Origin of the sequence: Nonomuraea sp. NPDC050680 (assembly GCF_040654555.1) — a bacterium.
Lineage (GTDB): Bacteria > Actinomycetota > Actinomycetes > Streptosporangiales > Streptosporangiaceae > Nonomuraea.
Genome location: NZ_JBFAIF010000014.1, coordinates 1 through 56459, shown reverse-complemented (window position 1 = coordinate 56459; position 56459 = coordinate 1). Strand labels below are relative to the sequence as shown.

Sequence of the window (56459 nt, the reverse complement as noted above, 5' to 3'; positions counted from 1 at the left end):
CGCCCGCGTTGCGCATGTTGCCGCACTCGATGAAGATCTTCGGCACGGTCGACAGGTTGAGGCCGCCGAGGTCGTTGCGGTAGTCGAGGGCCTTGCTGCCGATGTAGGTGGAGTAGGGCAGGCCGGTGCCCTTCTTGAACGCGTCACGCACGGCCACGCCCAGCCTGCTCGAATCGGCCACGACCGGGTCGACCGGGCCGTTGATCTTCTTCGGCATGATGATGTGGAAGCCGTGGTCGGCGGCCGGGGCGCCGTCCCCATGTACGGAGATCGCGGCGTCGGCCTTGGCCTTGTTGCCGATGGCGGCCCGCTGGGTGATGCACGGCCCGACACTGTTGTTGTCGGTCCTGGTCAGCTTCACCTTGGCGCCGCGGGCCGTCAAGATCTTGACCATGCGGTTGGAGACGTCCCAGCTGAAGGCGGCTTCGGTGTAGTGGCTCGCCGTCTCGGTGCCCGTCGTGTCGCACGGCTTCCACTTGGTCAGCACGTTGACCTTGCGATTGATGGCCGTGGGATTGCGGTAGTTGCCGCCGTTGTGCCCAGGGTCGATGACGATGGTCTTGCCCTCCAGCGGGCCGGCCACCGCTTGGGGCTTGGCATGGGCCTGAGACTTCGCCTGAGTCGGTGCCGACGCCAGGGCCGACGCCGAAGCTGGGGTGGTCACGGCTGCTCGGGCGGCCTGACCTGCCGCGGCGCCACCGCTGTCGGTGCCGCCGCACGCGGTGGCGATCAGGCCGCAGGCGGCGAGGAGTGACGCTGGTAGAGCACGCATACGCTCCAACTTACGTCAAGCGAGGCCCCCACCAGACGCTTATGCGAAGAGCGGCTCCTGTGTGCGGCGCGGCTCCTCACCAGACGTGTTCGCCCACCTCCTGCCGCTCCAGCAGCGCGGCGAGCTCCCGGGCGTCCTCGGCGTCGAGACCGAGGACGACGCGGGGACGGCCCCACGGGTGGTCGAGGGAATGGGCGACGTAGCTGGCCACGGACTCCGCACCGACGTCGCTACCCCTGTCCCGGCCCGCGCGCCACTGCGCCCAGGCACGTTCGAGCTCGGTCGCCGCGCGCTGGGCGCAGGACACCAGTTCCGGATCACGCATGGCTGTCCCCCCGGATCAGATCGTGTCGCATGACCCTGACGAGTAAACCGCCGTGCGGCGCCGCCACCGCACGGGTTGACCCAGCTTTGGCTTTCTCTAAACGGGACCCGTGCTCCGCCGGACGATGAGTTCGGGGGTCACCTGGCGCAGGCGGGCTACTTTCGCGGGGTCTCCGATCCGGTCGCTGAGCAGTGCCGCCGCGGACCGGCCCATGCTACGGCGCGGCTGGTCGACGGAGGTGAGGGAGATGTGGTGCGAGGCGGCCAGATGGGTGTTGTCGTAACCGACCACCGACAGGTCGTCCGGCACCTTCAGGCCCAGTTCCGCCGCGGCCGAGAGGACGCCGAGCGCGACCACGTCGTTGGCGGCGAAGATCGCCGTGGGCCTGGGTTCGCGGCTGAGCAGGGCGAGGGCGGCCTGCCGGCCGTCCTCCTCGGTCGACTCCGCGGCCTCGACCATGATGTAGGGCGCCAGCGAGTGCCTGCGCATCGCCACGAGATAGCCCTCGCAGCGTGAGGAGCGCGGACCCTCGATGTGCGCGATCCGTTTGTGGCCGTGATCGACCAGGTGGTCGATGGCCAGACGGGCGCCGAGCTGGTCGTCGTCGACCACGATGTCGACGCCGTCGAGCTCGATGTCACGTTCCCCTACGACGACCGTCGGCGTGTAGGAGGTCGCCTCGATCAGCGTCTCGCTGGTCGGCGCGATGCCGAGTAACACCAGCCCGTCGACCCTGAGCTCCAGGAAGGCCTCCACGGCCTCGTCCTCGAAGGCCGGATCCCATTGGCTGTTGCCGATCAGCATGCGCAGTCCGTCGCCGTGCAGGCTCTCCTGCAGTCCGTCGAGGAACTCGGCGTAGAACGGGTTGTGCAGGTCGGCGACGAGCGCGCCGACGAGGTGGGTACGGCCTTCGACGAGGCTCCGCGCGACCGCGTTGGGCCGGTAGCCGAGCTCGCGGGCCGCCTGCAGCACGGCTTGCCGCCGGTGCTCGCTCACGTGCGGGGATCCGCGCAGTACGAGCGAGACCAGCGATTTCGAGACGCCGGCTCGCTCGGCGACGTTGCGGATGGTCGGTCGTGGCCGAGGTACCGCGTCTACCTCCCGGAGCTCAGTAATAGTTGAAGTGTTGACGGGTGGTCCTGACATGTGTCTCCCCCGCGATGCGAAGTTGGGCACCTGTCTGACCAAACGATCGAGTTCGCCGCAGGGTACGGCCTCATGTTAGGGAAGGCTGATATTGACCCCTTGGCTACATGTCCGCTATTAGGCACGGCGTCGGATACTGTGCTGTTGTGACACCCGGGAAGTCAGCCGAAGCGGCCCGACCGGCTCGGCGCAGGCTCAGCGTGGATCGCCGTCGCGAGGAGCTCATGGCCGCGGCCCTCGAACTCTTCAGCACACGCGACGCGGAAGACGTCTCGATCGACGACGTGGCCTCGGCCGCCGGCGCTTCGCGGGCACTGGTCTACCACTACTTCGGTGGCAAGCAGGAGCTGTACGTGGCGGCGCTGAAGAGCGCGGCCGACCAGCTGGAGTCGCGACTGCGCCCGCAGGGCGGCGGCAGGCCCCTCGACGAGCTGGCCTCGGGGCTCGGGCGCTACTTCGACTTCGTCGAGGAGCACGCGGCCGGTTTCGCGGCGCTGCTGCGCGGCGGCCCCGCCAACCGGGCGGGGGAGGTCGGGGAGATCGTCGACGGTGTGCGGCAACGGCTCTTCCGGCTCATCCAGCGGCAGATGCGGGTCGAGCGGCCGAGCCCGGTGCTGCGTACGACGCTGAGATCGTGGATCGCGTCGGTGGAGACCGCCGGCCTCGACTGGCTGGAACACCGCGACATCGAGCGTCCGACGCTGGAGAAGATGCTCGTGGACCAGATGGTCTCACTACTCAGAGTAGCCGCCGGCTATGACCCGGAGGTCAACCGGCTGCTGGATCTGCTGACCGAGGAACAACTGGCCTAGGTCTGCTCAGATCCCTTCGGGAAGGATGGCGCCGGGCGGGCGGCGCCAGCTCCCCATTACGACATGACGTCGTCACCAGGGTGGACCGGGCTGTCCAGCACGGCCCACCGTTCAACCCCCCTGAGGTTCGTGACGACCTCGGCACTACTCCGAGCGCTGCTGCGGAATCCCCGCCAGCAGTGCGCGGACCTCGGTCTCCCGGTAACGCCGGTGACCGCCGAGGGTACGAATCGACGTCAACTTGCCTGCCTTCGCCCACCGGGTAACGGTCTTGGGGTCGACCCTGAACATGGTCGCGACCTCGGCGGGCGTGAGCAGCGGCTCGGCCTCGGGTGTACGAGCTGACATTTGTGCGGCCTCTCCTCCGTGTGGACCGGCTCAGCGATCCTGTGACTCCCTTTGCGCGTGTCACGGATGTCCCCCTATAGCCCAGAGCGTGCGGCTTTTCTGAGCCATATGCGGCATCACCCGAAGTGACCATACCGCCACGCAGAGCGATTTGCGAGCCCTTCTTTGACTCAACTGCCCGCCCACATGGCGATGTCACGCTCGGTGATTCTAGCGACACGTTTCGTGGTATCGCAGTGAAAACGGCAAACTACTCAGTTCGCAGAAGAGAGCAGCCGCGAGTCATGACCTACTTATGCAGGTCAGACGGTTGCATTGGGGTTCAGTTGGCAGATTCCAGAAGTTGCATTGACTTCCAGCGCAGGATCACCCTCTGATACATGGCGTAGGCAAGCTCTTCTTGACCCGTGTCCAAGCCCGTGAGGGCCGCTGAGAGCTCCGCGACGGACTGATCCGCTTGCAGAGCGTCATCGTTCATGAGGCGCACCAGACCGCCGTAGTCGAGCTCGACCAGCGAGTGCGGATGGAACTCCTCCAGCCACCTGGCCACGTCCTCCACGTCCAGGTTGGCCGCCACATCGCCCAGGTGCCTGCGCAGCACCTGCAGCGCTCGCGCGGAGCGCCTCCTGGCCTGGGCCATGGAGGTGACGTAGATGAGGTTGCGTCCCGTCGTGGTGGTCACGTCCTGTCCCGGCGTCGAGGAGCCGAGCACCAGCCAGCGCTCGTTGCCGTCGAAGGGCACGAACCACGCGGGTGGCACGTGCCACGCCGTCGTGCGGATGTGGGTGCGGAGCGCGGCGGAGTCGCCCGTGCGCTTGTAGCGGTCGAAGTCGTCGGCGGTCTGCTCGGCGATCGCCTTGGGCACGAAGCGGTCCATGAGCTTCGCAGGTGTACTGCCACGCAGCCTTGAGAAGGCCAGCCACGAGCGCAGCCGGGTCTGCCACGGACACACATAGAGACGGTCCTCAACGCGCCGCAGATAGGCGTTGGGGCTCTCCTGTGCGGGTGCCGGGTGGGGCGGCATGCCGAGCAGGCGCCTGACGGCCTCGGAGTGCTCGGCGTTGAGCGCGGTGGCCCGGCGGGGACGATCACGCGATTCGGCGTACTCGGCCCAGACCTTGCGCTCGGACTCGGCGAACGCGGTCAGCGGCTCGTAGACCCGGAGGTAAGCGGCATAGGGCAGCACGGAGGCATCGTGTCATGAAGACAACCTGCTCGCATCGTCGCGCTACTACGCTGATAGACGAGATCCGTCGCAACGGGGCGGCGGACACGGGACAGGGAGTCACTACCGTGACCGATGTCTTCGGCTCGTCCCACAAGGACGTCCATGAGCAGGTCGTGTTCTGCGCCGACGAGCAGAGCGGCCTGCGAGCCATCATCGCCATCCACAACACCGCGCTCGGGCCGGCCCTGGGAGGCACCAGGTTCTATCCGTACGCGGGCGAGCAGGCGGCTCTGGCCGACGTGCTCAACCTGGCCAAGGGCATGGCCTACAAGAACGCGCTGGCCGGTCTCGACCATGGCGGCGGCAAGGCCGTCATCATCGGCGACCCGCGCCGCGACAAGAGCGAGGCGCTGCTGCGCGCCTACGGCCGCTTCGTCGAGTCGCTCGGCGGGCGCTACATCACCGCCTGTGACGTGGGCACCTACAGCGAGGACATGGATGTCATCGCCCGGGAGTCACGCTCCGTGATCGGCCGCACGCTGGCGCACGGCGGCGCGGGCGACTCCTCGATCCTCACCGCCTTCGGTGTCTTCCAGGGCATGCGCGCCTCGGCCGAGCGCGTCTACGGCTCGCCGTCGCTGCGCGGCAAGCGGGTCGGCGTCGAGGGCGTCGGCAAGGTCGGCCACCGGCTGGTCGACCTGCTGCGCGATGACGGTGCCGACGTGGTCCTGTGCGACGTCGATCCCAAGGCGGTCGAGCGCGTACGACAGCGCCATCCCGAGGTCGACGTCGTGGGCGACGCGGTGGCGCTCACCGGGGCGGACATCGACGTGTTCGCGCCCTGCGCGCTGGGCGGAGCCCTCGACGACCACTCGGCGGCCAGGCTCCGCGCCAAGATCGTCTGTGGCGCGGCCAACAACCAGCTCGCCCATCCGGGCGTGGAGAAGCAGCTCGCGGAGCGCGGCATCCTCTACGCGCCCGACTACGTGGTCAACTCGGGCGGCGTAATCCAGGTCGCCGACGAGCTCGAAGGCTTCAACATGGAGCGTGCCAGAGCCAAGGCGACCCAGATCTACGACACGACTCTGAAGATCTTCGGGATCGCGGCCGACGAGGGCGTCCCTCCGGCGGTCGCAGCAGATAGGCTGGCCGAGCGCAGAATGTCGGAAGTCGGGCGTATTAGGGGCATTTGGCTGGGCCACTGACGCCCCGCGCCCATACGACGTACCGAGCTGGGCACAAAACAGGTACGGTAATAGGCGAACGATAGGCTGACGCCCAAAGTCAGGCGGCGTCAGTGTGTGGTGCGTTAGCGACGAGGGGTCGGGGACGACCCCACACGAGGGGGTCGAGCCAATGGGGCGCGGCCGAGCAAAGGCCAAGCAGGTCAAGGTTGCTCGCCAGCTGAAGTACAACAGCGGTGGCACGGATCTTGATCGTCTTCGCGATGAACTCGGGGTCGGAGACTCCAGCGACAATGACGACGCCGCCGACGACCTCAGCGATGAGCTGGCGGATCGCTATGCAGATTACGCCGACGACTACGGCAAGAACGACGACGAACGATAGCCGTTGTTCCGGTTGAGCACGCCGCCCCACGGCACCCACCCGTGGGGCGCTTCCATGCCGCCACCCCTGCAACATTTCTAGGGTTACGGCAAGCACGGCTAGCCGCCACCCCTTTTGATCCCTCGGGGTTACGGCAAGCACGGCTGGCCGCCACCCGCCGTACAGGGCTGAGGGCCTCCAGGAATACGGCCGCTGATCCCGCACAGGGCCGGGCGCCGTTACAAGACGGTGTAACCGTCTGGGTGCCAACAGGTGGCAGGTGTCGTTGCAGACCCCCGCCACCCGGTGCGTCTCGCGACCCCTGCCAGCCCGTGCCTCTACACGGTCTTCCACCCCGTGTGTCCACGGTTGGTGTTGTCTCGCGTCAGCGGTAGGTGGCTTGGCCGGTGCCCTCTGTGATTTCGCCCAACACCCAGGCCGGCAGGTTGCGTTCGGCCAGTAGGCGCAAGGATTCGTCCGCTGCCTCCTGAGCGACGATGGCGGCCATGCCGACGCCCAGGTTGAAGGTCTTGTCCATGTCCTTCTGTTCGATGCCGCCGTAGCCGGCCAGGACCGAGAAGATCGCTGGCGGGGTCCACGAGGCGCGGTCGAGGACGGCATCGAGGTGGTCGGGGAGTGAGCGGGACAGGTTGCTCTCGATGCCGCCGCCGGTGATGTGGGCGTAGGCGTGCACGTCGGCCGTCCTGGCCAGCTCCAGGCAGTCGAGCGAGTAGATCCTGGTGGGCTCCAGCAGCTCGGCGCCCAGCGGCCTGGCCAGCTCGGGCAGGTCGGCGTCGAGCGACAGCGACGCCTCGCGCAGCACGTGGCGCACCAGCGAATAGCCGTTGGAGTGCACGCCCGACGACGCCAGCCCGAGGACCACGTCGCCGGCCCGTACGCGATCGGCGCCGAGCATCGCCGACGCCTCCACGACGCCGGTGCCCGCGCCCGCCAGGTCGTATTCGTCGGGGCCCATGGCGCCCGGGTGTTCGGCGGTCTCGCCGCCGAGCAGAGCTGCCCCGGCCAGCCGGCAGCCCTCGGCGACCCCGCCCACGATCTCGGCGATGCGCTCGGGCACCACCTTGCCGCAGGCGATGTAGTCGGTCATGAACAGCGGCTCGGCGCCGCATACCACCAGGTCGTCGAGGACCATGGCGACGAGGTCGACGCCGATCGTGTCGTGCTTGCCGTACTGCTGGGCGACCATGACCTTGGTGCCCACGCCGTCGGTCGAGGTGGCCAGCAGCGGGCGCTGGTAGCGCAGCAGGGCCGAGGCGTCGAACAGGCCGGCGAACCCGCTGGCGTCGTCGACCACCTCGGGCCTGCGTGAGCGGGCCACCTTGGCCTTCATCAGTGAGACGGCGCGCTCGCCGGCCTCGATGTCGACCCCGGCGGCCTCGTACGTCGTCACGCCTTGCTCTCCAACACGAACTTGCCCACGTTGTCCTGGTCGATGGGGATGGGATAGGAGCCGTCGAAGCAGGCCCGGCACAGGCGCTCGGCGGGGATCGTGGTGGCCTTGGTCAGGCCCTCCAGCGAGATGTAGCCCAGCGAGTCGGCGCCGAGCGAGGCCCGGATCTCCTCGACGCTGAGCGAGCCGGCGATGAGCTCGGCCCTGGTGGCGAAGTCGATGCCGTAGAAGCACGGCCAGGAGACGGGCGGCGAGGAGATGCGTACGTGCACCTCACTAGCGCCGGCCTCGCGCAGCATCCTGACGATCGCGCGCTGAGTGTTGCCGCGCACGATCGAGTCGTCGACGACGACCAGACGCTTGCCCTCGACGACCTCGCGCAGCGGGTTGAGCTTGAGCCTGATGCCGAGCTGCCGGATGGTCTGCGAGGGCTCGATGAAGGTGCGGCCGACGTAGGAGTTCTTCACCAGGCCCTGGCCGTAGGGGATGCCGCTCTCCTGCGCGTAGCCGACGGCGGCGGGCGTGCCGGACTCGGGCGTCGGGATGACCAGGTCGGCCTCGACGGGGTGCTCGCGGGCCAGCGCGCGGCCGACCTCGACCCGGGTGACCTGGATGCCGCGCCCGGCGATGGTGGTGTCGGGGCGGGCCAGATAGACGTATTCGAACAGGCAGCCCTTCGGCTCCGCCAGCGCGAACCGGCGCGACCTGACGCCGCCCTCGTCGATGGTGAGCATCTCGCCCGGCTCGATCTCGCGGGTGAACGTGGCGCCCACGATGTCGAGCGCGGCCGTCTCGGAGGCCACGACCCAGCCCCGCTCCAGGCGGCCCAGGACCAGCGGGCGGATGCCCTGCGGGTCGCGGGCCGCGTAGAGCGTCTTCTCGTCCATGAACACCAGTGAGTAGGCGCCCTTGACCTGCGGCAGCAGCTCGGCCGCCGCGTCCTCGATGGACCGGTCGGGGTCCTGGGCGAGCAGCGTGGCGAGCACCTCGGTGTCGGTGGTCGCCCTGGTCGCCCCGGGGGCCAGCCGCTGGGCCAGCTCCGGGGTGTTGATCAGGTTGCCGTTGTGGGCGAGCGCGAGGCCGCCCTCGTCGGTGGAGCTCAGCGTGGGCTGCGCGTTCTCCCACACACTGGAGCCGGTCGTGGAGTAGCGGCAGTGGCCGATGGCCAGGTGCCCCCTGAGGGTGCCGAGCACCGACTCGTCGAAGACCTGGGAGACCAGGCCCATGTCCTTGTAGACGAGGATGCGGCTGCCCTCGCTGACCGCGATGCCCGCGGACTCCTGTCCGCGGTGTTGCAACGCGTACAGCCCGTAGTAGGTGAGTTTGGAGACTTCCTCGCCTGGCGCCCAGACGCCGAAGACGCCGCAGGCGTCTTTGGGAGCATGGTCTTGGGGGTCCAGGTCATGGCCGAGCCGGCCGTCGCCTTTCAGCACGTGCTTCAGTCTAGGTCGGCCGCTCCCCTGCTCGCACCCGGGGGCCAGATCAGAGGGCGTGCGCCGACCGGCCGGCGTTGGATCCGTCGCGGATGATCTCTCCGGTGAGGTTGCGGTTCGCCGCGGAACCGAGGAAGACGATCAGCGCCGCCAGGTCGTCGGCCGTCGAGAGCCGTCGGGTGGGCGTGCGGGCGGCGAGCGCGTCCGCGACCTCCTGCGGGACGGGCCGTTCGCGCTCGGTGAGGGTGAATCCGGCGGCGGCGACGTTCACCAGGATGCCGTCCTTGCCGGCTTCCCAGGCCAGTGCGCGGGCCATGCCGTGCAGGGCCATCTTGGCCGTGCCGTACGCGCCGGGGCCCGGCAGCCCCTCCTCCGCCGCACCCGAGGAGACGAACACGATCCGCCCGAAACCGTTCCGCCGCATGCCGGGCAGCACGGCCCCCGCGAGTATCGCGTTGCCGACCACGTTGGCGTGCAGGGCGGCCGTCCACTCCGCCGCGGGTACGTCCTCGAAGGCGACGCTGCCCGGCATGATCGTGCCCCAGCGCACGGCGTTGGCGACCAGCGCGTCCACGGGCCCCGCTTCTCTCACGGCGGCGATGATGCTCGCGTGGTCCTCCAGATCGAGGTGCACGGCCGTGGCCTCGCCCCCGGCCTGCTCCACCCGCTTGACCACCTCGGCCGCCCGTTCCTCGCCCGAGTGGTAGGTGATGGTGACGCGGGCTCCCGTGGCTCCGTAGGCGACGGCCGTGGCCGCGCCGATGCCGGACGAACCGCCGGTGACGAACACGTGCATGATGAACTCCTTCGTTATTAGCCGACTAATTAGCCAGCTAACTCCATGGCGACGCCTGTCCGCAAGGCGGTTTCGCTTGGAGTGAAAGGGTCTTCAGGGCATGGCACGCAGCAGGCGGCCGAACATGTCCCGCTCATCCGGGTCGAACGCGCTCAGCAACTCCTCGTCCGTCCTGGCCCAGATCTGTTCCACGGGCTCGCGGACGGCCTTGCCCGCGTCGGTCAGCCAGACCCGGCTCACCCGCGGCCGGTCGGGGTCGGGCGTGCGGTGCAGGAAGCCGGCCCGCTCCAGGCGCTGGACGGTCTTGGTGACGGTCGGCGGCTCGACGCCCAGCCGCCGGATGAGCTCGCTCTGGGTGAGGCCGTCCTCCTGCCACAGCTGGTTGAGCAGCAGCTCCTGGCCGCTGTGCAGGCCGAGCGGGACCAGGGCGGCGGCCATCTGGTTGCGTTTCGTCTTCATGACCATGATCAACGCGTAGGTCAGGGTCTCTTCCAGCATGTCCTCATCTTGCCCGTCGCCTGCCATTTTGGCGCATGGTGACCCAAGGATGAGCGGGCTCTTACCGTGTCGCGTGGTTTCGGCGATGTCAGCCGCGAAAAGGTGAAGTATCCGGCATACAGACCCGTCGGGAGACGCAGACGTGACCACACCTGGGGATCCGAACCAGCCTCGCCCGAACGACGGCGACCCTTCGAAGGAGGAGCCTCCGGAGGAGCAGCCGCGGCCCCGCCGCGAGCCGGGCCAGCCGTTCCACCCCGACCTGCCCACCTCGCCCGAGACCCCTGGTCCGGCCGAGGCCGAGGAGGGTGGCGAGGCGGAGGAGACCCAGGTGTTCCCGACGCCGGGCGCGCGGCCGTCCTACCCGGGCTGGGACGATGAAGGAGGAGAGCCACAGCCCGGCGCGCCGGGACCCACGCCACCGTCGCGCTACGAGCCGCCGCCGTCACAGCCGGGCGTGCCACCACGCCACGAGCCGCCGCCATCGCCGCAGGGTGAGCCGCCGCGCCACCAGCCGCCGACCTCGCCCCAGAGCGAGCCGCCGCCGTCACCGCCGGAGGACCGGCCGTCGTTCGTGCCGCAGACACCGTCGTACGGGGAAGCCGGGCCGCAGACCCCGTCCTACGGGGGAGGCCGGCCGCCGGAGACGCCGCCTCGAACCGAGCCCGTCCCGGCCGTGCCGGGCACCTCGCCTTCCAGCCCGTACGGCGGCCCGCCCGGCGGCGGCGGCCCCGGCTACGGCCCGCCGCCAGGGGGCGCCGCCTACTCTGCAGGGGGTCCGTACCAGCAAGGGGGTCCGTACCAGCCATACCAGGGTGGCCCGCCCCCCAAGCCGGGCAACGGCCTGGCCACGGCCTCGCTGGTGCTGGGCGTCGCCAGCCCGTTCCTCGTCTTCGTCTGCTTCACCGGTCTGCTCACCGCGATCCTGTCGATCGTCTTCGGCTGCGTCGCGCTCAGCAAGGGCGTGGGCAAGGGCCGCGCCATCGCGGGCATCGCGGTCAGCGTCCTGGCCCTGATCATCTTCGCCGTCGTGGCCATCTGGTTCTGGAGCGTGGTCCAGGAGTGCGGTCACCTTCCCGGCCAGCTCGCCGACCAGTGCTTCGAGAGCAAGTTCCCCTGGATGAGGCGTAACCCCTAGCAGCCCCGCCAGGAGAGCGGGAGGTGGCCGGACAGGTCGGCACGGGCGCCGCTCGCTGAGACGGCGCCCTTCGCCATGGCCTCGGCCCAGGTGAGGCGGCCCAGCGCGAGCTCGATCCAGGTGCGGCCGTCCATCTCCACGACGTTCGGGGGAGTGCCGCGCGTGTGCCGCGGCCCGGCGATGGCCTGTACGGCCGCGTACGGCGGCACGCGCACCTCCACCGTCCGGCCGGGCGCGGCGGTCGCCAGCCGGTCGAGCAGGTGGCGTACGGCCTGCCGGGCGGCGTCGCGCTCGGGCCGCAGATCCCGTTCGTAGGCGGCGAGCACGGCGGAGACCAGCGCGTCGGCCAGTGCCGAGGACGGTCCGTCGAAGGGCGGTTCGTCCAACGCCACGAGTTGGGCGTCCAGTGCGGCCCGCATTCTTTCCGGGTCCAATTTCCGCGAAGGCACTTGACCATTGTGTCGTGGAAAGCGTTCATCGTGTCGGAGGGCCTCGTTCACCTGCGGTTTCGATGGCGGTCGTAGCCTCCCCGCCGTAAGACAGCTCATTTTTGGAGGAACTGTGGCGAACCGGTTGCTACCGCTGCTTCCCGCGCATACATCTGGACGATCGGCGATGACCTGCCGGTTCCGCTGCGGCAACGCTTGTGCGCACGACGTGGCCAACACCAGTGACAACACCTACTTCGGCGACGTGGTCGCCGAGGCGATGTCCCGCCGGGGCATGCTCCGCGCCGGCGCCCTGGGCGCCCTGGCCGCCGGGGTCGTCGGGGTCGGCGTCGCCGGGGCCGTACCGGCTCTGGCCGACCCCACGGAGCCGCCGGAGGCCGAGCTTCTGGGCCGCTCCTCGGGCGGCATCCGCTTCACCCCCGTGCCGCCGAACAAGGAGGACGCGCTGCGCGTCGCCGACGGCTACACCTCGTCCGTCGTCGCGCGCTGGGGCGACCCGGTGACGGCCGACGCGCCCGCGTTCGACTTCGACCACCAGAGCCCCGAGGCGCAGGCCAAGCAGTTCGGCTACAACTGCGACTTCGTCACGCTCTTCCCGATGGGCGCCAACCGCGGGCTGCTCTGGGTGAACCACGAGTACACCAACGAGAACCTGATGTTCCGCGGCTACACCACCGGCGCCGCCGCCACCGAGGACCAGATCAAGATCGCGCTGGCCGCCCATGGCGGCTCGGTCGTCGAGATCGAGCGCGTGCGCGGCACCGGCCAGTGGAAGCTGGTCACCACCGGCCGCCGGCGGTACAACCGGCGCGTCACCGCCCAGACGCCGATGCGCTTCAGCGGCCCGGCCGCGGGCAGCGACCTGCTCAAGACCGCCGCCGACCCGAAGGGCCGCACCCCCGTCGGCATGCTGAACAACTGCTCCGGCGGATCGACGCCATGGGGCACCGTGCTGACGGCCGAGGAGAACATCGACCAGTACTTCGTCAACGGCGACAAGGTCCCGGCGGCGCAGCTGCCGTACATCTCCCGCTACACGATCACCACCGGCACCCCGTCGAGCAGCCGCCGCTTCGACCGCGTCGAGGAGCGCTTCGACCTGGCCAAGCACCCGAACGAGGCGAACAGGTTCGGCTGGGTCGTGGAGATCGACCCGTTCGACCCCGACTCGACGCCCGTCAAGCGGACCGCGCTGGGTCGCCTGAAGCACGAGGCCGCCAACACCACGCTGGCCCGCGACGGGCGCGTGGTCGTGTACATGGGGGACGACTCGCGCTTCGAGTACATCTACAAGTTCGTCTCGAAGGACCGCTACATCCCCGGTAACGACCGGCACAACAGGGACCTGCTCGACGAGGGCACGCTCTATGTCGCCAAGTTCACCGGCGACAGCCCCGCCACCGAGATCGACGGGTCGGGCAAGCTGCCCTCCGACGGCGCCTTCGACGGCTCCGGCCAGTGGATCCCGCTGGTCTCGGGCGACAAGTCGTACGTGGACGGCATGACCGCCATCGAGGTGCTGGTCTACACCCGCGTCGCCGCCGACAAGGTGGGGGCGACCAAGATGGACCGCCCCGAGGACATGGAGCGCAACCCCGTCACCGGTGGCGTCTACGTGGCGCTGACCAACAATACCAACCGCACCGCGGCCCAGGTCGACGAGGCCAACCCGCGCCCGTCCAACAAGCACGGCCACGTGCTGGAGATCGTCGAGCGGCGCGACGACGCGGGGGAGAAGACGTTCGCCTGGTCGATCCCGCTGGTCTGCGGCGACCCGAACGACGCCGCGACCTACTTCGCCGGCTACGACAAGACGAAGGTCTCGCCGATCTCCTGCCCGGACAACGTGGCCTTCGACCGGGACGGCAACCTCTGGATCTCCACAGACGGCAACCAGCTCGGCAGCAACGACGGTATGTTCGTGATGCCAGTGCGCGGCAAGGAGCGCGGGCACCTGCGGCAGTTCCTCACGGTTCCGCTCGGCGCGGAGACCTGTGGCCCGATGGTCACCGCGGACCAGCGCAGCGTGTTCGTCGCGGTGCAGCATCCGGGCGAGCTCGACGGCGCCACCCCTGACAAGCCGGCCAGCCGCTGGCCCGACGGTGACCAGCCGCGTCCGTCGGTCGCGGTCGTCTGGCATGCCAAGGGTCAGAAGATCGGTTCTTGACCTGAAGTTAAGTTGAGGTCTTAGGCTGCCATGCATGAGCATGGAAATGACCGCCTGGCATCAGCTGTATTCGATGAACAACCAGACGGAGCGTCGCCCACTGTCGAGGGCGACGCTCCGTCGCATCGGCGCCTTCGCCCGGCCGCACCGGCGGCGGGTGACGCTCTTCCTGGTGTTAAGCGTGGTGATGGCGGCCCTGGCGGTGGTCTCGCCCGTCCTCGCGGGCCGGGTCGTCGACGCGATCGTCAAGGGTGAGACGTTCGGCATCGTGGCCGGGCTGGCGGGGTTGATCGCGGTCCTCGCCCTGGCGGAGGCCGGGCTCGGCCTGGTGACCAGATGGCTGTCGGCGGGGCTCGGCGAAGGACTGATCCTCGACCTGCGCACGGCGGTCTTCGACCACGTCCAGCGGATGCCGATCGCCTTCTTCACCAGGACCCGCACGGGCGCCCTGGTCAGCCGGTTGAACAACGACGTGATCGGCGCGCAGCGCGCCTTCACCGACACCCTGTCCAGCGTGGCGGGCAACATCGTGACACTCGTGCTGACCCTCATCGTGATGATCGGGATCTCCTGGCAGATCACGCTGCTCGCGCTGTTGCTGCTGCCGGTGTTCGTCCTGCCCGCGCGCCGGATGGGCTCCAGGATCGCCCGGCTGCGGCGTGAGGCGGCCGACCACAACGCGGCCATGGGCACGCAGATGACCGAGCGCTTCTCCGCGCCCGGCGCGACGCTGGTGAAGCTGTTCGGCCGGCCCGCCCGCGAGTCGGCGGAGTTCGCCGCCCGGGCCAGGCGAGTGCGTGACATCGGCGTGCGCACGGCCATGACCCAGTCGGTCTTCGTCACCGCGCTCACCCTGGTCTCCGCGCTGGCCCTGGCCCTCGTGTACGGCCTCGGCGGCTTCTACGCCCTGCGCGACCAGCTCGACGCCGGCTCGGTCGTGGCCCTGGCCCTGCTGCTCACCCGCCTGTACACGCCGCTGACCGCCCTGGCCAGCGCCAGGGTGGACGTCATGAGCGCGCTGGTCAGCTTCGAGCGGGTCTTCGAGGTGCTCGATCTCGAGCCGCTCATCAAGGAACGGCCGGGCGCGGTCCAGGTCCCCGAAGGGCCGGTCGCCGTGGAGTTCGACGACGTGCATTTCGCCTACCCCGCCGCCGACAAGGTCTCGCTCGCCTCGCTGGAGGAGGTCGCCGTCCTCGACTCGCGCGGCGGCGTCGAGGTGCTGCACGGCGTCTCCTTCACGGCCGAGCCGGGCCAGATGGTCGCCCTCGTCGGCTCCTCGGGCGCGGGCAAGTCGACGATCGCCCAGCTGCTGCCGAGACTGTACGACGCCGACTCGGGGTCGGTGAAGATCGGCGGGGTGGACGTACGCGACCTGACCGCCGACTCGATCCGCGACACGCTCGGCATGGTGACCCAGGACGGGCACCTGTTCCACGAGACGATCAGGGCCAACCTGCTGCTCGCCCGGCCCGAGGCCGATGAGGCGGAGCTCTGGGAGGTGCTCGGCCGGGCCAGGCTGGCCACGCTCATCGAGTCCCTGCCCGACGGTCTCGAGACCGTGGTCGGGGAGCGCGGTTACCGGCTGTCGGGCGGCGAGCGCCAGCGGCTGACGATCGCCCGGCTGCTGCTGGCCCGGCCCAGGGTGGTGATCCTGGACGAGGCCACCGCGGCGCTCGACTCCACCTCGGAGGCGGCCGTGCAGGAGGCGCTGGGCGAGGCTCTGCAGGGCAGGACCGCCGTGGTGATCGCGCACCGCCTGTCCACGATCCGCGCCGCCGACGTCATCCTGGTGATCGAGGACGGGCGGGTGGTCGAGCGGGGTACGCATGCCGAGCTGCTCGCCGCCGGGGGGCGCTATGAGGAGCTGTACCGGACCCAGTTCGACGAGCCCGCCACCGTCGGGGCCGCTTAGACGGCGGTCGTCTGCTCCTGCCGCTCGGCTCGCGGCTGGTTCGCCTGGCCACTCGTACGGCGGGCGCGCAGGGCGTACAGGCTGACCGGGATCGCCGTCAGCACGAGCACGGCCGCCAGCACCAGTGTGAACTGGTAGGCGTCGAGGAAGGCGGCCAGCGGCGGCCGGTCACTGGCGCTCTGCCTGGAGTTCAGGATGGCGCCCAGGACGGTGATGCCGAGCAGCCCGAACACCTCGCGCGAGACGTTCAGCACCCCAGAGGCGATGCCCGACCTGCCCTGGGGCATGCCGGAGAGGATCGCGGCGGTCAGGGGGACCAGCAGGCCGCCGCCCAGGCCGTACACCAGGAACCAGGGCAGCACGTCGCCGTAGCCGCCGTCGGCGCCGATCCCGGAGATCATGAAGAGGGCGCCGCCCATCAGCGCCATGCCGAGCGCGACGGTCGGGCCGATGCCCAGCCGCGCGCTGACCCGCTGCGACAGGATCGCCGTGACCGCCATGACCAGGGCCATCGGCACGAACGCGGCGCCGGCCTCGGTGGGGGAGAAGGCGAGCACGTTCTGCAGCCAGAGGGCGCTGAAGAAGTAGATGCCGAACACGCCGAACGACCAGATGCCCATGGTGATCAGGCCGCCGCTGAACATCCTCGCCCTGAACAGTGACAGGTCGATCATCGGCTCGGCGGACCGCGCCTCGACGAGCAGGAACGCCAGCGCCGCCGCGAGCGCGACGCCGAAGGCGGTGAGGATCTCCGGCGAGGTCCATCCGGCGCCGTCGCCCTCGATCAACCCGTAGGTGAGGGCGAACAGCGCGAGCGCCGAGGTGGCCAGGCCCGGCAGGTCGAGGCCGCGCGGTACCCGGGTGAAGGCGGGACGGACGGCCCAGAGCGCGAGAGCGAGCGTGACCGCCCCGATCGGCACGTTGATCAGGTAGATCCAGCCCCAGTGCAGCCGCTCGCTGATGAAGCCGCCGGCCGCCGGGCCGAGCGCCATCGACAGCGCGCCGGAGGCGCTCCAGATGCCCACAGCCCGCCCGCGCTCGCCCGGGTCGGGGAAGATCTGCGTCAGCAGCGAGAGCGCCGTCGGCGTCAGCATGGCCGCGCCGAAGCCCTGCACGGCACGGGCGGCGATCAGCATGGTGCCGTCGGTGGCCAGCCCGGCGGCGAGGGACGACAGCGTGAAGATCACCAATCCCGTCGTGAAGACCCGCCGGGCACCGAACACGTCGGCCAGCCTGCCGCCGACCAGCATGAGCCCGGCGAACACCAGGATGTAGCCGCTCACGATCCACTCCAGGCCGGAGATGGTCAGCCCGAGCTCCCGCTGGATCGTCGGCAGCGCGACGTTCGCCAGATTGTTGTCGAGATAGGTCATGAAGGTCCCGAGCGTCACCGCGGTGAGCGCCCACCAGCGCCGGTCCATGTTCGTCTCCTATACGCCGTACTTGTACGTCGTATAGTGAACTTGTACGTCGTATAGTTGTCAACCGTGATGGGAAAACTGACCGCGGTGGCCATCGTCGAGCGGGCCCTGGAGATCGGTGACGCCGAAGGGCTCGACACCGTGACAATCAGGCGACTGGCGGCCGACCTGGGCGTGACGCCGATGGCCCTCTACTGGCACTTCAAGAACAAGGACCAGCTGCTCATCGGCATGGCGGATCACCTGATCCTGGGCTTCGGGGTCAAGGGCGGGGACGACCGCCCATGGCGCGACCGGCTACGGGAGCTGGTCGAGGGTCTGATCAGGGTCCTGCGCACCCACCCTTGCGCGAAGAACGTACTGGAGCAGGTGGACCAGAGCGCGGTGCCCAGTTTCCTGGCGGTCTGGGACGGAGCTCTCGGGCTGGCGCGGACGGCGGGGTTCAGCGCGGAGGAATGCTGCCTGATCTCCAAATACCTGCTGCAGAGCGCCATCTCCATCGCCGACGCCCCGGTCCACTTCCGCTCCCGCCACACCTCGGAGGAGATCGCCGAGATAGTCCGGGTGAAGCGCCTAGGCCTGGAGTCCCTGCCGGCGGACCAATACCCGAACCTGGTGGAAATGGCGGGCCCGATGGTCGAGGGGATGACGGCCGGCTTCTACGACTCGTTCGGCGTGGACCTGGTCATCAGCGGCGTGGAGGCTTTGGCGGCCAGACGTTAGGGTGCTCGGCATGACTTTCGAGCTGGTCTGCGAGATCGAGCCGCCCACGACGCCCGACCTGAAGCACGTCAGGCATCAGATCGGCACGATGGGCAAGATCGCCCACTCGTTCCTCATCCCCGACAACCACATCGGCTCGGTGGCCGTTGAGGCTGGCCGCGGCTTTCAGATGAGGCCGAGTTTCAGCATCAGGGCGCGGTCCACGTCGGCGGTCTCGTGCGCGTCCAGTGTGCCCATGAAGTCGCCCAACCTGGACGGCGACACGGAGTAGATCTGGTCCGCCAGGACACGCGACTTCGTGCCGTTGAACTCGATCTCGGGCCGGTAGATCGCCGGGCCCGCGCTCGACGACGTGAGGGCAATCGTGATGACGCTTGTCGCGAAGCGGTCCGACTGAATGATCACCCCGTACCGGCGACCCTGCTGCTCGTGCTCCCGAGCGCCTGGAATGGCCTTGATCTCGTAGAGCGCGCCACGAAATATCACTCGGCGACGCCCATGAAGCGCTGGATCGCCAGCATCTCGGCCTGATCATCGGGATCGTCACGTAGCCGTTCGGCGTCAGCTGCCGCCTGCTCCAGCAGCATTTCCTTGTAGGTATGAAGGATGGCGTAACGGACCGCTTCCGATCGGCTCCGCCTGTCACCAGCCAGCGCGCGCAGTGCGGTTTCCATCGCCTCATCGGTGCGGACGTTGAGGGTTCCCATGCACTCAAGCGTAACACGTTTTGTAATACGTCATTGCCGCGGCCGGGCCAGCGCCGCGAACAAGGCGCCCGTCAGGGCGACGGCGAACAGCATCGCGTACGTTCGCTCGAACCCGTGCATCACCTGTCCCACCGCCACCGGCGACAGCTTGGCCAGGGTCCCCGCGTACACCTGCGCTCGTTCGGCAGGGCCCACCGAGCCGGCCAGGACGCTCAGTGACAGGCCCACGCTGATCACGATCCCCACGTTCATGATCATTACCCGGAACCCGTTGACCACCCCCAGGCTGCCGCTCGGCAGGGCACGCATGACCTGCGTGGTGTTGCCGGTCAGGAACGTGCCGCTCCCGCACCCGGCCACGAAGAGGCCGACCCCGATGATCCAGTACGGCGTGGCGGGGTCCGCCGTCAGCATCAGTGTGCCGAGCCCCACGGCGCTCATCAGCGCGCCGCCGATCGACACGACATACGGGGAGATCTTCAGCGAGCCCGCCAGCGGCGAGGCCAGCGCCATGCCGACCGGCACCGGCAGCACGCTCAGCCCGGCCGTGAAGGCGTCCACGCCCCTGGCCGCCTGGAAGTACAGCGCCACGACCAGGATCAGCGCCGAGCGGGCCAGCGCGTTGCAGAACGAGGCCAGGTTGGCGAAGGCCAGCAGTCGCTCCCCGAATAACCGCAGGTCGAGCACCGGATGCGCGGCCCGCCGCTCCACCAGCGCGATCAGCGGCACCAGCACCGCGAACACCGCCGCCCCTGTCAGCACGGCAGGGCTCCTCAGCCCGGCCGAGCCCGCCTCGGACAGGGCGATGAGGATGGCCGAGAGCGCGGCGAACACCAGGGCGTTGCCCAGCGCGTCCACCGGTTCGCGGGGACCCCGGGGCATCTTGCGCAGGATCACCGCGCCCCAGCCGAAGGCGATCAGGCCGGCCGGTACGTTCACCCAGAAGATCCACTGCCAGCCGGCCGTGTCCGCGATGAGCCCGCCCAACGTCGGCCCGGCGAGTTGCGCCACGGAGAGGGTGCCGATGTAGACGCCCATGCCCTGGCTGAGCTTGTCGGGTGGGAACGCGTCGGTGATGATCACCGTGCCGTTGGCCAGGATCATCGCCGCGCCGACCGCCTGCAGCACGCGCATCGCGACCAGGAACCACACGCCCGGCGACAGCCCGGCCAGCAGCGAGGCGACGGTGAACAGCGCGAACCCGGCCAGATAGATCTCCCGCCGCCCCAGCAGGTCCGCCACCCGGCCGAAGAACACCAGGCTCGCGGTGTTGACCAGCAGGAACGCCAGCAGGATCCAGCCGGATTCGAACGGGCTCGCGTGGAAGTGCCGGACCACGGTGGGCAGGGCGACGTTCAGTGTGCTGCCCGCGATGCCGATGAGGACGAGGCCGAGGCTGGTGACCGAGCAGACGCGCCAGGCGTAACGGAGGCGGTCGTCGTAGGCGGCGAGGGGCATGCCGTCCACTATGACGTACGACGTACGTCCGATTTGTCGGTAGGGCTATCTGGCCCGCTTGCGCAACCCGTCAAGATCGTGGATCACCACGCGCCGTCGCCCGGTCTCGATCAGCCCGCGGTCCCGCAGCAGCCGCAGCGCCTTGCTGACCGCCTCGCGCGAGGCCCCGGTCCACCCGGCCAGCTCGTCCTGGGAGAGCGGCAGCGCCACCCGTACGCCGCTGTTGGTCTTCTCGCCGTAGCGTTCGGCCAGCTCGATCAGCCTGGTCGCCACCCGGCCCGTCGTGTCGAACGCCCCGTACTCGATCCGCTTACGGTCCGCGTCGCGCAGCCGTCCCGTCACCAGCTGCATGAGCAGTACGGCGATGCGCCCATGGGCCTGCAGGAACGCGGGGAAGTCGCGGATGACGATGCCCGCGATCGGCTCCAGCGCGGTGACCGTGGCCGACCGAGGCGAGCCGTCGATGGCCGACATCTCCCCGAGCAGCCCGCCCGGCCCGCGTACGGCCAGGACCACCTCGGTGCCGCTGCTCGTGTGCGAGGAGACCTTCACCCGGCCCTCGGTCAGGACGAGCACCCAGTCGGAGGTGTCGCCCTCGCTCATCACGGTCGCCCCGCGCTCCCACCTGCGCGGTCGTCCCGCGGCGCGCATTTCCTCGGCCTCGTCGGCTGTGAGCATGGAGAGGAACTCGCCGGGATCTGCGTTCATGCGCCGATTATGTCGGTACGGTCAGCGCCCTTCTAGGTCATCGCGGTCAGAACGTAGGCACCCACGAGTTCTTCCTTGCCCTTGAGGCTCAGCTTTCCGAGGGGGTTGACCGTGACGCCGGCTCCCAGTTGCCTGCGCGTCGTCTCGCCGATCACCACCGTGCCCGGCTCGGCGAGGCTCTGCAGCCTGGCGGCCACGTTCACGCAGTCGCCCATCGCGTTGAAGCCGCGCAGCTCCGGGCTGCCGATGTTGCCGACCAGGGCGGGGCCGGTGTTGACGCCGACCCGGAACGTCGGCCACGCCTCCGCGTCCTCCCGCTTCCAGGCGATCTCCTCGGCCACCTCGGAGGCGGCCTCCTGCATGGCCAGCGCGGCCCGGCAGGCCGCCCTGGCGTGGCCGTGCTGCGTGGCCGGGGCGTTGAACAGGGCCAGCAACGCGTCGCCGACGAACTGCACGATCGTGCCGCCGTTGGCCAGGATGCAGGGCACCGCGGCCGTGTGATAGCGGTTGAGCATCTCGACGATCTCGCCGGGCGTGACCCGCTCCGAGAACGTGGTGAACCCCTTGAGGTCGGCGAAGAGCGCGGTCAGCTCCTTCATCTGGCCGCCGAGCGCCGCCTGGCCCGGGTCGGCGAGCAGGGCGTTGGCCACGTCAGGCGACATGTACTGCCGGAAGAGCGTGTCGAGCTCCTGGTAGAGGCGGGCGTTCTCCAGCGAGATCGAGATCTGCCCGGCCAGGGTGGCGGCCAGCGCCTCGTCCTGCACCGTGCGGCCGACCGGCACCTCCAGCACGCCCGCCAGGTTGCCCTTGACCATCAGCGGGAAGGCGAACAGGTTGTCACGTCTGATGGGGGCGTCTCCGGCGAACTCGTACTCGCGGGAGCCGATCTGCGTCCTGCCGTCGGCGACCAGGCCGATGCGCACGTCGCCGTACGCCTGCCGGACGCGTTCGAGCGCGGTGGCCAGGAGCTCGCTCTCGGACTGGCGTACGCGGGTCTGGGCGCTCACCGCCACCAGGGCGCTCAGGCGCTCCGAGAGCTCACGCTCGCGGGCCAGTGCCTCGCCGGCCCGGTCGAGGACCGCGGCCTGCCCCTCGTTGAGCCGGAACTTCTCCGATAACCGGGTGGCCGCCAGCGGCTCGCCGCGCCGTACGTGCTCGACCAGCTCTTCCAGGACATCCTCGTAGTGCCGCTGGATGCGGGCCACGGTCGCCGACAGCGCGACCGAGTCGAACAGGCCGCCGCTCGACCCCTCGCGCCTGAACTGTATGTAGGCGCTGTAGGCGACGAAGACGAAGGCCAGCGTGAGCAGGATGTGCCATTCCCACCAGGACAGGTGCCAGTTGAGCTGCGACATCCCGGCGATCATGGCCTCGGCGAGCAGCGCGTAGGCGGTGATCAGGCTGACCAGCATGGCCGAGGGCCGCTGGCGGTGCAGCTGGAACATCATCACGCTGGCCGCGCCGTACAGGCCCAGGCCCGGCAGCGACAACCACACGAGCCAGTTGACCGGCTCCTTGAGCGGTGGCTCGCTGAGCGGCGTGAGTCCGGGGATCAGTGAGGCGAGTCCCCAGAGGATCATGAATCCGAGGAGCACGCCCCGCACGAGGTGCTGGGATCTCATGACGGCGTGCGCCGCCCGCTCGCCCAGCGGGAAGGCCGAGACGAACGCGAACCCCGAGGCGATCGTCAGCCCGACCTGCTGCCCGAGGTCGAACCCCATCGATCCGGTGGGCAGGATGATCTGCGGAGTGGCCAGGCCGTGCAGGAAGAAGAAGCCGGCGCTGGCCAGGAACACCATCGAGACCAGGAAGAGCCGGGCGTCCTGCCGTTTCCGCGACGCCTCGCTGATCAGCGCGCCGAGCGCCACGTTGAGGCCGGCCACCGAGATGATCATCCAGAAGTGGCTGGGGTGGTGCTCCCACATGATGTTGAGGTGGCTCTGGGCCAGCAGCAGCCAGAGGCCGAGCAGCGGCAGGACCAGATGGATGGCCCAGACGACCCCTCGCACCGGCTGTGTGGCAGGGGGGAGGTAGGGACTGGCGGTCGACAAGGTCATCCTCCGTGGAATGCGTGCGCCCCCGAACGGTCCCGATTATCCATCGTAGATAGGCCCGGCCAATGCGTCCTTTTACCCACAGCCGACTTTCATGACTCGTCAAGTAGCGTTATCGCCTTCTGTCTGATTTGTCCTGTAATGAACCTGTTATGCGATTCCTGTCATCCGTTGGAACGGTCGAAACGTGAACCTCATGCTCAACCTGAGCAACACACGTTCCTCGGAAGGAAAGCCGTGGCTATCAAGATTCGCGGTGCGCGCACGCTCACCCTCGCCACTGTTGGAGCGCTCGCCGCATCGCTCCTCGCCGTTGGCGGAGTCGCCACCGCGTCGTCGGCCTCAGAGGTGTACGCGTGCGTGCACAAGAAGACCCGGTACGCCCGCATCGTCAACGCCACCACCCCCTGCCGGAAGACGGAGATCCGGATGGTGATCGGCGGCGGCGGCCAGTCGACGACCACGATCACGGAGGGCACCAAGGGCGACACCGGCCCGCAGGGGCCGAAGGGTGACACGGGCCTCCAGGGCCGTCAGGGCCTGCCCGGCAAGGACGGCAAGGATGGCCTGCCTGGAAAGGACGGCAAGGACGGTCTCCCGGGCAAGGCGGGCGCCGACGGCAAGGACGGCGCTGACGGCAAGAACGGCCTCCCCGGTAAGGATGGCACCGACGGCAAGAACGGCCTGCCCGGCAAGGACGGCCAGGACGGCAAGGACGGTAAGGGCATCACCTACACGACCTACACTCGCTCGAACACCTTCAGCTCGGGCAGCGGCTCCGCCTCCTGCGACAGCGGCGACGTGGCGACCGGCGGCGGCTTCTCCATCAGCGGCAACGGCAACGTCACCAGCAGCGCCCCCAGCGGCGCGTCGAGCTGGTCGGTCACCGCGGCCAAGAACGACACCAACAACAACCTGACCGGCGGCAACCACGGCGGCGTGAGCGGCACCGTCTACGTGATCTGCCTCAAGAAGTCCTGACCCTCAAGAGGTCCGGACAAAAGCCGCGAAGGCCGGTACGACAGCACCCCGTACCGGCCTTCGCACAAAACCGAAAGCTCAGCCGAACAGCGCCGGCAACGTGCCGGAGTGCGTCTCGCGCAACTCCGCGACCGGCACCTCCAGCACCCCCTCCACCACCAGCGACGTGCCGCCGGTGGTGCCGAGGCCGTAGCAGGGCACCTCGTGGTCGGCGCAGAGCGCGGCGAACCGGTCGAACGCCTCCGGCCGGACCACCACCAGCGCGCGGGCCGACGACTCGCTGAACAGGTCGGTGAACGCGTCGCCGCTCAGCGCCACCGTCGCCCCGATGCCCCGCGCCATGCAGGACTCGGCCAGCGCGATGGCCAGACCGCCGTCGGACAGGTCGTGAGAGCCCTCAAGGAGTCCCTGGGCGGCGGCCTCCACCAGCACGGTGGCCATGGCCTGCTCGGCCGCCAGGTCGGCCGCGGGCGGCAGGCCGCCGAGGTGGCCGTGGGCGACGTGCGCCCACTCCGACCCGCCGAACTCCTCCTTCGTCTCACCGAGCAGCGCGATGCGCAGGCCCTCGGCGACGAACCCGGTGGCGACCCGCTTGGCCACGTCGTCGATCACGCCGAGCACGCCCACGACCGGTGTCGGGTGGATGGGGGTCGAGCCGGTCTGGTTGTAGAAGGAGACGTTGCCGCCGGTCACCGGCACGCCGAGGGTCCGGCAGGCGTCGGCGAGCCCGCGTACGGCCTCGGCGAACTGCCACATGACCTCGGGGTCCTCGGGCGAGCCGAAGTTGAGGCAGTTGGTGACGGCCAGCGGGCGGGCCCCGGTGACGGAGACGTTGCGGTAGGCCTCGGCCAGCGCGAGCTGGGCGCCCGCGTAGGGGTCGAGCCGCGCGTAGCGGCCGTTGCCGTCGGTGGCCAGGGCGATGCCCCGGGTCGTCGGCTCGGCGCCGGCCATGACCTCGGAGATGCGCAGCATCCCGGCGTCGGCGGGCTGGGCGAGCACGGTGTTGGAGCGGACGTAGCGGTCGTACTGAGAGGTCACCCACTCCTTCGACGCCAGGTTCGGCGAGCCGAGCAGCTCCAGCAGGGTGACGCGCAGGTCGGCGGGCCGGTCGAGGCGGTCGGGGGTGTCGGCGTTGAACGCGACCTGCCCGGCGGGCTCGTGGAAGGGCCGCTCGTAGACCGGGCCGTCGTCGGCCGCGGTGCCGGGCGGGATGTCGACGATCGTCTCGCCGTCCCAGGTCATCACCAGCCGGCCGGTGTCAGTCACCTCGCCGATCACGGTGGCCGGGACATCCCACTTCTCGCAGATCGCCATGAACGCCGCGATGTCCGACGGCCGGACCACGGCCATCATCCGCTCCTGCGACTCGCTCATCAGGATCTCCTCGGGCCTGAGCGAGGGGTCGCGGAGCGGGACCAGGTTGAGGTCGACGTGCATGCCGCCGGTGCCTTTGGCGGCCAGCTCGGTGGTCGCGCACGAGACGCCGGCCGCGCCGAGGTCCTGGATGCCCACGACCACATCGGCCGCGTACAGCTCCAGGCAGCACTCGATGAGCAGCTTCTCCATGAACGGGTCGCCGACCTGTACGGCGGGCCGCTTGGCGTGCGACTCGTCCTCGAAGGTCGCCGAGGCGAGCACCGACGCGCCGCCGATGCCGTCGGGCCCGGTCGAGGCGCCGAACAGCACCACCTTGTTGCCCGGCCCCGGCGCGGTGGCCAGCTTGATCTGGTCCTTGCGCAGCAGGCCCACGCAGAGCGCGTTGACCAGCGGGTTGCCGATGTAGCAGGGGTCGAAGACGACCTCGCCGCCGATGTTGGGCAGGCCCAGGCAGTTGCCGTAGCTGCTGATGCCCTCGACCACGCCGGGCAGCACCCGCCGGGTGTCGTTCTGGTCGGCGCCGCCGAAGCGCAGCGCGTCCATGACCGCGATCGGGCGGGCGCCCATCGACATGATGTCGCGGACGATCCCGCCCACGCCGGTGGCGGCGCCCTGGTGCGGCTCCACGTAGGACGGGTGGTTGTGCGACTCGATCTTGAAGGTGGCGGCCCAGCCGTCGCCGATGTCGACGACGCCGGCGTTCTCCCCCATGCCGACGAGCAGCGCGTCGGACTTGGGGGCCTTCGTGGCGAACTGCCGCAGATGCACCTTGGACGACTTGTACGAGCAGTGCTCGGACCACATGACGCTGTAGATGGCCAGCTCGGAGCCGGTGGGACGACGGCCGAGGATCTCCTTGACCCGGTCGTACTCCTCCTGCTTCATCCCCAGCTCGGCGAACGGCATCGGCTCGGCGGGCGTCTCGGCGGCCCGCTTGACGCTGTCGGTGCTCACGCGTTCACCAGCTTCTTGAGGATGGAGGTGAAGAAGCCGAGCCCGTCCGTGCTCGGCGCGCCGACGAGGCTCTCGACGGCGTGCTCGGGGTGCGGCATGAGCCCGACCACGTTGCCGGCCTCGTTGCGGATGCCGGCGATGTCGTTGACGGAGCCGTTGGGATTGCCGAGGTAGCGCACGACCACGCGGCCCTCGGCCTCGAGCGCGGCGATCGTCTCGGGGTCGGCGACGTAGCGGCCCTCGCCGTGCTTGATCGGCAGCACGACCTCCTGGCCGGCCTCGAACGAGTTCGTCCAGGGCGTGCCGGTCGACTCGACCCGGAGCCGCTGGTCACGGCAGACGTAGTGCAGCGACGCGTTGCGCGTCAGCGCGCCCGGCAGCAGGTGCGCCTCGCACAGGATCTGGAACCCGTTGCAGGTGCCGAGCACCGGCAGCCCCTCGCGGGCGGCCGGGACGAGCTCCCGCATCAGCGGCGCGAACCGCGAGATGGCGCCGCACCGCAGGTAGTCGCCGTAAGAGAAGCCGCCGGGCAGGAAGACGGCGTCCACACCCTTGAGGTCATGGTCGGCGTGCCACAGCGGAACCGCTTCCGCGCCGGACAGTCTGATCGCTCTGGCGGCGTCCTGATCGTCGAGAGTTCCTGGAAAGGTGACTACCCCCACGCGGGCGCTCATGTCTTGCGTTCCTCCAGCGTTCGTGGTCTGCACCGCCAAGGCTATCTGGTGCCCGCCGATGCCTCCCAACAGCGTCATCGTGTACGGCAGGCATGCCAGGGGGCGGGCCGCCATGACGGCCCGCGAAGGGGTCAGATGGAGCGGACGGCTAGACCGCGGCCAGCTCGCGGGAGCGGCGCTTCGCCGTTTCCTCCCAGGCGAGGGTCTTGCGGAGGTGGACCGTGGTGCCGCGGCCAGGAGTGATGCCGAAGGAGATCTCGTCCACGACCGAGCGCATGATCAGCAGGCCGCGGCCGTTCTCGGTGTCGGGGGGCGGAAAGTGCAGGGGCATCGAGGGCAGGCCGACCCCGTTGTCGACGACGCGTACGTCGCAGCGGCCGTAGCCGATCGAGGCCGTGACCTCATAGCGGTTGGCCGGGCCGCCGTGGCGTACCGCGTTAGAGCACGCCTCGGAGACCGCGAGCAGCATGTCGGAGATGCACGCCTCGCTCACGTTGAGCGAACGCATCGCATCCCCTAGCACCCGCCTGACCATCGGTATGCCGATCGCATCCCGAGGCAGCGCCAACGAGAACTCAATATCCACCGGACTCCTCCGGGCTCCGGAATGTCACCTGGAGTAGGTTTCCCCGTGAAATCGGGGCTAACCGCAAAATCACGTTGTTGTTATTTACTGTTGGCAAGCCCGTGGCATTGTGGCATGCCGGAACCCGACTTTAGCCGCTCGCGGGTATTTCGATGCGTCAAATGTGCTGTTCTACTCTTCGACGCGTACGACGTAGTCCTCGATGACGGTGTTGGCCAGCAGCGTCTCGGCCATCTTTCGGACGTCCGCAAGTGCCGCCTCGTCGGCCGGACCGTCCAGTTCGACCTCGAAACGCTTGCCCTGCCGGACGGCCGCGACGCCGGAGAAGCCCAGCCTGGGCAGCGCGCGGGCGATGGCCTGGCCCTGTGGGTCGAGAATCTCGGGCTTCAGCATGACGTCTACGATGACGCGCGCCACTACGTTCCTCCTGGGTGCGGCGGGAGTTGGGAAAGCCAGCCTACCGGCGCGTGTGGCAGGCAACACAACGGGAACGGGGAGGGGATGGGGCTTGCGCGGAGGGCTGTGACGTCTGCCACCATGTCCCCATACGCGTACGAACCACCACCACATGGTCCGACGCTCGAAAGGCTGGCCTAAGGTGGCAACCCCATCGACTCCGGCCCTGACCGCACAGGAGTGGCACGTGACACTCGACGCCTCTCGTGGTGCACAAGCACCCCCGGAGCTCGTCCAGCTCCTCACCCCCGAGGGTGAGCGGGTCGAGCACCCCGACTACGACATCGACCTCAAACCTGAAGAGGTGCGCTCCCTCTACCGCGACCTCGTGCTCGTCCGGCGCGTCGACCTGGAGGCGGTCGCTCTGCAGCGCCAGGGCGAGCTCGGCATCTGGGCGTCGCTGCTCGGCCAGGAGGCCGCGCAGATCGGCTCGGGCCGCGCGCTGACCGACGCCGACATGGCCTTCCCCACCTATCGGGAGCACGGCGTGGCCTGGTGCCGCGACGTCGACCCGGTGAAGCTGCTCGGCCTGTTCCGTGGGGTGAACCACGGCGGGTGGGACCCCAAGGAGCACAACTTCCACCTCTACACGATCGTGATCGGCAGCCAGACCCTGCACGCCGTCGGCTATGCGATGGGCGTCCAGCGCGACGACGCGAACGCGGCCGTCATCGCCTACTTCGGCGACGGCGCCAGCTCCCAGGGCGACGTGAACGAGTCGTTCGTCTGGGCCAGCGTGTTCAACGCGCCGGTCGTGTTCTTCTGCCAGAACAACCAGTGGGCCATCTCCGAGCCCCTGGAGAAGCAGAGCCGCATCCCCCTCTACCGCAGGGCCTCCGGGTTCGGTTTCCCCGGCATCAGGGTCGACGGCAACGACGTGTTCGCCTGCCTCGCCGTGACCAGGCAGGCGCTCAAGAACGCCCGAGAAGGCCAGGGCCCGATGCTCATCGAGGCGTTCACGTACCGGATGGGCGCCCACACCACCACGGACGATCCGACGCGCTACCGCGTGGCCAGCGAGCTGGAGGCGTGGAAGCTCAAGGACCCGATCGAGCGCGTCAAGTCGTACCTGTTCAAGAACGAGTTCGCCGACCAGGCGTTCTTCGACTCGGTCGAGGGCGAGGCCGACCAGCTCGGCGCCGACCTGCGCAGGCGCTGCCTGGCGATGCCCGACCCCGGGCCGCTCGCGATGTTCGAGCACGTCTACTCCGAGCCGCACGCGCTGATCGACGAGGAGCGCGCCCAATACGCCGCTTACCTGGAGGGCTTCAGTGAGTGAGCGAACCCCTGAGCCCGGCAGGACCGTCGCGCCACGGGCGAAGGAGGCGTCATGACCGTGCTCAGCCTGTCCAAGGCGCTCAACGAGGGCATGCGCAAGGCCATGGAGGACGACCCCAAGGTCCTCATCATGGGCGAGGACGTCGGCAAGCTCGGCGGCGTGTTCCGGGTCACCGACGGTCTGCAGAAGGACTTCGGCGAGGACCGGGTCATCGACACCCCGCTGGCCGAGTCCGGCATCATCGGCACCGCGATCGGCCTGGCGCTGCGCGGCTACCGGCCGGTGTGCGAGATCCAGTTCGACGGCTTCGTCTTCCCCGCGGCCGACCAGATCATCACCCAGCTGGCCAAGATGCCGATGCGCTCGCTCGGCGCGATCAAGCTGCCCGTCGTCGTACGCATCCCCTGCGGCGGCGGCATCGGCGCGGTCGAGCACCACAGCGAGTCGCCGGAGGCCTACTTCACGCACACCGCCGGGCTGCGCGTGGTCGCCTGCTCCAACCCGGCCGACGCCTACACGATGATCCAGCAGGCCATCCGCTGCGAAGACCCGGTCATCTTCTTCGAGCCCAAGCGCCGCTACTGGGAGAAGGCCGAGGTCGACACCCTCAGCACCGACTGGTGGCTGCCTCTCGACCGCGGCCGGCCGGTACGCCAGGGCACGGACATCACCCTGATCGCCTACGGCCCGATGGTGAAGACCTGCCTGGAGGCCGCCACGGCCGCCGAGGCCGACGGACGCTCGGTCGAGGTCCTCGACCTGCGCTCGCTCAACCCGCTCGACGCGCCGCTGGTGATGGAGTCGGTACGCCGTACCGGCCGGGCCGTGGTGGTGCACGAGGCGCCCATCAACAGCGGTTTCGGCGCCGAGCTGGCGGCCAGGATCACCGAGCAGTGCTTCTACCAGCTGGAGTCACCGGTGCTGCGCGTCGGCGGCTTCTCCACGCCCTACCCCCCGTCGAAACTGGAGGAGCACTACCTGCCCGACCTCGACCGGGTGCTCGACGCCGTCGACCGCGCCTTCGGCTACTGAGGAGGGGACTCATGCGACGTGAATTCAAGCTCCCCGACGTGGGCGAGGGTCTGACCGAGGCGGAGATCGTCCGCTGGCACGCCAAGCCCGGTGACACGGTCAAGGTCAACCAGATCGTGGTGGAGATCGAGACGGCCAAGTCCATCGTCGAACTGCCGATCCCCTGGGACGGCGTGGTCTCCGGGCTGATGGCCGACGAAGGCCAGACGGTCGACGTCGGCAGGCCCATCATCGCCGTCGACACGGACGAGCCGGACGACGCCTCCGGCAACGGCGCCCAAGCAGGCGCGGCCGACCGGGTCGGGCCGGCTGACGCCGGCGCGGTCGGGGCGGCCGACGCCGACCGGATCGAGGCGCTGGCGGACGACCTGGTCCCGCGCCCCCCGGCGGAGGGAGCCGTCGAACCCGGCGCCCACGGCAGCCCCGCCCCCAAGGAGGAACGCCAGGCGGTCCTGGTCGGCTACGGCGTCAAGACCGGAGCCACCAAACGCCGCCCCCGCAAATCCCGCCCTGACGGGCCCGCCGAGTCGCCCGTGATCCCGGCCACTCCCGAGTCACCCGTGATCCCGGCCACCCCGGTCGCGAACCCGTCCCGCGTCGAGGTCACCGTGCCATCCGGTCCGGCGGCGCTCGACACCCCGCGGCGGGTCGCCGTCCTGGCCAAGCCACCGGTACGCAAACTGGCCAAGGACCTGGGCGTGGACCTGACCACCCTGGCCGGCTCGGGCCCGCACGGCTCGATCACCAGGGACGACGTCCACGCCGCAGCGGAGGGGCCCGCCCCACGGGCGACCACCCAGCCGGGCGAGCGGGCGATCACCCAGCAGGGCGAGGAGGAGCGCATCCCGGTCAAGGGCGTCCGCAAGATGACCGCCCAAGCCATGGTGGCCAGCGCCTTCACCGCCCCGCACGTCACCGAGTTCCTCCAGCTCGACGTCACCGAGACCATGGAGGCGGTCCGGCGGCTGCGCACGCTCCCGGACTTCGCCGAGGTCAAGGTCTCGCCGCTGCTCCTGGTCGCCAAGGCCGTGCTCACGGCCGCCCGGCGCTATCCGATGATCAATTCCTCATGGGACGAGGCCGCTCAGGAGATCGTGGTCAAGCACTACGTCAACCTGGGCATCGCCGCCGCCACCCCGCGCGGCCTCGTCGTCCCCAACATCAAGTCCGCCCACCGGCTGTCCCTCCCCGAGCTGGCCGCCGAGCTGGGCCGGCTGACGGAGACCGCCAGGGCGGGCCGCACCCAACCGGCCGAGATGGCGGGCGGCACGATCACGATCACGAACGTGGGCGTGTTCGGCGTCGACACGGGCACCCCGATCCTCAACCGGGGCGAGGCCGCCATCCTCGCTATCGGTCAGATACGGGACATGCCGTGGGTGGTGGACGGCGAGCTCGCGGTGCGCAAGGTGACGACACTGGCGCTCTCCTTCGACCACCGGATCGTGGACGGCGAGCTGGGGTCGCTGTTCCTGCGCGACGTCGGCGCCATGCTGGAGGACCCACTCCGCATGCTCGCCTGGAGCTGACCGGGGGCGGGCGCAGGGGCCCGTCCGAGCTAACCGAGGGCGGGCGTGAGGACGCGCTTGTCGGCCGAGGTCGGGCCGTGTGATCCGACCCAGACGGGTGCGCCCAGAGCGTCCGCCACGGCCGCGGGCCAGTCGGTGACGGCGTCGCCGTACACCGGCTTGGCCCGCAACAGCCGAGCGGTGCGCGTGGCGCGGTCGCCCAGCCGGAAGTCGGCCCCCTCGTACGCGTGGCACAGCCGCGAAACCGGCGCGTCCAGGTGCGTCAGCGCCAGCCCGTCGACCCCGCCCGCCACCTCCACCGCGTACCGATGCGCCACGGCGTCGAAGTGCCCCACCCTGAACGGCCCCTGCCACGGCCCGGTGCCGTTGTGCGGCTCCGGCAGCTCCAGCGTGGGATCCTCGGTGACCAGCGGCCCCGGCCCGTGCCGGGGAGTGTAGGTCCGCAGCACGCCCAGCCGCAGCGCCCCGGCCCCGCCGAGCAGCTCCAGCGCGTTCGCGAAGGTCGTGGTGCTCCAGGTCGTGTACGGGTCGAACCCGTGGTTCTCGTCCAGCAACACCCCCTGAGCCCCCTCGAACACCACCGGCCCCCGCCTGAGCAGCTCATCGGTGGAGTCCACCAGCCGCACCCGCGACGCGAACGCCCGATAGGCCGCCACGCAGTCCGCCACCGGCGGCCCCTCCACCCCCAGCGTCTCCCGCAGCAGGCCGAGCTTGCGGGTCAGCGTCGCGGGGGAGTCGCCCGCGCGCGGGGCGAGCGAGCCGTGCGACAGCGAGTACGCCATCGCCTCGCCGACGCCCATCCCGCACGACCCGTGCCGCTCCGCCCCCCGCGCCAGCTCGCGCCGCCGGCCCGCCTCGACGTGGTATGGCGTGGCCAGCAGGCAGTCCCGGTGGACCGTGATCAGCCCGAACGGATCCGGCACGCCGAGTCGTTCCAGATGGGCGGCCTCGGCGGCGAGCGCCAGGGGATCGACCACCACGAACCTCGACAGATGCGTCGGCACCCCCCGCAGCGTCCCTGAGCCGAACTGCGCGAACGTGTGGTGCCGCCCGTCCGGCAGCACCACGTTGTGCGCCGCCTGGGCGCCGCCGTTGAAGCGGACCACCGTGTGGACCGGCCGGGTGGCGCAGAGCCAGTCCACGACGGTGCCCTTGCCCGCGTCGCCGTACCCGAGGTCGGCGACGATGACGTGTTCGATCACGAGTCGAGCCCGTCGAGCGGCTCCGACACCACGAGTGAGCCGCGGTCCAGCTTGGCCAGCGCCCTCGACACCGAGGCGCCCGCGGCGGAGCCGAGCCCGGCCAGGTCGTCGAGGCCTTCGTCGAGACCGATGGCGTCCTCGCCGAGCCCGATCGTGAGCGCGATCGTCTCGCAGACCGCGTCGAGGTCGTCGAGCTCCAGCACGTTCTGGCCGAGCAGGTCGCGCCAGACTTTCAGCACCCGCGCGTCGCCGGCGTAGCTGGAGCCGGCGGGCAGGATGTAGTAGACGTCGTACTTCTCGGTCAGCTCGGCGACCATCGCGGCTACGTCGATGTCGCGCCCGCGCGGGCCGCCGATCAGCTTGGCGACGGCCTTGCCGCTGACCCGCGGATAGGGCAGCTCGTCGCCGATGATGAACAGGTATCCCCGCTTGCCGCGCTTGTCGTAGCAGTCGATCGAGGTGTGCCTGGCCATGAAGTACATGGCCAGCTCGTACGACTCGGACATCTGCCCGCCGCCCCCGCCCTCCAGCAGGATCTGGCCGAGCTGCTCGTCCATGCGGTTGTCGGACTCGAACTGCCCGACCTGGAGCGGCGCCCGGTCGCAGGTCGCGTCGCCGATGGCGCCGAACATGATCTGCGGGTCGGCGGCGTACCCCTTGCGCAGCAGCAGCCCGAGCAGGTCGGGCAGCTTGGCCTGCAGCGTGCGCGGCACGTGGCCCATCGAGCCGGTCACGTCGAAGAGCACGGCGACGGCCAGCGAGTCCGGGTGCTCGTCGGAGTCGCGGCTCTCCCGCGTGATGCCGAACGGGTCGAGGTCGGGGTGGGTGGTGGAGGCGCCGCCGTCGCTGTAGGCGAAGGCGCTGGCGCCGGTGGCGGCCCGGTAGCGGGCGGCCGAGCTGTAGACGTCGGTGGACCAGATTCCGCTGCCCATGATGTTCTCCCTAGAGGTGAAGGGGCCGGTAGGTACGCGGCCCGTAAAGGTCTTCGAGGAGCTCGTCGAGCTCGCCGAGCAGCGCCCACGCGTCGGAGGGCGGGCGCAGCAGGCAGCCGCGGACGAAGGCGCGCATCGTGCGGGGGTGCTCGCCGAGCAGTCCGGCGACGCAGCGGGTGACGCCCAGTACGTCGTCCGACGCCTCGGAGAGCTGTGACCGGCACCAGTCGACGAGGACGAGCCCGTGGTCGAGGGGGTGGACGAGTACGTGGCGGGGGAGCACGGCGCCGTGCGTGACGCCGGCCCGGTGCGCCAGGCCGGTGGCCACCAGCAGCCGCCGCCAGATCCAGGCCACGTCCCGGGGGTCGAGGCCGGTGCCGATCCGGGTCAGGGGGACGAAGCCGCCGGGTGCCCGGCTGAGGACGTTCGCCTGCCGGACGGCCCGCCCGGCTTTATGCCGAAATTTCGAGATAAGGCGGGGGACGTACGGCAGGAAGCGCGGGTCCGCCTCCGAGGCGATTCGCGTGAGCGCGGCGGCCTCCCGCACCAGCAGGTGGTTGTCGGCCGGGTCGCGCGGCAGCTTGAGCAGCACGTCGCCGTCCGCCGGATACAGGACGGCGGTGCCGCCCCGATGCAGCGGCGGCCCGATCCGGTACGGCCCGACCCGCCGGCCCCGGTTGAAGTCGGACCACAACTCGGCCAGTCTGGCGAACGCCTCAGCGGTACCCGGAGACATGTCCGGGTGGAGTAACCGGGCATAGCGCCGGTAGACCCGCGCGGGGGAGTCGCCCGTGAAGAGGTCGGCGGCCGAACGCGCCCCTGTGACGATCGACGCGGCCTCCTCTGCGTTCACCGGATCTCCTCCTCTCGCGAGGGCCGCAGCAGGGCGGGGTGCAGCAGCCGGGCGTCGCCCGCGCGGTACAGCTTGGCCCGCGGCCCGCCCCTGGGCCCGCCGGTCTGCGTGGTCTCGCCGGTGCCCTCCACGAACCCGGGCACCGACAGCACCTTCCGGTGGAAGTTGCCCGCGTGCAGTGGCGTGCCCCAGACGCTCTCGTAGATCAGCCGCAGGTCGGAGATCGTGAACGTGTCGCCCGCGAACGCCGTGGCCAGCGGGGTGTACTCCAGCTTCGACCGGGCCCGCTCCACGCCGTCGGCCAGGATGCGCTGATGGTCGAAGGCCAGCCGGGGCACGTCGTCGACCGGATGCCACACGGCCGCCGCCGCGTCGGTGCCCGCCCGGGGATCGGGCAGGTCGGGGGCGAAGGCCAGGTACGAGATCGACACCACCCGCATCCGCGGGTCCCGGCCGGGGCCGCCGTAACTGGCCAGCTGCTCGATGTGCGCGGGCGCGGTGTCCAGCCCGGTCTCCTCGGCCAGCTCGCGCACCGCCGCCCCCGCGAGGTCCTCGTCGGGCTTGATGAAGCCGCCGGGCAGCGCCCAGGCGCCCTCGTACGGCTCGACGCCGCGCTCCACGATCAGGACGTGCAGCCGCCGATCGCGGATGGTCAGCGCCACCACGTCGACCGTCACCGCGACCGGTGGGTAGCGCCGCGGGTCGTAGCCGGCCAGGAACTCTTCCATCATAAGTCCTTCTCAAACTGAGTAAATCTCGACTTGAGAATAACCAGCCGACTCCACGATGTCCAGAAATTTGGGCATTTACGAGATCGCGTTTAGTTGTTAAGAAGGTTTATTAACAAACTCCATCGGCCTTGCGAGGACCCATGGCGCGCTCCCGGCTCATCCTCATCCTGCTCTGGACCTGCACGTTGCTGGTCAGCGCTGGAGGTGTCGCCCTGGCCGCCCCGGCGGCGACGGCCTCCTCGACAGCTCTCTCCGGCTACAAGATCCAGTCATCCGCCAAGGTGTCGGACTCCGGCGCCGCGATCTCCACTCCCGGCTACACGGCTTCCGGCTGGTATCCGGTCGGCCCGCGCTCGACCGTCCTGGCCGGGTTGCTGGAGAACAACGTCTACTCCGACCCGTTCTTCTCCACGAACATGCAGTCGATCCCGACCGCCGACTTCGACGTGCCCTGGTGGTACCGCTCGGACTTCACGCTCGGCTCGGAGACCGGGTTACGCACGTTCCTCGACATCAGCGGGGTGATGTCGAGCGCCGACGTGTGGGTCAACGGCAGCCAGGTGGCCACGGCCGCCCAGATCGCCGGCGCCTACACCCGGAACGAGCGCGACATCACCGCGCTGGTCCACCCGGGCGCCAATTCGGTGGCCTTCCGCGTCAACGCCAACAATCCCAACAACCACCTGACGATCGGCTGGATCGACTGGGTGCAGGTCCCGCGCGACGACAACACGGGCATCTTCCGCGACGTGCTGATCAGGCGTAGTGCCGACGTCTCCCTGCGCGACGCGCACGTGATCACCAACCTGGCCGTCCCGGCGCTCGACCGCGCCGACCTGACGATCAAGGCCGATGTACGCAACGGCACCGGCAGCGCGGTGACCACCACGGTCAGCGGCACGATCGGCTCGCTCACCTTCTCCCAGAACGTCTCGTTAGCCGCGAACGAGACGAAACGGATCACCTTCTCCCAGACACTGAACAACCCGCAGGTCTGGTGGCCGTACCAGATGGGCGCCCAGCCCCTCTACGACCTCAACCTCACCGCGACCGTCGGCGGCGCGCTGAGCGACTCGCTGACCCAGCGCTTCGGCGTCCGCAAGGTGGAGTCGGGCAAGAACGCCAGCGGCCGCCGCTTCTACAAGATCAACGGCCGGTCGATCCTGATCAGGGGCGGCGGCTGGTCGCCGGACATCTTCCTGCGCAAGGACCTGCGCTACCTCGAAGACAAGATCCGCTACGTCAAGGACCTCGGCCTGAACACCATCCGCGTCGAGGGCCACCTGGACACCGACGAGCTCTACGACCTGGCCGACAAGTACGGCATCCTGACCATGCCCGGCTGGGAGTGCTGCAACAAGTGGGAGGGCTCGTTCGCCACGGCCGACTATCCCATCGCCAAGGCGTCGATGCAGGCGGAGGCCACCCGGCTGCGCAATCACCCCAGCGTGATCTCGTTCCTGATCGGCTCCGACAACCCGCCGACGGCCCAGAAGGAGACCAACTACCTCGACGCCCTGACGGCCGCCGAGTGGCCGCTGCCGATCGTCTCCGTGGCCTCGGACAAGTCCAGCCCGCAACTGGGCAACTCCGGCCTGAAGATGCCCGGCCCGTACGAATGGGTGCCGCCGAACTACTGGTACAACAAGCGCGAAGGCGGCGCGTTCGGCTTCAACTCCGAGACCAGCGCGGGCCCGGACGTGCCGACGCTCGACTCGCTGAAGCGGATGATGACCACCGCGCAGATCAACTCGCTGTGGCAGAGCCCGAGCGCGACGCAGTATCACCGCTCCCCGTCGAGCACGTTCAACAACCTGACGATCTACCACAACGCCCTCAGGGGCCGGTACGGCGTGCCGTCCAGCCTGACCGACTACGTGAAGAAGGCGCAGCTCGCCCAGTACGAGGCGGTCCGCGCGCAGTTCGAGGCGTACGGCCGTAACTTCACCGATTCCAGCAACCCCTCGACCGGCGTCATCTACTGGATGCTCAACAGCGGCTGGTCCTCGCTGCACTGGCAGCTGTTCGACTACTACCTCGACCAGGGCGGCTCCTACTGGGGCGCGCGTGAGGCGAACACGCCGCTGCACGTGCAGTACTCCTACGACAACAAGTCCGTAGTCGTGGTCAACTCGGGCACCTCGGCCGCCTCGGGCCTGACGGTCAAGACCGACGTGTTCAACATGGACGGCACCTCGAAGTACACCAACACGGCCACCGTCACCGCCCCCGCCGACGGCGGTAAGGCCACCGCGGTCACCGTCCCGTCGATCAGCGGCCTGTCCACGACCTACCTCGTCCGGCTGAGCCTGCTGCGGGGCGGCGAGGAGATCGACCGCAACGTCTATGCCCTGTCCACCGCGAGCGACGTCATCGACTGGGACAACAACGACTGGTACTACGTGCCGACCACCGGCTACGCCAACCTGACCGGGCTCAACAGCCTGGCCCAGGCCCCGATCACCGCCACCGCCACCTCGCCGTCCCCCGGGAACGTGAGTGTGACGATCAAGAACACCGGCACGGGCGCGATCCCCGCGTTCATGCTCGACGCGCACGTCGTGGACGCGGCCGGCAAGCCGGTGCTGCCGATCCAGTGGTCGGACAACGCCATCAGCCTCTGGCCGGGCGAGTCCAAGACGTTGACCGCCACGTACCGCGCCTCGGACCTGAGCGGAGCGGCGAGTGTCAGGGTCGCCGGCTGGAACACCGGGACGCTCACCGTCCCGGCCGGTCAGTCCGGCCCGCCCGACACCGAGCAGCCCAGCGTGCCGGGCAACCTCCACACCACCGCCAAGACGTCCACCAGCGTCTCGCTGGCCTGGGACACCTCCACCGACAACACCGGGGTGACCGGCTACGACGTCTACAACGGCACGACCCTGGCCACCACGGTCACCGGCACGACGGCGACGGTCTCGGGCCTGACGGCCGCCACGTCGTACACGTTCACGGTCAAGGCCCGCGACGCGGCCGGCAACACCTCGGACGCCTCGAACGCGGTCACCGAGACCACCGGCAGCGGCCCGGTCGTCTACCAGGCCGAGGACGCGACGATCTCCCAGGGCGTGGTGGAGTCGAACCACGACGGCTACACCGGCACCGGGTTCGTGAACTACGACAACCTGACCGGCAGCTACGTGGAGTGGACGGTCAACGCCCCCGTGGCGGGAGCGGTCACTCTGGAGCTGCGCTACGCCAACGGCACCACGGTGAACCGGCCGATGTCCATCACGGTCAACGGTGGCGCCGCCGTGACCCGCGACTTCAACGGCACAGGCGACTGGGACACCTGGCAGACCTCCACCCTCACCGTCACCCTCGCGCAAGGAGCCAACAAGATCAGGGCCACCGCCACCACGGCCAACGGTGGCCCGAACGCCGATCGGATCTCGATAGGCTGACCTCATGATTCGCCACGTCGTGCTGTTCACCTGGACCGAGGACGCCACCGAGGAGCAGAAGGCCACGGTGGCCACCGAGTTGCGGAAACTGCCGGGGATCATCCCGGAGATCCGCGCGTACACGGCGACGGCCGACGCGGGCATCAACCAGGGCAACCACGAGTTCGGGGTGGTCGCCGACTTCGACAACGTCGACGACTACCTGGTGTACCGCGATCACCCTCAGCACCAGAAGGTGATCGCGGAACACATCAAGCCCATCATCGCGAGCCGGGCTGCCGTTCAGCTCTCTTTGTAGGCTGCTCGTCGGTCCACCCCAGCCGCTCGACCAGCAACGACTCGAACGGCCGGCCGACCGGGAACCAGGCCTTCTTCGCGTCCGACCGGATCAGCTCGCTCTGCACGGCCAGCAGATCACCGCTGTCCCGGTCGATGATGATCTGCTGCTGCAGAGGGTCGCCGAGAAGCAGCGCGACCCCCTCGCGTCCTTCGTCGTCCTTGACCTTGTCGGCCACCTTCACGTGCGGCAGCCCGGCGAGCATCCGATAGACCGCCGCCCGCGTGCCCGGAGTGCTCGGAGCGTCGAGGAGCAGCCACCTGCCCGCCGTCCAGAGCCAGCCCTCCTGGTTGTCGGTGCCCGCGGGATACTGCTTCAGCAGCTCGGCCTTGAGCGCCTTGGCATCGGTCGGCAGTTGCGCCACGGGCGGCAGCTTTTCCGTGTCCACAGGGACGAAGAAGACCCTGCCGATCGTGCACCCGCTCTTGGATTCGCACAGCCGCGGCGAGCCGGCGGCCTTCCACGCCCGCTTGTCGGCCGGGGTGAACGGCACGGAGGTCACGGCCTTCCACTCGGTTCGCTTCTCCCCTCTCCGATTCACCCACAGCACCTCGCTGGTCCGCTGCTCGACGATGAAGGCGGACTTGACCTTGGTGCTGCTCCGCGACACCTGCCGCAGTTCCCGCCGCCACCAGGCGCCCGTGCCCGGGGGCTGCGCGGCCAGCCGGTCCGCCGCGGCCGCGAGCACCGCGGGCACGTTCGAGGTGGCGGTCGTGTCGACTTCGCTCCCGCCCAGCCTCGGCACCACCACGAACCCGCTGACCAGCACCAGGGTCACGGCCGCCGCCGCGAGCGTCACCCGGGACCAGCCGGGCAGCCGGCGGCGCGAGGGGCGATCCATGAGCTGCTCCCGGATCCCCATCGTCCTGGCCGGATCGGCGGGCGGCACGTCCGGCATCACATCGTCGATGACCTGGAACTCCTTCATCAGACCTCAACTCCCAGCGCGTCACGCAGCTTGTTTCTGGCCCGGCTCAACCGGGAGGCGACGGTGCCGTTGGCGATGCCGAGCGCCGCGGCCACGTCGTCGTAGGTCAGCTCGCCGTAGGCGACGAGCAGCAGCACATCGCGCTCACCGCGCGACAGCCCGGCCAGCGCGGCCGAGAGCTTCTGGACGGTGACCCCGGCGGCGACCCGGTCCACGACCCGCTGGTCGTGGCCGCCGTCGTCGGGCGGGGGTCCGGATCTGGCCAATGCCCGGTAGCGCCGCATCTCGGCCCGCCGATGCTTGCCGATGAGATTGGTGGCGATGCCGTACAGCCATGGCCTGATGCCGCCCTTGGCGGCGTCGAAGCTGTCGCGATGGCGGAACGCGGCGAGGAAGGTCTCGGCGGCGAGGTCCTCGGCGATGTCGAGGTCGAGGCGGCGGCCGATGTAGCGCCGTATCTCCTCGAAGTGCGCGTCGAAGACCGTGGCGAACCGCTCGGGATCGGCCACGGCTCCGTCAGGAGATGTGATCATGCAAGGGTCTCCCTTGCCGAGGAACAGGGACACCTGTGATTACCCGCTCCCGGGAGACCCTTCCAATCAGATTGCCGAGGAACCCAAACGCCTGTGCACCGCGGCCGCACCCAAGATCGCGACCTGCTGTTCCGCAGGAGCGTCGGTACTCGATTAGATCGACGACCTGAAATGAGAGCACTGCTCTTGACGTTGATGCCATCTTGAGAGAGCATTGCTCTCGTAAGAGAGCGGCGCATCAAGTGGAGGACATCATGGGCAAGCACGTCATCGCAGGAGCGGGACAAGTCGGCCAGCACCTTGCTGGGCACCTGCTCGCCCAGGGGCACCAGGTAGTCGTGATCACCAGGTCAGGCAAAGGCCCGGCCGGCGTCGAGGCCATCGCGGCCGATCTCACCGACCGCGACCGGCTCGTCCGGATCGTCAAGGGCGCTGACGCCCTCCACAACTGCGCGGGTCCCGCCTACCCCCGCTGGGCCCAGGACTGGCCGCCGCTGGCTTCCGCGTTGCTGGCCGCCGCCGAGGCCACCGGCGCGGTGCTCGTCACCGCCGGCAACCTCTACGCCTATGGACCCGTGACCACGCCGATGGTCGAGGATCTCCCCCTCGCCGCCTCCGGCGTCAAGGGCCGTGTCCGCGTAAAGATGTGGACCGACGCGCTGGCCGCGCATCAGGCCGGCCGTGCCCGCGTCACCGAGATCCGCAGTTCCGACTACTTCGGCCCGGGCGCCAGCGACCAGACCCCCGTCGGCACCCGCTTCGTGCCTTCGCTGCTCGCCGGCAAGAGCACCTCCTTCCTCGGCGACCCCGACCAGCCCCACTCGTGGACCTACCTGCCCGACGTGGCCGCCGCGATGGCCATCGCCGCCACCGACGAGCGCGCCTGGGGTCGTGCCTGGCACACTCCCACCAACCCGGCGCTATCGGCCCGCGCACTGGCAGGGCGGCTGTGCGAACTCGCCGGAGCGCCCGCACCGCGCCTCAACCGCCCCCCGGCGCCGATCCTGCTCGCACTCGAGCTGATCAACCCCGTCATCCGTGAGCTGAAAGAGACGCGCTACCAGTTCGACCGCCCCTTCGTCGTCGACTCCTCGGCGTTCGAGAACACCTTCGGCATGACCGCGACCCCGCTCGATGCCGCCCTCAAGGCCACCATCGCCGCCGCACCCACCACCTGACGTCGCATGTGGCGGGGGCGACCTAGATTTCCGGCGGGTTGTTCTCGCGGTGCATCAGCTGGTTGTCAGAGGTGCGGCCCCGCCGGGGGGCCAGCACGATGCTCAGAACCACGCCCACGCCGCCGACGATCATGAAGATGACGCCGATCGTGTCCATGTGCACGCTCTGGCCGAACACGTCCGGCTCGATGGCGAATCGCAGGATGGCGCCGAGCGTGAGGAAGAAGATGCTGACCCCGACACCCATGACGACCTCCAGGACGGCAAAGAACGCGTACGTCCTCGGTCATACCCGGGTATGGGTGATCACACTCAGGCGAGACAAGACAGTGGCTTCCCGCCATTGAACGTGATCATGTCGCCGAGGGCGGCGACAGGGTCGATCTGGCCGCCCCGGGGCAGTCCGTCCAGCTCGGCGTAGGCGCGGTGCAGGTTGCCGACGATGCGCTCGGCGTCGAGCAGCTCGCCCCACTCGCCCAGATCGGTCTCGCGGGCCGCCTCCAGCGGGGCCAGCCCCGCCGCCCGGCCGCGTTCGGCGGTCGCCAGCACGAACTCCAGGTAGCCCCGCACCCGGTCGAAGACCTCGGGCCCGCACACGTCGCCGTGCCCTGGTACGACCGTCTCCGCGCCCAGCTCCTTGAGCTGGTCGAGCGCCTCGATCCCGCCCGTCACCGAGCCCATCAGCACGAACGGCGTACCGCCGTTGAAGGCCAGGTCGCCCGCGAACAGCAGCCGCCGCTCCGGGATCCAGACATAGGAGTCGTTGGTCGTGTGCGCGGCGAAGCCGACGTGCCGCACCTCGCAGCGCAGGTCGTCGGAGTAGACCGTGACCCGGTCGCTGTAGGTGAGGAACGGCGGCGTCGCCTCCAGATGGCCCCACTCCACGTCCGGTGACCAGGCGAACGTCCGATACTCGGGGATGCCCTCGGCCATGATCAGCTCGCGGGTCCGCTCGTGGGCGACGATGGTGGCCTCGGGGAAGAGGTAGTTGCCGAATGTGTGGTCGCCGTGGTGATGGGTGTTGATCAGCGTGGTGATCGGGCGGGCGGTGACCTCGGCGATGGCCCGCCGGTAAGTCCGCGTGCGCCGCTCGGTCGAGCAGGCATCGATAGAGATCACCCCGCGCCGCCCGGCCAGGAAGCCCGTGTTGTTGATCCACCAGCTCCCGTCCGGCTGGATGTAGGCATAAACGCCTGACGAGACCTCTTCCAAACGGGGTAGCTGCAGAGGCTGGTCGTCGTGGTGAGAGGCACTCATGTCGTGAACGTACCGCGTGTGGGCCGTACAGATTGTGCGTTTCGCAGCAGAACGCCCGCTCCACAGCGGAGCGGGCGTTCAGCGGGAGGCGGATCCAGCGGCGGGTCTAGAAGGCGTCCTCCGGCAGGTCCATCAGGTCCTGGCCGGTGGCGGTGAGCACCCGGCGTTCGGCGGCCAGGCGGGGCAGCACGGTCGTCGCGAAGAACGAGGCGGCGGCGACCTTGCCCTGGTAGAAGGCGTCCTCGCCGTCGGCGAGCCGGGCCAGCGCGATCTCGGCCTGGCGCAGCAGCAGCCAGCCGATCACCAGGTCGCCCAGGCCCAGCAGCAACCTGGTCGTGTTGAGCCCGACCTTGTAGACCTCGCTCGGCGTCTCCAGCGCGCCCAGTGCCCAGCCGGCCATCGTGTCGCCCATGGCCTTGATGTCGGCGGCGGCCTCGGCGAGCAGCTTGCGCTCCTCCTTGAGGCGGCCGTTGCCGGCGTCGGAGGAGGCGAAGGCGTTGATCTCGGCCAGCAGCGAGCCGATCGCGGCGCCCTGGTTGCGCAGGATCTTGCGGAAGAACAGGTCCAGGCCCTGGATCGCGGTGGTGCCCTCGTACAGGGAGTCGATCTTGGCGTCGCGGATGTACTGCTCGATCGGGTAGTCCTGCAGGTAGCCCGAGCCGCCGAGCGTCTGCAGGGACCGGGCGAGCAGCTCGTACGAGCGCTCGGAGCCGACCCCCTTGACCAGGGGCAGCAGCAGGTCGTTCATGTCGCGCGCGTGCCGGTCGTCAGGGTCCATCTGGATGGCGTCCTGGAACGTGGCCGTGTAGAGCACCAGCGCGCGCATGCCCTCGACGTACGACTTCTGCAGCATCAGCTCGCGGCGTACGTCCGGGTGGTTCGTGATCGGCACCCGGGGCGCGGCCTTGTCGGCCATCCGGGTCAGATCGGCGCCCTGGGCGCGGCTCTTGGCGTACTCCAGGGCGTTCAGGTAGCCGGTGGAGAGCGTGGCGATGGCCTTGGTGCCGACCATCATGCGGGCGTGCTCGATCACCATGAACATCTGCCTGATGCCCTCGTGCACGTCGCCGACCAGCCAGCCGATGGCCGGGTGCTTGTCGCCGAAGGTGAGCTCGCAGGTCGTGGAGACCTTCAGGCCCATCTTCTTCTCCACATTGGTGACGTAGGCGCCGTTGCGCTCGCCCAGCTCACCCGTCTCCAGGTCCACGTGGAACTTGGGCACCAGGAACATCGACAGGCCCTTGGTGCCGGGTCCGTGCCCCTCGGGGCGGGCCAGCACCAGGTGGAAGATGTTCTCGGACATGTCGTGCTCGGCGCTGGTGATGAAGCGCTTGACGCCCTCGATGTGCCAGGTCCCGTCGGGCTGCCGGATCGCCTTGGCCCGGCCCGCGCCGACGTCGGAGCCCGCGTCGGGCTCGGTCAGCACCATGGTGGCGCCCCAGTCGCGCTCGATGGCCAGCTCGGCGAAGCGCTTCTGCTCGTCGGTGCCGACCTGCCAGAGCGTGTAGGCGAAGTTGGGTCCGGCGGCGTACATGTAGAGGGCCGGGTTCGCGCCGAGGACCATCTCGGCGGTGGCCCAGGCCAGGCTCCGGGGGATGCCGGGCCCGCCCAGCTCGCGCGGCAGATCGAGATGCGCCCAGCCACCCCCGACCAGCGCCCGGTACGACTTCTTGACACCCTCCGGCACGGTGACCGAGCTCGTGGCGGCGTCGAAGACCGGCGGGTGGCGGTCGCCCTCCTCGAACGAGTCGGCGAGCACACCGGTGGCCAGTCTGTTGACCTCTTCCAGAATGCCGCGGGCGACCGATTCGTCGATGTCGGCATACGGCCCGGTGCCGAGGATCTCGCGTCGCCCGAACACCTCGAAGAGGTTGAACTCCAGGTCACGGACGTTGCTCTTGTAGTGGCCCATGAGTGTCGATCTCCTTGAACCGGGGGCGTTATGTACTGGCCAGTAACCTTACTCGAAATGCTACCCGCGAGTAACCATGAATATGCGTGGCATGCTCATCTCCATGGACGCCGAAGAACTCGCCACCCGGTGGCGAGAACGACTGGACTCCTGGGCCATCCCCGCCGAGATCATGGCCAAGGCGCCGGTCGATCCGTGGGGCCACTCCCCGGAGCGCTTCGCCACGCGCACCGACAGGGCCCTCGCCGAGCCCGACGACGGGCCGACCTCGACGCATCTCAGGGAGGCGCTGGACGAGGGCGCCACGCTGCTCGACGTCGGCGCGGGCACCGGAGCCGCGTCGCTGCCGCTGCACGACCGGCTCTCCATGCTGTACGCGGTCGACACCTCCGCCGCGATGCTCGACGAGCTCGCTCTCAGGGCGGACAAGCTCGGCGTCCCGCTCACCGCGATCGAAGGCCGCTGGCCCGACGTGGTGGGGCAGGTGCCGGTCGCCGACGTGGTGGTCTGCGCCCACGTCATCTACAACGTGCCCGACCTGGCCGACTTCCTTCGCGCGCTGAACGCCCACGCCAGGCGCCGCGTCGTCATCGAGCTCCCGCACCGCCACCCCATGAGCTGGATGGCCCCGCTGTGGCAGCACTTCCACAACGTGGACCGCCCGGTCCGGCCGGTCGCCGAGGACTGCGTGGCCCTGGCGGCCGCGCTCGGCTTCGCCGTACGGGTCGAGGAGCGCGAGGCGCCGCTGGACCGGTTCAACTCCCTGGAGGACCTGGCCGACAGCGTCTGCCAGCGCGCCTGCCTCGACCCCGCGCGCTCGGCGGAGGTCGGCGCGACAGCCCTGGAGCTGGGCATGTGGCCGCTCCCACGGGAGCGCTGGACCACGATCTGGTGGGACTGACCAGCTTGTCCGAATGATGTTCTCTCGGGAGGCCGGGCGGGCCATGGACGACCTGATCAACCGCCGGGTCACTGGGAAGATCGCGCTCGTCCCTGCCTCGTGAGCGTCAGGACGCCGGCGATCACATAGACCAGGGCGCCATGCCAGACCGAATGGAACGCCGAGCCGAACACCCCCTCCCCGTCGAGTACGAGCTGCACCGGGTAGTCCAGGATCGCCGTGATGGCGGCTGGCAGCAGCGCGAATCTCCACGGGTGCTTCAGCGCCCACAGGCGCGCCTGGCGGGTGACCCGGTCGCCCTCGTTCGGCTTGGACACCGCGCCGATGGCGGCGACCAGCGCGAACACGCTGATCCCCAGGCCGAGCGCCCATACGAGGTCGGCGGAGCCGGGCAGCAGCACACCCAGCCCGAAGCTGGCCGCGGCCGTCGCGCCACCGCTGACGGCTGCGGCCTTCCAAGGGGCGCCACGCAGAGCGGCGCCGGACAGCGAGACCTCATCGCGTCGACTGATTTCGTTCATGTCCCCACAGTGCCTTTCGACACCCCCTTACCGCATCGGGGACCTACCCTGAGCCCTCCCTGACATGTCGGGCATGATTCGGGCATGGATGAAACCTGGATTTTCCGCCCGGCCCGTGCCAACGACGTGCCCGCCGTCGTGGCGATGCTCGCCGACGACCCGCTCGGCGCCAAGCGCGAGGGAGATCCGGCCGACGAGCGGTATCTGGCGGCCTTCGCCCGGATCGACGCCAACCCCTACGACGAGCTGATTGTCGCTGAGCGCGAGGGCAAGGTCCTGGGCACGATGCAGCTCACCTACCTGGCCGGACTCTCACGGCTCGGGGCCGAGCGCTGTCAGATCGAGGCTGTCAGGGTCGACGCCTCCACCAGGGGCCAGGGTTTGGGTCGCGAGATGATGCGGTGGGCGATCGACCGGGCGCGGGCTCGGGGCTGCGCGATCGTCCAGCTCACCTCGGACAAGTCACGCACCGACGCGCACCGGTTCTACGACTCGCTCGGCTTCAGTGCCTCACACGAGGGCTACAAGCTGTCGCTGAGCTGAGCCGCCTCTGCGGGGGCTACGAGCCGTCGCCGAGCTGGTCGATCATCCATCTGCACCACTCGGCGCGGTGCCGCTCATACCCCAGGCCGCACCGCAGCGTCGCGTAGTTGCCGAAGCGCGGATCGCCGAACGAGGGTGGGCCGCCGAACGCCGCCTCCTCCCGTTCGTACTCGGCCAGCCGCGCCTCGTGCGCGGCCAGTTGGTCGGCGAACATCCTCCTGACCAGCCCCGCCTCGGCCAGCCACGCCGCGTACGTCTTGAGCACCAGCTCGTCCCGCTCCGGTCGCTCCTTCGGCGGCCGGGTCACCCACGCGCGCAGCTCCGCGGAGCCCTCGTCCGTCAGGTGGTAGACCTTCTTGTCCTGCGGCCCCGGCCCGTGCTCGGCCTCGTAGCCGACCAGGCCGGCGGCCAGCAGCTTCTGCAGCTCGGCGTGGATCTGGCTGTGCCCGGCGGTCCAGAAGAAGCCGATGGGCCGCCGCATGGCCGCGGCGATGTCGTATCCGGTGCGGTCGCCGCGTGCCAGCACGGCGAGGACCGCGAATCCCAGCGTTGAGGTCATGGTGCCGCCAAGGGTATTGTCCCCATCGACTATGTCACTTCAGACATAGTGTGGAGAAGGGGTGGCGATGCGCGCGATCATCGGCTCGATCGGGCTTGTTCTGGTACTGGCCGGCTGCGGAGGCCCGGTCAGCCCCATGACCGCGCCCGCCACCCCGCTTCAAAGCAGGCCCACGCTTCGGAACACGCCCAACACGCCCAACACGCCCAACACGCCCACACCGGCGCAGAAGGTCACGGGCCCCAACGTCTCCGGCTGCTTCACCACCGCCGACGGCAAGATCTTCACTTACGGCGATGACCTGCCCGGCGTCATCACCGGCAAGGGCGCGGTCGGCGTGGTGATCACGTACGAGCGCAACGGCAACGTCTGCACCTGGCGCCCACTCTCCGACCGCCTGGTCGCGGCTGGTTACCGCGTCCTGCTGTACGCCAGGAAGAGCAGCGAATACCCCGACGAGGTGGCGGTCGCCATGGCCAAGCGGCTGTCCAAGGAGAAGGGCGTGCGGCGGCTGTTCCTGGTCGGCGGCTCCATAGGCGCGACCGCCTCCGTCCCGGCGGCCGAGCGGCTGGGCTCCCGGATGGCCGGGGTCGTCGCCCTGTCCGGCGCGGTCGCCGAGGACGAGGCGGCCAAGCTGACGGTCCCGCTGCTCCAGATCGGCAGCGAGAACGACGCGTACGGCGGCGCCAAGGACCTCCAGCGCACCCATGACGCCGCCACCAAAGCCCCCGACAACGAGCTCCACGTCATCAAGGGCGAGAGCCTGCACGCCTCAGCGCTGTTCGGCAGCCCTCACGGCCCCGAGGTGCTCGACCGGATCATCGCCTTCATAGATCGGCACAAGGGCTGACCTCGACCAGGTTGTCATGGTAGGCGGGGCCCCTGCCCATGTCGGCGTCGCGTTCGGCCACGACCGCGTTGGCGTTCGCGCCGCCGGGGCTGTGCTTGGGCCAGCGGCCCTTGGGCGAGGCCACCACGCCGCGCGCCACCCGGTCGCTCACCTCGACGTCGGCCAGGAACTCGCCGCTCGCGTTGTGCACCCGCACCCGCTGCCCGCTCACCAGCCCGCGCGCCTCGGCGTCGGCCGGGTTGACCAGCACCACGGGCTCCTTGGCCCGGCGCCTGAGCTCCGGGTTGTTGCCGAAGATCGTGTTGAGGAAGGTGTGCGCCGCCGGTGTCACCAGGGTCAGCGGGTACGGCGAGCCGTCGGCCGTACGCAGGGAATGGGGTGGGACGTACGCCTTGCCACGCGGCGGGAAGCGGAGCCGGCCCGAGGCGGTGGGGAAGCCGTCGGCGAAGGGGGTGAACGGCTGGGGATAGTTCATCCGCACCCATCCCTCCTTGCGCAGCCGGTCCAGCGTGACGCCCTCCAGCGACGGGTGGCCGCTGCTCAGCAGTTGCTCGGCCAGTTCAAGATCGGAGTCGTACAGCGACGGCTCCGTCATGCCCATGTGAGCGGCCAGGCGGCGGAACGTCTCGGTGGTCGACAGGCACTCGCCCGGCGGCGCCACGGCGGGCTCGTTCCAGAGCAGGTAGAGGTGGCCGTACCCGGCGTGCAGATCCATGTGCTCGGTCTGCATGGTCGCGGGGAGCACGATGTCGGCGTAGTCGACCGTGTCGGTGGGGAACTGCTCCATGACCACCGTGAACAGGTCCTCGCGGGCCAGCTGCCGCCGGATCCTGTTGGCGTCGGGGGTCGAGCCGACCGGGTTGGCGCCGTACACCCAGAGGCACTTCACCGAGTCCAGCTCGGAGGCCAGCCGGGTCATGGTCAGCGTGCGGACCGGCTGGGCCAGCAGGTCGTCGCGCTTGTCGATGTCGACGTGTACGTGGCCGCTGGTGGAGTAGGCCACGCCGCCGCCCGGGTGGCGCCAGTCGCCGGTCACGCCGGGGATCGCGGCGATCGTCCGCAGCGTGGTGCCGCCGCCCGCGTGCCGCTGGATGCCCATCGTGGTCCGGATCGCGGTCGGCCGGGTGTGCGCGAGCCGCGTCCCCAGCTCGCGGATGTCGGCGGCCGGGATGCCGGTGATCTCGGCGGCCCGCTCGACGGGGTAGGCCAGGATCTCCTCGCGGAAGGACTCCCAGCCCTGGGTGTGCTCGGCGAGGAACTCCTCGTCCTGGGCGCCCTCGGCGAGCACCACGTTCAGCAGGGCCAGCGCGAGCACGGCGTCGGTGCCCGGCCGGATCGCCAGGTGCCGGTCCGCCTGGTCGGCGGTCCTGGTGCGGATCGGGTCGATGGCCACCACATACGCGCCGGCCGCACGGGCGTCCTGGACGAACTTCCACAGGTGGTGCCCGCTGGTCAGCGTGTTCGTACCCCACAGCAGGATCAGCCGGGACAGCGCGAGGTCCTCGGGGTCCATGCCGGCGGGTGTGCCGTTGGTCAGGCTCAGCCCGGCGCCGCCGGCCGTGGCGCAGATGTTCAGCCAGTGCTTGGAGGCGCCCAGCATGTTCCAGAAGCGGCGCCCGGCGACGCCTTCGCAGCCCTGGATGTAGCCGAGCGAGCCCGTGCCCACGTACGGCCAGATGGCCTCGCCGCCATGCTCGTCGATGATGTTCCGCAGCCTGAAAGTGATCTCGTCGAACGCCTCCTCCCAGGTGATGCGCTCGAACTCGCCCGACCCCTTGGGCCCGGTACGGCGCAGCGGGTAAAGAATGCGGTCGTCGGCCTGGGTATGCTCCAGATATCGGTTGACCTTCACGCAGAGCGCGCCTCTGGTGTACGGCTGCTCCGGGTTGCCGCGCATCTTCACGGCCTTGCCGTCTTCGACCGTGACGATCCAAGAGCAGGTATCAGGGCAGTCCAGCGGGCATGCCCCCAAAACTCGCAATTCACCCGACATGCGACACAGCTTACGTGTCGCTCCGCCAGGCATTAGGGAAGCCACGACATGCCCCGACGCGCGGTAGAAATCAAGGGTGAAGGATTGAAGGGGCCCAAAGATCGTACGGTCGGTCGGGAAGGTGCAGAATCTCTGTCGGTGGCCGAAACCAGGGAACGTGATGACGCGGAGGACCTCGCGAAGGGGGATCCAGCCGTGGCTGAAGCGCGCGCTGAAACGGACGTCTATGTAGTCGAGCCGCTGCTGCCCCAGCGCCTGCGCCGGCCCTCCGACCTGCTGCGCTTCCTCACCACGCTGCTCGTGCTCGCCGCGGTCGTCCTCATCGCCCTGGTCGCCAAACAGACGCTCAACGGCCTCGAAGCGGACGTCAAAGAAGGCACCACCCTCGTCCCCGACCTGCTCAGCCGAGTGGCGACCTTCCTCGGCGGCGCGGCCGTGCTCATCGTGCCGGTGGCCTTCGCCGTCGAGCGCGTCTTCCACCGCGACGGCCTGCGCGTGGCCGAGGGCCTGATCGCCGCGATCATCGGCATGGTCGGCTCGTTCCTGCTCGGTCAGTGGCTGATCGGCGGCAGCGTCGAGGACCTGCGCATGCTGCTGACCGGCGGCCGATCCATCGAGCCGCTCAACACGCTGCTCACCTCGGTGGTCGCCTACGCCACCGCCGTACGCATCTCGCGCCGTCCCACCTGGCGCATGCTCATGTGGACGGTGATCGCGCTCGACATCTTCGCGCTCTTCTCCGGCCGGCAGATCACGCTGCCGGGCGCGATCGTGCCCGTCCTGGTCGGCATGGCCGTGGGCTACGGCACCCTGTACGGCGTGGGCAGCCCCAACACCCGGCCGCCCGGCAACGCGGTCGTCGCCGCGCTCCGCAAGCTCTCCTTCTCCCCGCAGTCGGCCCGCCGCATCGAGGACGACCACCAGGGCAGCCGCCGCTACGCCATCGGGCTCAAGGACGGCAGCAGCCTCGATGTCACCGTGCTCGACCGCGACCGGCAGGTCGCCGGCCTGCCGTACCGGCTCTGGCGGCGGATCCGGCTCAACTCGGAGACCAGGCGCCGGGCGATCAGATCGCTCCGCGCCGAGCTGGAGCGCGAGGCGCTCATGGCGTACGCCGCGCAGGCCGCGGGCGCGAGCACACCGCGCCTGCTCGGCACCAGCGAGATCGGCACCGAGGCCGCGCTGCTCGCCTACGAGCACCTCGAAACCCGCCCGCTGGACGAGGTGCCCGACGCCGACATCGACGACGCCCTGCTCGCCCAGATCTGGGAGCAGGTCGCGCTGCTGCAGATCCAGCGGCTCGCCCACCGGCGGCTGACCGGCGACAGCATCCACCTCGACCGGGCCGGCCGGGTCGTGCTGACCGACGCCCGCAGCGGCGAGATCGCGGCCGGCGACCTGCTGCTCCGGCTCGACGTCGCGCAGCTGCTCACCTATCTGGCGCTGCGCGTCGGCGCCGAGCGCTCCGTGCGGGCCGCCGCCGCCGTCATGGGGCCCGACGCGCTGGCCGCCGCGATGCCGCTGCTCCAGCGCATCGCCCTCACCCGCGAGACCCGCTCGGCGCTGTCGAAGGACAAGGGCGTGCTCACCGAGCTGCGCGAGCACATCGTGGCGCTCAAGCCGCAGGGCAAGGTCGAGGAGATCCGGCTGGAGCGGTTCCGGCCGCGCACGCTGGTCACGATGATCGCCAGCACTGTGGCCGCCTACTTCCTGCTGACGCAGCTCAGCCGGGTCAACGTCGTGCACGTGGTGACCACCGCCAACTGGGCCTGGTCGGTGCTGGGGCTGGCCGCCTCATTCGTCAGTTTCGTGGCCGCCGCGCTGATGCTCAGGGGCTTCGTACCCGAGCATCTACCGCTCTGGCGCACGGTCCTGGTCCAGTTCGCGGCCTCGTTCGTCAAGCTCGTCACGCCCGCCGCCGTCGGCGGCGTCGCGATCAACACGCGCTACCTGCAGAAGCGCGGCATCTCGCCCGCGCTCGCGGTGGCCAGCGTGGGCGCCTCTCAGCTCAGCATGATGGTCTTCCACATCGCGCTGCTGCTGCTGTTCGCCTACATCACCGGGTCCAACACCGCCACCGCGTTCAGCCCGTCTCGTGGGCTGGTCGTGGTGATGCTGTCGGTCGCGGTGCTGGTCGTGGTGCTGTTCGGGGTGCCGCCACTGCGCCGGTTCATCACCGGGCGGATGCACAAGCTGTTCGCCAACGTGCTGCCCAGGCTGCTCGACGTGCTGCAGTCGCCGCGAAAGATGATCGAGGCCTGCGTCGGCACCCTGATGATCACGATCGCGTTCGTCGTCTGCCTCGACGCCTGCGTCGAGGCCTTCGGCGGCGAGCTCAGCTTCACCGCCGTCGCCGTCGTCTACCTCACGGCCAACGCGATCGGCTCGGCCGCGCCCACACCTGGTGGCCTGGGCGCGGTCGAGGCGTCGCTGACACTGGGCCTGACCGTGGCCGGGCTGCCCGCCGAGCTGGCCACATCGGCCGTCCTGCTGCACCGGCTGCTCACGTTCTGGCTGCCGGTGCTGCCCGGCTGGGCGGCCTTCACCTACCTCCAGCGGCACGAATCTCTATGACCTTGTCGATGGCGTCGAGCTCGTCCTGAGTGAACGCCGGGCCGTCGACGCAGGCCACGTTGTCCTCCAACTGCCGCACGCTGCTCGCGCCGATCAGCACGCTGGTCACCCGCGGATCCCTGATCGCCCACGACAGCGCCATCTGCGCCAGCGACTGGCCGCGCGTCTTGGCGATCTCGTTGAGGTCACGCGCCAGGTCGCGGTCGATCCGGTCGGTGCTCAGGAACCGGCTGGTCGCCGCCCGCGAGTCGTCGGGGACACCGTCGAGGTAGCGGTCGGTCAGCAGCCCCTGGGCCAGCGGTGAGTAGGCGATGCACCCCATGCCCGCCTCCTCCAGCACGTCGAGCAGCCCGTCCTCGATCCAGCGGTTGATCATCGAGTAGGACGGCTGGTGGATGAGCAGCGGGGTACCCAGCCCCCGCATGATCCGCGCGGCCTGCGCCGTCTGCTCGGCGGAGTAGTTGGAGATGCCCGCGTACAGGGCCTTGCCCGAGCGCACCGCCCGGTCCAGCGCGCCCATCGTCTCCTCCAGCGGCGTCTCGGGATCGGGCCGATGGCTGTAGAAGATGTCGACGTAGTCGAGCCCCATCCGCTCCAGTGACTGGTCGAGGCTGGCGAGCACGTATTTACGCGAACCCCACTCGCCGTACGGCCCCGGCCACATGTCGTAGCCGGCCTTGGTGGAGATGACCAGCTCGTCCCGGTAGCGGGCGAAGTCCTCGCGGAAGATCCCGCCGAAGTTGCGCTCCGCCGAGCCGTACGGCACGCCGTAGTTGTTGGCCAGGTCGAAGTGCGTGACGCCCAGGTCGAACGCCCGCCGCAGGATCGCCCGCGAGTTGTCGATCGGCCGGTTGTCGCCGAAGTTGTGCCAGAGACCGAGCGAGACGGCAGGCAGCTTCAGGCCGCTGCGCCCGCTGCGGTTGTACGGCTGGCGCTCGTAGCGGTCGTCGTCCGGCTGGTAGGTCATGAGGTGCCTCTCTCGATGATCCAGGAGAGCGCGAAGGCCTCTTCGCGCCAAACGTCATAGCGCCCGCTCCGGCCGCCGTGTCCCGCGCCCATCTCCGTCTTGAGCAGGAACGGACCGCCGCCGGCCGTGGCCCGCAGCCTAGCGATCCACTTCGCGGGCTCGTGATAGAGCACCCGGGTGTCGTTCAGGCTGGTGATCGCGAGAATCGGCGGGTACGCGCGATCGTCCACGTTCTCGTACGGTGTGTAGCTCTTCATGTACGCGTAGACATCGGCGTTGTGCAGGGGATCGCCCCACTCGTCCCATTCGATCACGGTCAACGGCAGCGACGGATCGAGGATCGTGTTGAGCGCGTCGACGAACGGCACCTCGGCCACCACACCCGCGAACTCCTCCGGCGCCAGGTTCGCCACCGCGCCCATCAGCAGGCCGCCGGCCGAGCCACCCCTGGCGATGATCCGCTCGCTCCAGCCCGACGCCTTCAGATGCTTGGCCGCCGCGACGAAGTCGGTGAAGGTGTTCTTCTTCTTGGTGAGCTTGCCCTCCTCGTACCAGCGACGGCCCATTTCGCCGCCGCCCCTGATGTGCGCCACGGCGAAGATGAAGCCCCGGTCGAGCAGGGACAGCCTGGGGACCGAGAAACCGGGGTCGATGGAGGTCTCGTAGCTGCCGTAGCCGTACAGGACGGTGGGGGCGGGCTTGGCGGTGTCCTTGCGCTTGACGACGGAGATCGGGACCCGGGTACCGTCCTCGGCGGTGGCCCACTCGCGGAACTGCTCGTAGTCGGCCGGGTCGTAACCACCCAGGACGGGCCGCTGCTTGAGCAGGATCAGCTCGTGGGTGGCCAGGTCGTAGTCGTAGACGCTGGCCGGGGTGATCATGCTGGTGTAGGCGAGCCGGAGCCTGCCGGTGCTGAACTCCGGGTTGCCCGCCGGCCCGGCGTCGTAGAGCGGCTCGGGGAACTCGATCTCGTATTCGTCGCCCCCGTACGGGAGGACGCGGATGCCGGTCAGCCCGTCGCGGCGGAAGTGGAGCACGGCGTGGCCGGCGAACGCGTCGACCTCCAGCAGCCTGGTGTCCGCGCTGTGGGCGATCACCGGCGTCCAGGTGCCGGGAGCGTCGAGCGGGGCGGTGGCCAGCTCGAAGTTCTCGGCGTTCTCGTTGTGGAGCACGTAGAAGAAGTCGCCGGCGTGCTCCAGGCCGTACTCGACACCGGTCTTCCTGGGACGGACGATCTGGAACTCGCCCGTCGGGTCGTTGGCGTCGAGGAGGCGCACCTCGCTGGTGATCTTGCTCCCGGCGCCGAGCACAAGGTACTTCTCGCTGCGGGTGAGCCCGATCCCGACCCAGTAGCGCTCGTCGCTCTCCTCGTAGACCAGCACATCGTCCGGCGAGCCGAGCGTGTGCCGGTAGACCTGGAAGGGACGCCAGGCGTCGTCGACGCGCGTGTAGAAGAACGCCGACCCGTCGGCCGACCAGGTGCCACCGTAGAAGACGTCTTCGATCTCGTCGTCGAGCAGCTCGCCGGTCTCCAGGCTCTTGAACCTCAGAGTGAAGCGCTCGTCGCCCTTGTAATCGGTGGAGTAGGCCAGCATCGTCCCGTCGGACGTGATGGCGCTGGTGCCGACGGAGAAGAACGCGCTGTCGCCCGCCAGCTCGTTGCCGTCGAGAATGACCTGCTCCCGGTCGAGGCGCTCGCCCGGGGTGACCGCGGGCGGGGTCTCGCCGTCCGCGGGCACGCGGCAGGAGACGGCGTACTGCTTGCCCTCCTCTGTCCGGCTGAAGTACCACCACTCGCCCTTGCGGCTCGGCACCGACAGGTCGGTCTCCTGGGTGCGGCCCTTGATCTCCTGGAAGACCTGCTCCTGGAGATCGCCGAGGTGAGCGGTCTGCTGCTGGAGGAACGCGTTCTCCGCCTCCAGGTAGGCGATCGTGTCGGGATCGTCCTTATTGGCGAGCCAGGCGTACTCGTCGATCACGGTGTCGCCGTGATGGGTGCGCTCAGTCGGTGACTTCTTCGCCAGCGGCGGTGTTTTGCTACTCACGTGGGGAGTCTATGTTCCGGGCCGTGATCGTTCTGTGGCCTCCGATCGGAGTGAAGGCGTCTCGAGCGCTCGGGGGCGCTGCTAATCTTTAGAAGTCGCCAGGGTGCGGCGCAACCAATCTCCTCCACTTCGGTGGTTTTGACGTGTGTTGCGTTGTGCTTGGTGGCAGCCGCTTCGATTCGCTACCCGGTCTACGGGATGGTAAATTGAAGAGGCGGTCGAAATTCCAAGCAAGTCCGGTCAATTTGACAGAAAAACGGACTGGTGAAAGAATAGAGACACAACGGAAAACGAAATGAACGCCTCTCGCAGGTTGGGGAGTACGCGTCCGTTTCTTGAGAACTCAACAGTGTGTTAAAAGCCAGTGCATGATGCAC

The 56459-nt window shown here is 69.4% G+C and carries 52 protein-coding genes (1 of these 52 running past the window's edge); 18 read left to right on the top strand and 34 right to left on the bottom strand.

Going from position 1 to position 56459, the window contains the following annotated elements; genetic code table 11:
* The 3 genes from AB0H88_RS35205 to AB0H88_RS35195 all read right to left on the bottom strand — a co-directional run.
* Positions 1-772, bottom strand: partial view of an N-acetylmuramoyl-L-alanine amidase gene (locus AB0H88_RS35205; protein WP_357652205.1) — the 5' portion only. It extends 86 nt beyond the left edge of the window; the window shows 772 of its 858 coding nt (coding positions 1-772); its start codon is at positions 770-772; its stop codon lies beyond the left edge, outside the window.
* A 76-nt stretch (positions 773-848) separates the two neighbouring features.
* Positions 849-1097, bottom strand: coding sequence for a hypothetical protein (locus tag AB0H88_RS35200; RefSeq protein ID WP_357652203.1), 249 nt, complete (start codon positions 1095-1097; stop codon positions 849-851).
* Positions 1098-1193: 96 nt separating this feature from the next.
* Complete coding sequence (locus AB0H88_RS35195; RefSeq protein WP_357652562.1) at positions 1194-2165, bottom strand: LacI family DNA-binding transcriptional regulator; 972 nt, start codon at positions 2163-2165, stop codon at positions 1194-1196.
* 278 nt (positions 2166-2443) lie between these two features.
* On the opposite strand from AB0H88_RS35195, the gene AB0H88_RS35190 reads away from it, so the two are divergent.
* Positions 2444-3055 carry a TetR/AcrR family transcriptional regulator gene (locus AB0H88_RS35190; RefSeq protein ID WP_357652202.1) on the top strand — a complete coding sequence of 204 codons (612 nt, stop codon included), beginning with the start codon at positions 2444-2446 and terminating at the stop codon, positions 3053-3055.
* Positions 3056-3199: 144 nt separating this feature from the next.
* Here the strand turns inward: AB0H88_RS35190 and bldC are convergent, their stop codons facing one another.
* Positions 3200-3403 (bottom strand): developmental transcriptional regulator BldC, encoded by a 204-nt coding sequence (gene bldC / locus AB0H88_RS35185; protein WP_013133571.1) that lies wholly within the window; start codon positions 3401-3403, stop codon positions 3200-3202.
* 322 nt (positions 3404-3725) lie between these two features.
* Positions 3726-4589 carry a hypothetical protein gene (locus AB0H88_RS35180; protein ID WP_357652200.1) on the bottom strand — a complete coding sequence of 288 codons (864 nt, stop codon included), beginning with the start codon at positions 4587-4589 and terminating at the stop codon, positions 3726-3728.
* A 107-nt stretch (positions 4590-4696) separates the two neighbouring features.
* Between AB0H88_RS35180 and AB0H88_RS35175 the strand changes: the two genes are divergently transcribed.
* Positions 4697-5776: a Glu/Leu/Phe/Val dehydrogenase dimerization domain-containing protein gene (locus tag AB0H88_RS35175; RefSeq protein ID WP_357652198.1), complete on the top strand. Its 1080-nt coding sequence runs from the start codon at positions 4697-4699 to the stop codon at positions 5774-5776.
* Between the two features lie 151 nt (positions 5777-5927).
* Positions 5928-6140, top strand: coding sequence for a DUF3073 domain-containing protein (locus tag AB0H88_RS35170; protein ID WP_357652196.1), 213 nt, complete (start codon positions 5928-5930; stop codon positions 6138-6140).
* A 364-nt stretch (positions 6141-6504) separates the two neighbouring features.
* Here AB0H88_RS35170 and purM read toward each other — a convergent pair whose 3' ends face one another.
* The 4 genes from purM to AB0H88_RS35150 all read right to left on the bottom strand — a co-directional run bounded on the left by purM (position 6505) and on the right by AB0H88_RS35150 (position 10257).
* Positions 6505-7530, bottom strand: a complete 1026-nt coding sequence (gene purM, locus AB0H88_RS35165; RefSeq protein WP_357652194.1) for a phosphoribosylformylglycinamidine cyclo-ligase — start codon at positions 7528-7530, stop codon at positions 6505-6507.
* Positions 7527-8963 (bottom strand): amidophosphoribosyltransferase, encoded by a 1437-nt coding sequence (purF, locus tag AB0H88_RS35160; protein WP_357652192.1) that lies wholly within the window; start codon positions 8961-8963, stop codon positions 7527-7529. Before purF ends, purM begins: the two co-directional genes overlap by 4 nt.
* Positions 8964-9012: 49 nt before the next feature.
* A complete protein-coding gene (locus tag AB0H88_RS35155) occupies positions 9013-9759 on the bottom strand; it encodes an SDR family NAD(P)-dependent oxidoreductase (RefSeq protein ID WP_357652190.1) in 747 nt (248 codons plus the stop codon).
* 93 nt (positions 9760-9852) lie between these two features.
* Positions 9853-10257 (bottom strand): MarR family transcriptional regulator, encoded by a 405-nt coding sequence (locus AB0H88_RS35150; protein WP_357652188.1) that lies wholly within the window; start codon positions 10255-10257, stop codon positions 9853-9855.
* A gap of 142 nt (positions 10258-10399) precedes the next feature.
* Here AB0H88_RS35150 and AB0H88_RS35145 point away from each other — a divergent pair, with 142 nt between their 5' ends.
* Positions 10400-11395, top strand: a complete 996-nt coding sequence (locus tag AB0H88_RS35145; RefSeq protein WP_357652186.1) for a DUF4190 domain-containing protein — start codon at positions 10400-10402, stop codon at positions 11393-11395.
* On the opposite strand, the gene AB0H88_RS35140 is transcribed toward AB0H88_RS35145, so the two are convergent.
* Entirely contained in the window at positions 11392-11814 is a 423-nt protein-coding gene (locus tag AB0H88_RS35140) for a sterol carrier family protein (protein ID WP_357652184.1), read from the bottom strand. The genes AB0H88_RS35145 and AB0H88_RS35140 overlap by 4 nt on opposite strands.
* A 196-nt stretch (positions 11815-12010) precedes the next feature.
* Between AB0H88_RS35140 and AB0H88_RS35135 the strand changes: the two genes are divergently transcribed.
* Together AB0H88_RS35135 and AB0H88_RS35130 are read left to right on the top strand one after the other, a co-directional pair.
* On the top strand, positions 12011-14011 hold the full coding sequence (locus AB0H88_RS35135; protein ID WP_357652182.1) for a PhoX family phosphatase: 2001 nt from the start codon (positions 12011-12013) through the stop codon (positions 14009-14011).
* 34 nt (positions 14012-14045) lie between these two features.
* Positions 14046-15923 carry an ABC transporter ATP-binding protein gene (locus AB0H88_RS35130; RefSeq protein ID WP_357652180.1) on the top strand — a complete coding sequence of 626 codons (1878 nt, stop codon included), beginning with the start codon at positions 14046-14048 and terminating at the stop codon, positions 15921-15923.
* Here AB0H88_RS35130 and AB0H88_RS35125 read toward each other — a convergent pair.
* Complete coding sequence (locus AB0H88_RS35125; protein WP_357652178.1) at positions 15920-17344, bottom strand: MFS transporter; 1425 nt, start codon at positions 17342-17344, stop codon at positions 15920-15922. The two genes, AB0H88_RS35130 and AB0H88_RS35125, sit on opposite strands and share 4 nt — an antisense overlap.
* A 69-nt stretch (positions 17345-17413) precedes the next feature.
* On the opposite strand from AB0H88_RS35125, the gene AB0H88_RS35120 reads away from it, so the two are divergent.
* Positions 17414-18067: a TetR family transcriptional regulator gene (locus AB0H88_RS35120; RefSeq protein WP_357652560.1), complete on the top strand. Its 654-nt coding sequence runs from the start codon at positions 17414-17416 to the stop codon at positions 18065-18067.
* A 165-nt stretch (positions 18068-18232) separates the two neighbouring features.
* On the opposite strand, the gene AB0H88_RS35115 is transcribed toward AB0H88_RS35120, so the two are convergent.
* The 5 genes from AB0H88_RS35115 to AB0H88_RS35095 are packed head-to-tail and all read right to left on the bottom strand — an operon-like array spanning position 18233 to position 22991.
* Positions 18233-18553, bottom strand: a complete 321-nt coding sequence (locus tag AB0H88_RS35115; protein ID WP_357652176.1) for a type II toxin-antitoxin system PemK/MazF family toxin — start codon at positions 18551-18553, stop codon at positions 18233-18235.
* Complete coding sequence (locus tag AB0H88_RS35110; protein ID WP_357652174.1) at positions 18550-18774, bottom strand: hypothetical protein; 225 nt, start codon at positions 18772-18774, stop codon at positions 18550-18552. The genes AB0H88_RS35115 and AB0H88_RS35110 overlap by 4 nt, the downstream gene beginning before the upstream one ends.
* Before the next feature lie 30 nt (positions 18775-18804).
* Positions 18805-20232: an MFS transporter gene (locus AB0H88_RS35105; RefSeq protein WP_357652172.1), complete on the bottom strand. Its 1428-nt coding sequence runs from the start codon at positions 20230-20232 to the stop codon at positions 18805-18807.
* 45 nt (positions 20233-20277) lie between these two features.
* Positions 20278-20940, bottom strand: a complete 663-nt coding sequence (locus AB0H88_RS35100) for a Crp/Fnr family transcriptional regulator (protein WP_357652170.1) — start codon at positions 20938-20940, stop codon at positions 20278-20280.
* Positions 20941-20972: 32 nt separating this feature from the next.
* The gene (locus AB0H88_RS35095; protein ID WP_357652169.1) at positions 20973-22991 is read right to left on the bottom strand and encodes an adenylate/guanylate cyclase domain-containing protein; all 2019 of its coding nucleotides are present in this window, start codon (positions 22989-22991) and stop codon (positions 20973-20975) included.
* 240 nt (positions 22992-23231) lie between these two features.
* Here AB0H88_RS35095 and AB0H88_RS35090 point away from each other — a divergent pair, with 240 nt between their 5' ends.
* Positions 23232-23975, top strand: a complete 744-nt coding sequence (locus tag AB0H88_RS35090; RefSeq protein ID WP_357652167.1) for a hypothetical protein — start codon at positions 23232-23234, stop codon at positions 23973-23975.
* 78 nt (positions 23976-24053) lie between these two features.
* On the opposite strand, the gene purL is transcribed toward AB0H88_RS35090, so the two are convergent.
* The 4 genes from purL to purS form a co-directional block, all read right to left on the bottom strand.
* Positions 24054-26258, bottom strand: a complete 2205-nt coding sequence (gene purL, locus AB0H88_RS35085; RefSeq protein ID WP_357652558.1) for a phosphoribosylformylglycinamidine synthase subunit PurL — start codon at positions 26256-26258, stop codon at positions 24054-24056.
* 44 nt (positions 26259-26302) lie between these two features.
* Complete coding sequence (gene purQ / locus AB0H88_RS35080; RefSeq protein WP_357652165.1) at positions 26303-26980, bottom strand: phosphoribosylformylglycinamidine synthase subunit PurQ; 678 nt, start codon at positions 26978-26980, stop codon at positions 26303-26305.
* A 148-nt stretch (positions 26981-27128) separates the two neighbouring features.
* Positions 27129-27515 (bottom strand): ATP-binding protein, encoded by a 387-nt coding sequence (locus tag AB0H88_RS35075; RefSeq protein WP_357652556.1) that lies wholly within the window; start codon positions 27513-27515, stop codon positions 27129-27131.
* A gap of 222 nt (positions 27516-27737) precedes the next feature.
* The gene (gene purS / locus AB0H88_RS35070) at positions 27738-27983 is read right to left on the bottom strand and encodes a phosphoribosylformylglycinamidine synthase subunit PurS (RefSeq protein WP_225301645.1); all 246 of its coding nucleotides are present in this window, start codon (positions 27981-27983) and stop codon (positions 27738-27740) included.
* 226 nt (positions 27984-28209) lie between these two features.
* Between purS and pdhA the strand changes: the two genes are divergently transcribed.
* Genes pdhA through AB0H88_RS35055 form a run of 3 tightly spaced genes read left to right on the top strand, consistent with a single transcriptional unit; the run spans position 28210 to position 31862 of the window.
* Positions 28210-29301, top strand: a complete 1092-nt coding sequence (pdhA, locus tag AB0H88_RS35065) for a pyruvate dehydrogenase (acetyl-transferring) E1 component subunit alpha (RefSeq protein ID WP_357652163.1) — start codon at positions 28210-28212, stop codon at positions 29299-29301.
* Between the two features lie 51 nt (positions 29302-29352).
* Positions 29353-30333, top strand: a complete 981-nt coding sequence (locus AB0H88_RS35060) for an alpha-ketoacid dehydrogenase subunit beta (protein WP_357652161.1) — start codon at positions 29353-29355, stop codon at positions 30331-30333.
* An 11-nt stretch (positions 30334-30344) separates the two neighbouring features.
* On the top strand, positions 30345-31862 hold the full coding sequence (locus AB0H88_RS35055) for a dihydrolipoamide acetyltransferase family protein (RefSeq protein ID WP_357652159.1): 1518 nt from the start codon (positions 30345-30347) through the stop codon (positions 31860-31862).
* Between the two features lie 29 nt (positions 31863-31891).
* On the opposite strand, the gene AB0H88_RS35050 is transcribed toward AB0H88_RS35055, so the two are convergent.
* Genes AB0H88_RS35050 through AB0H88_RS35035 form a run of 4 tightly spaced genes read right to left on the bottom strand, consistent with a single transcriptional unit; the run spans position 31892 to position 35580 of the window.
* On the bottom strand, positions 31892-33064 hold the full coding sequence (locus AB0H88_RS35050; RefSeq protein ID WP_357652157.1) for an adenylosuccinate synthetase: 1173 nt from the start codon (positions 33062-33064) through the stop codon (positions 31892-31894).
* On the bottom strand, positions 33061-33996 hold the full coding sequence (locus AB0H88_RS35045) for a hypothetical protein (RefSeq protein ID WP_357652155.1): 936 nt from the start codon (positions 33994-33996) through the stop codon (positions 33061-33063). The genes AB0H88_RS35050 and AB0H88_RS35045 overlap by 4 nt, the downstream gene beginning before the upstream one ends.
* A gap of 10 nt (positions 33997-34006) precedes the next feature.
* Positions 34007-34849 (bottom strand): molecular chaperone DnaJ, encoded by an 843-nt coding sequence (locus tag AB0H88_RS35040; protein ID WP_357652153.1) that lies wholly within the window; start codon positions 34847-34849, stop codon positions 34007-34009.
* Entirely contained in the window at positions 34846-35580 is a 735-nt protein-coding gene (locus AB0H88_RS35035; RefSeq protein WP_357652151.1) for an NUDIX hydrolase, read from the bottom strand. Before AB0H88_RS35035 ends, AB0H88_RS35040 begins: the two co-directional genes overlap by 4 nt.
* Before the next feature lie 140 nt (positions 35581-35720).
* On the opposite strand from AB0H88_RS35035, the gene AB0H88_RS35030 reads away from it, so the two are divergent.
* Entirely contained in the window at positions 35721-38984 is a 3264-nt protein-coding gene (locus tag AB0H88_RS35030; protein WP_357652149.1) for a fibronectin type III domain-containing protein, read from the top strand.
* A 4-nt stretch (positions 38985-38988) separates the two neighbouring features.
* The gene (locus AB0H88_RS35025; RefSeq protein WP_357652147.1) at positions 38989-39282 is read left to right on the top strand and encodes a Dabb family protein; all 294 of its coding nucleotides are present in this window, start codon (positions 38989-38991) and stop codon (positions 39280-39282) included.
* On the opposite strand, the gene AB0H88_RS35020 is transcribed toward AB0H88_RS35025, so the two are convergent.
* Both AB0H88_RS35020 and AB0H88_RS35015 read right to left on the bottom strand, forming a co-directional pair.
* Positions 39245-40249 carry a CU044_5270 family protein gene (locus tag AB0H88_RS35020; RefSeq protein WP_357652145.1) on the bottom strand — a complete coding sequence of 335 codons (1005 nt, stop codon included), beginning with the start codon at positions 40247-40249 and terminating at the stop codon, positions 39245-39247. The genes AB0H88_RS35025 and AB0H88_RS35020 overlap by 38 nt on opposite strands.
* Positions 40249-40782: an RNA polymerase sigma factor gene (locus AB0H88_RS35015; protein ID WP_357652143.1), complete on the bottom strand. Its 534-nt coding sequence runs from the start codon at positions 40780-40782 to the stop codon at positions 40249-40251. Before AB0H88_RS35015 ends, AB0H88_RS35020 begins: the two co-directional genes overlap by 1 nt.
* Positions 40783-41036: 254 nt before the next feature.
* Here AB0H88_RS35015 and AB0H88_RS35010 point away from each other — a divergent pair, with 254 nt between their 5' ends.
* A complete protein-coding gene (locus AB0H88_RS35010; protein WP_357652142.1) occupies positions 41037-41960 on the top strand; it encodes an NAD-dependent epimerase/dehydratase family protein in 924 nt (307 codons plus the stop codon).
* Positions 41961-41982: 22 nt separating this feature from the next.
* Here AB0H88_RS35010 and AB0H88_RS35005 read toward each other — a convergent pair whose 3' ends face one another.
* From AB0H88_RS35005 to AB0H88_RS34995, 3 genes are all read right to left on the bottom strand, one after another.
* Complete coding sequence (locus tag AB0H88_RS35005) at positions 41983-42207, bottom strand: hypothetical protein (RefSeq protein ID WP_357652141.1); 225 nt, start codon at positions 42205-42207, stop codon at positions 41983-41985.
* A gap of 65 nt (positions 42208-42272) precedes the next feature.
* The gene (locus tag AB0H88_RS35000; protein WP_357652139.1) at positions 42273-43217 is read right to left on the bottom strand and encodes an MBL fold metallo-hydrolase; all 945 of its coding nucleotides are present in this window, start codon (positions 43215-43217) and stop codon (positions 42273-42275) included.
* A 106-nt stretch (positions 43218-43323) separates the two neighbouring features.
* Positions 43324-45129, bottom strand: a complete 1806-nt coding sequence (locus tag AB0H88_RS34995) for an acyl-CoA dehydrogenase (RefSeq protein WP_357652137.1) — start codon at positions 45127-45129, stop codon at positions 43324-43326.
* Between the two features lie 91 nt (positions 45130-45220).
* Here AB0H88_RS34995 and AB0H88_RS34990 point away from each other — a divergent pair, with 91 nt between their 5' ends.
* Positions 45221-46030, top strand: coding sequence for a methyltransferase domain-containing protein (locus AB0H88_RS34990; protein ID WP_357652135.1), 810 nt, complete (start codon positions 45221-45223; stop codon positions 46028-46030).
* Positions 46031-46098: 68 nt separating this feature from the next.
* Here AB0H88_RS34990 and AB0H88_RS34985 read toward each other — a convergent pair whose 3' ends face one another.
* Complete coding sequence (locus AB0H88_RS34985; RefSeq protein WP_357652134.1) at positions 46099-46551, bottom strand: hypothetical protein; 453 nt, start codon at positions 46549-46551, stop codon at positions 46099-46101.
* Positions 46552-46635: 84 nt separating this feature from the next.
* Between AB0H88_RS34985 and AB0H88_RS34980 the strand changes: the two genes are divergently transcribed.
* Positions 46636-47094 carry a GNAT family N-acetyltransferase gene (locus AB0H88_RS34980; protein ID WP_357652132.1) on the top strand — a complete coding sequence of 153 codons (459 nt, stop codon included), beginning with the start codon at positions 46636-46638 and terminating at the stop codon, positions 47092-47094.
* A 16-nt stretch (positions 47095-47110) separates the two neighbouring features.
* On the opposite strand, the gene AB0H88_RS34975 is transcribed toward AB0H88_RS34980, so the two are convergent.
* The gene (locus AB0H88_RS34975; RefSeq protein WP_357652130.1) at positions 47111-47653 is read right to left on the bottom strand and encodes a PadR family transcriptional regulator; all 543 of its coding nucleotides are present in this window, start codon (positions 47651-47653) and stop codon (positions 47111-47113) included.
* Positions 47654-47720: 67 nt separating this feature from the next.
* On the opposite strand from AB0H88_RS34975, the gene AB0H88_RS34970 reads away from it, so the two are divergent.
* Positions 47721-48503 carry a hypothetical protein gene (locus tag AB0H88_RS34970; RefSeq protein ID WP_357652128.1) on the top strand — a complete coding sequence of 261 codons (783 nt, stop codon included), beginning with the start codon at positions 47721-47723 and terminating at the stop codon, positions 48501-48503.
* Here the strand turns inward: AB0H88_RS34970 and AB0H88_RS34965 are convergent.
* On the bottom strand, positions 48481-50496 hold the full coding sequence (locus tag AB0H88_RS34965) for a molybdopterin oxidoreductase family protein (RefSeq protein ID WP_357652126.1): 2016 nt from the start codon (positions 50494-50496) through the stop codon (positions 48481-48483). The two genes, AB0H88_RS34970 and AB0H88_RS34965, sit on opposite strands and share 23 nt — an antisense overlap.
* A 195-nt stretch (positions 50497-50691) precedes the next feature.
* Here AB0H88_RS34965 and AB0H88_RS34960 point away from each other — a divergent pair, with 195 nt between their 5' ends.
* Positions 50692-53070, top strand: a complete 2379-nt coding sequence (locus tag AB0H88_RS34960; RefSeq protein ID WP_357652124.1) for a lysylphosphatidylglycerol synthase transmembrane domain-containing protein — start codon at positions 50692-50694, stop codon at positions 53068-53070.
* Here AB0H88_RS34960 and mgrA read toward each other — a convergent pair.
* Both mgrA and AB0H88_RS34950 read right to left on the bottom strand, forming a co-directional pair.
* On the bottom strand, positions 53039-54037 hold the full coding sequence (gene mgrA / locus AB0H88_RS34955) for an L-glyceraldehyde 3-phosphate reductase (protein ID WP_357652122.1): 999 nt from the start codon (positions 54035-54037) through the stop codon (positions 53039-53041). The genes AB0H88_RS34960 and mgrA overlap by 32 nt on opposite strands.
* Positions 54034-56082, bottom strand: a complete 2049-nt coding sequence (locus AB0H88_RS34950; RefSeq protein ID WP_357652120.1) for a S9 family peptidase — start codon at positions 56080-56082, stop codon at positions 54034-54036. The genes mgrA and AB0H88_RS34950 overlap by 4 nt, the downstream gene beginning before the upstream one ends.
* Positions 56083-56459 lie beyond the last annotated feature (377 nt).

Coding starts and splice junctions, on each gene's coding strand:
- AB0H88_RS35200 (WP_357652203.1), bottom strand. CDS start 1,097: ATGCGTGATCCGGAACTGGTGTCCTGCGCCCAGCGCGCGGCGACCGAG.
- bldC (WP_013133571.1), bottom strand. CDS start 3,403: ATGTCAGCTCGTACACCCGAGGCCGAGCCGCTGCTCACGCCCGCCGAG.
- AB0H88_RS35170 (WP_357652196.1), top strand. CDS start 5,928: ATGGGGCGCGGCCGAGCAAAGGCCAAGCAGGTCAAGGTTGCTCGCCAG.
- AB0H88_RS35155 (WP_357652190.1), bottom strand. CDS start 9,759: ATGCACGTGTTCGTCACCGGCGGTTCGTCCGGCATCGGCGCGGCCACG.
- AB0H88_RS35150 (WP_357652188.1), bottom strand. CDS start 10,257: ATGCTGGAAGAGACCCTGACCTACGCGTTGATCATGGTCATGAAGACG.
- AB0H88_RS35140 (WP_357652184.1), bottom strand. CDS start 11,814: ATGCGGGCCGCACTGGACGCCCAACTCGTGGCGTTGGACGAACCGCCC.
- AB0H88_RS35135 (WP_357652182.1), top strand. CDS start 12,011: ATGACCTGCCGGTTCCGCTGCGGCAACGCTTGTGCGCACGACGTGGCC.
- AB0H88_RS35130 (WP_357652180.1), top strand. CDS start 14,046: ATGAGCATGGAAATGACCGCCTGGCATCAGCTGTATTCGATGAACAAC.
- AB0H88_RS35125 (WP_357652178.1), bottom strand. CDS start 17,344: ATGGACCGGCGCTGGTGGGCGCTCACCGCGGTGACGCTCGGGACCTTC.
- AB0H88_RS35120 (WP_357652560.1), top strand. CDS start 17,414: ATGGGAAAACTGACCGCGGTGGCCATCGTCGAGCGGGCCCTGGAGATC.
- AB0H88_RS35110 (WP_357652174.1), bottom strand. CDS start 18,774: ATGGGAACCCTCAACGTCCGCACCGATGAGGCGATGGAAACCGCACTG.
- AB0H88_RS35105 (WP_357652172.1), bottom strand. CDS start 20,232: ATGCCCCTCGCCGCCTACGACGACCGCCTCCGTTACGCCTGGCGCGTC.
- AB0H88_RS35100 (WP_357652170.1), bottom strand. CDS start 20,940: ATGAACGCAGATCCCGGCGAGTTCCTCTCCATGCTCACAGCCGACGAG.
- purL (WP_357652558.1), bottom strand. CDS start 26,258: ATGCCGTTCGCCGAGCTGGGGATGAAGCAGGAGGAGTACGACCGGGTC.
- purQ (WP_357652165.1), bottom strand. CDS start 26,980: ATGAGCGCCCGCGTGGGGGTAGTCACCTTTCCAGGAACTCTCGACGAT.
- AB0H88_RS35075 (WP_357652556.1), bottom strand. CDS start 27,515: ATGGTCAGGCGGGTGCTAGGGGATGCGATGCGTTCGCTCAACGTGAGC.
- AB0H88_RS35060 (WP_357652161.1), top strand. CDS start 29,353: ATGACCGTGCTCAGCCTGTCCAAGGCGCTCAACGAGGGCATGCGCAAG.
- AB0H88_RS35055 (WP_357652159.1), top strand. CDS start 30,345: ATGCGACGTGAATTCAAGCTCCCCGACGTGGGCGAGGGTCTGACCGAG.
- AB0H88_RS35045 (WP_357652155.1), bottom strand. CDS start 33,996: ATGGGCAGCGGAATCTGGTCCACCGACGTCTACAGCTCGGCCGCCCGC.
- AB0H88_RS35035 (WP_357652151.1), bottom strand. CDS start 35,580: ATGATGGAAGAGTTCCTGGCCGGCTACGACCCGCGGCGCTACCCACCG.
- AB0H88_RS35030 (WP_357652149.1), top strand. CDS start 35,721: ATGGCGCGCTCCCGGCTCATCCTCATCCTGCTCTGGACCTGCACGTTG.
- AB0H88_RS35025 (WP_357652147.1), top strand. CDS start 38,989: ATGATTCGCCACGTCGTGCTGTTCACCTGGACCGAGGACGCCACCGAG.
- AB0H88_RS35020 (WP_357652145.1), bottom strand. CDS start 40,249: ATGAAGGAGTTCCAGGTCATCGACGATGTGATGCCGGACGTGCCGCCC.
- AB0H88_RS35015 (WP_357652143.1), bottom strand. CDS start 40,782: ATGATCACATCTCCTGACGGAGCCGTGGCCGATCCCGAGCGGTTCGCC.
- AB0H88_RS35010 (WP_357652142.1), top strand. CDS start 41,037: ATGGGCAAGCACGTCATCGCAGGAGCGGGACAAGTCGGCCAGCACCTT.
- AB0H88_RS35005 (WP_357652141.1), bottom strand. CDS start 42,207: ATGGGTGTCGGGGTCAGCATCTTCTTCCTCACGCTCGGCGCCATCCTG.
- AB0H88_RS35000 (WP_357652139.1), bottom strand. CDS start 43,217: ATGAGTGCCTCTCACCACGACGACCAGCCTCTGCAGCTACCCCGTTTG.
- AB0H88_RS34995 (WP_357652137.1), bottom strand. CDS start 45,129: ATGGGCCACTACAAGAGCAACGTCCGTGACCTGGAGTTCAACCTCTTC.
- AB0H88_RS34990 (WP_357652135.1), top strand. CDS start 45,221: ATGCTCATCTCCATGGACGCCGAAGAACTCGCCACCCGGTGGCGAGAA.
- AB0H88_RS34985 (WP_357652134.1), bottom strand. CDS start 46,551: ATGAACGAAATCAGTCGACGCGATGAGGTCTCGCTGTCCGGCGCCGCT.
- AB0H88_RS34980 (WP_357652132.1), top strand. CDS start 46,636: ATGGATGAAACCTGGATTTTCCGCCCGGCCCGTGCCAACGACGTGCCC.
- AB0H88_RS34975 (WP_357652130.1), bottom strand. CDS start 47,653: ATGACCTCAACGCTGGGATTCGCGGTCCTCGCCGTGCTGGCACGCGGC.
- AB0H88_RS34970 (WP_357652128.1), top strand. CDS start 47,721: ATGCGCGCGATCATCGGCTCGATCGGGCTTGTTCTGGTACTGGCCGGC.
- AB0H88_RS34965 (WP_357652126.1), bottom strand. CDS start 50,496: ATGTCGGGTGAATTGCGAGTTTTGGGGGCATGCCCGCTGGACTGCCCT.
- mgrA (WP_357652122.1), bottom strand. CDS start 54,037: ATGACCTACCAGCCGGACGACGACCGCTACGAGCGCCAGCCGTACAAC.